The organism is Aquimarina pacifica (genome assembly GCF_000520955.1).
In the GTDB taxonomy this organism is placed as follows: domain Bacteria; phylum Bacteroidota; class Bacteroidia; order Flavobacteriales; family Flavobacteriaceae; genus Aquimarina; species Aquimarina pacifica.
Genome location: NZ_JACC01000036.1, coordinates 1 through 57,671, shown reverse-complemented (window position 1 = coordinate 57,671; position 57,671 = coordinate 1). Strand labels below are relative to the sequence as shown.

Annotated in this window: 52 protein-coding genes and 2 tRNA genes (1 of these 54 running past the window's edge); 36 read left to right on the top strand and 18 right to left on the bottom strand. The window is 32.5% G+C overall.

The features are described from left to right. The 21 genes from DZ60_RS0116475 to DZ60_RS0116365 all read left to right on the top strand — a co-directional run. Window positions 1-151, top strand: partial view of a hypothetical protein gene (locus tag DZ60_RS0116475; protein ID WP_025743134.1) — the 3' portion only. It extends 476 nt beyond the left edge of the window; 151 of the gene's 627 nt are visible here — the last part of the coding sequence; the start codon falls outside the window, past its left edge; its stop codon occupies window positions 149-151. A gap of 272 nt (window positions 152-423) precedes the next feature. Further along, window positions 424-891, top strand: coding sequence for a nuclear transport factor 2 family protein (locus tag DZ60_RS0116470; RefSeq protein WP_034229957.1), 468 nt, complete (start codon window positions 424-426; stop codon window positions 889-891). A 154-nt stretch (window positions 892-1,045) separates the two neighbouring features. Then, complete coding sequence (locus DZ60_RS0116465) at window positions 1,046-1,303, top strand: hypothetical protein (RefSeq protein ID WP_025743132.1); 258 nt, start codon at window positions 1,046-1,048, stop codon at window positions 1,301-1,303. Window positions 1,304-1,574: 271 nt separating this feature from the next. After that, the gene (locus tag DZ60_RS0116460; protein ID WP_025743131.1) at window positions 1,575-2,774 is read left to right on the top strand and encodes a serine hydrolase domain-containing protein; all 1,200 of its coding nucleotides are present in this window, start codon (window positions 1,575-1,577) and stop codon (window positions 2,772-2,774) included. Between the two features lie 150 nt (window positions 2,775-2,924). Further along, window positions 2,925-3,794 carry a hypothetical protein gene (locus DZ60_RS0116455; protein WP_025743130.1) on the top strand — a complete coding sequence of 290 codons (870 nt, stop codon included), beginning with the start codon at window positions 2,925-2,927 and terminating at the stop codon, window positions 3,792-3,794. A 219-nt stretch (window positions 3,795-4,013) separates the two neighbouring features. After that, window positions 4,014-5,009 carry a hypothetical protein gene (locus DZ60_RS0116450; RefSeq protein ID WP_025743129.1) on the top strand — a complete coding sequence of 332 codons (996 nt, stop codon included), beginning with the start codon at window positions 4,014-4,016 and terminating at the stop codon, window positions 5,007-5,009. A 230-nt stretch (window positions 5,010-5,239) separates the two neighbouring features. Further along, window positions 5,240-5,689: a cytochrome c oxidase assembly factor Coa1 family protein gene (locus tag DZ60_RS0116440; RefSeq protein ID WP_025743128.1), complete on the top strand. Its 450-nt coding sequence runs from the start codon at window positions 5,240-5,242 to the stop codon at window positions 5,687-5,689. A 705-nt stretch (window positions 5,690-6,394) separates the two neighbouring features. Continuing rightward, window positions 6,395-6,964 (top strand): helix-turn-helix domain-containing protein, encoded by a 570-nt coding sequence (locus DZ60_RS0116435; RefSeq protein WP_161634435.1) that lies wholly within the window; start codon window positions 6,395-6,397, stop codon window positions 6,962-6,964. 85 nt (window positions 6,965-7,049) lie between these two features. Next, window positions 7,050-8,363, top strand: coding sequence for an amidohydrolase family protein (locus DZ60_RS0116430; protein WP_025743126.1), 1,314 nt, complete (start codon window positions 7,050-7,052; stop codon window positions 8,361-8,363). 102 nt (window positions 8,364-8,465) lie between these two features. After that, window positions 8,466-8,891, top strand: coding sequence for a hypothetical protein (locus DZ60_RS0116425; RefSeq protein ID WP_152537460.1), 426 nt, complete (start codon window positions 8,466-8,468; stop codon window positions 8,889-8,891). A gap of 299 nt (window positions 8,892-9,190) precedes the next feature. Continuing rightward, on the top strand, window positions 9,191-9,790 hold the full coding sequence (locus DZ60_RS0116420; protein ID WP_025743124.1) for a hypothetical protein: 600 nt from the start codon (window positions 9,191-9,193) through the stop codon (window positions 9,788-9,790). A 642-nt stretch (window positions 9,791-10,432) separates the two neighbouring features. Next, window positions 10,433-10,804, top strand: coding sequence for a nuclear transport factor 2 family protein (locus DZ60_RS0116415; RefSeq protein ID WP_025743123.1), 372 nt, complete (start codon window positions 10,433-10,435; stop codon window positions 10,802-10,804). Between the two features lie 419 nt (window positions 10,805-11,223). Further along, complete coding sequence (locus DZ60_RS24380; protein WP_025743122.1) at window positions 11,224-12,177, top strand: TolB-like translocation protein; 954 nt, start codon at window positions 11,224-11,226, stop codon at window positions 12,175-12,177. Window positions 12,178-12,447: 270 nt separating this feature from the next. Beyond that, a complete protein-coding gene (locus tag DZ60_RS0116405; protein WP_025743121.1) occupies window positions 12,448-13,377 on the top strand; it encodes a hypothetical protein in 930 nt (309 codons plus the stop codon). A gap of 395 nt (window positions 13,378-13,772) precedes the next feature. Beyond that, the gene (locus DZ60_RS0116400) at window positions 13,773-14,603 is read left to right on the top strand and encodes an ABC transporter ATP-binding protein (RefSeq protein ID WP_241448753.1); all 831 of its coding nucleotides are present in this window, start codon (window positions 13,773-13,775) and stop codon (window positions 14,601-14,603) included. A gap of 287 nt (window positions 14,604-14,890) precedes the next feature. Beyond that, complete coding sequence (locus DZ60_RS0116395; protein ID WP_025743119.1) at window positions 14,891-15,742, top strand: helix-turn-helix domain-containing protein; 852 nt, start codon at window positions 14,891-14,893, stop codon at window positions 15,740-15,742. Window positions 15,743-15,833: 91 nt separating this feature from the next. Continuing rightward, on the top strand, window positions 15,834-16,238 hold the full coding sequence (locus tag DZ60_RS0116390) for a hypothetical protein (RefSeq protein WP_025743118.1): 405 nt from the start codon (window positions 15,834-15,836) through the stop codon (window positions 16,236-16,238). After that, window positions 16,235-17,071 (top strand): NmrA family NAD(P)-binding protein, encoded by an 837-nt coding sequence (locus DZ60_RS0116385; protein WP_025743117.1) that lies wholly within the window; start codon window positions 16,235-16,237, stop codon window positions 17,069-17,071. The genes DZ60_RS0116390 and DZ60_RS0116385 overlap by 4 nt, the downstream gene beginning before the upstream one ends. 199 nt (window positions 17,072-17,270) lie before the next feature. Further along, a complete protein-coding gene (locus tag DZ60_RS0116380) occupies window positions 17,271-17,834 on the top strand; it encodes a TetR/AcrR family transcriptional regulator (RefSeq protein ID WP_025743116.1) in 564 nt (187 codons plus the stop codon). Window positions 17,835-17,923: 89 nt separating this feature from the next. Further along, window positions 17,924-18,904, top strand: coding sequence for an alpha/beta fold hydrolase (locus DZ60_RS0116375; protein WP_025743115.1), 981 nt, complete (start codon window positions 17,924-17,926; stop codon window positions 18,902-18,904). Window positions 18,905-19,477: 573 nt separating this feature from the next. After that, window positions 19,478-20,674 carry a S41 family peptidase gene (locus tag DZ60_RS0116365; RefSeq protein ID WP_025743114.1) on the top strand — a complete coding sequence of 399 codons (1,197 nt, stop codon included), beginning with the start codon at window positions 19,478-19,480 and terminating at the stop codon, window positions 20,672-20,674. A gap of 241 nt (window positions 20,675-20,915) precedes the next feature. Here the strand turns inward: DZ60_RS0116365 and DZ60_RS0116360 are convergent, their stop codons facing one another. Beyond that, entirely contained in the window at window positions 20,916-21,329 is a 414-nt protein-coding gene (locus tag DZ60_RS0116360) for a hypothetical protein (RefSeq protein WP_241448752.1), read from the bottom strand. A 1,142-nt stretch (window positions 21,330-22,471) separates the two neighbouring features. Here DZ60_RS0116360 and lpxD point away from each other — a divergent pair. The 3 genes from lpxD (at window position 22,472) to DZ60_RS0116335 (ending at window position 25,628) form a co-directional block, all read left to right on the top strand. Further along, on the top strand, window positions 22,472-23,467 hold the full coding sequence (lpxD, locus tag DZ60_RS0116350; protein ID WP_025743112.1) for a UDP-3-O-(3-hydroxymyristoyl)glucosamine N-acyltransferase: 996 nt from the start codon (window positions 22,472-22,474) through the stop codon (window positions 23,465-23,467). Between the two features lie 416 nt (window positions 23,468-23,883). After that, window positions 23,884-24,711 (top strand): hypothetical protein, encoded by an 828-nt coding sequence (locus tag DZ60_RS0116345; RefSeq protein WP_025743111.1) that lies wholly within the window; start codon window positions 23,884-23,886, stop codon window positions 24,709-24,711. Window positions 24,712-25,136: 425 nt separating this feature from the next. After that, on the top strand, window positions 25,137-25,628 hold the full coding sequence (locus DZ60_RS0116335; RefSeq protein WP_025743110.1) for a hypothetical protein: 492 nt from the start codon (window positions 25,137-25,139) through the stop codon (window positions 25,626-25,628). 51 nt (window positions 25,629-25,679) lie between these two features. Here DZ60_RS0116335 and DZ60_RS0116330 read toward each other — a convergent pair whose 3' ends face one another. From DZ60_RS0116330 to DZ60_RS0116315, 4 genes are all read right to left on the bottom strand, one after another. Further along, complete coding sequence (locus tag DZ60_RS0116330; RefSeq protein WP_025743109.1) at window positions 25,680-26,006, bottom strand: hypothetical protein; 327 nt, start codon at window positions 26,004-26,006, stop codon at window positions 25,680-25,682. 121 nt (window positions 26,007-26,127) lie between these two features. Next, entirely contained in the window at window positions 26,128-27,480 is a 1,353-nt protein-coding gene (locus DZ60_RS0116325; protein ID WP_025743108.1) for a DUF5458 family protein, read from the bottom strand. A gap of 12 nt (window positions 27,481-27,492) precedes the next feature. After that, window positions 27,493-27,942: a hypothetical protein gene (locus DZ60_RS0116320; RefSeq protein WP_025743107.1), complete on the bottom strand. Its 450-nt coding sequence runs from the start codon at window positions 27,940-27,942 to the stop codon at window positions 27,493-27,495. 61 nt (window positions 27,943-28,003) lie between these two features. Continuing rightward, on the bottom strand, window positions 28,004-30,490 hold the full coding sequence (locus tag DZ60_RS0116315; protein ID WP_025743106.1) for an ATP-dependent Clp protease ATP-binding subunit: 2,487 nt from the start codon (window positions 30,488-30,490) through the stop codon (window positions 28,004-28,006). Between the two features lie 341 nt (window positions 30,491-30,831). On the opposite strand from DZ60_RS0116315, the gene DZ60_RS0116310 reads away from it, so the two are divergent. The 3 genes from DZ60_RS0116310 to DZ60_RS0116300 are packed head-to-tail and all read left to right on the top strand — an operon-like array spanning window position 30,832 to window position 32,696. Further along, a complete protein-coding gene (locus DZ60_RS0116310; RefSeq protein ID WP_025743105.1) occupies window positions 30,832-31,596 on the top strand; it encodes a Rossmann-like and DUF2520 domain-containing protein in 765 nt (254 codons plus the stop codon). Beyond that, entirely contained in the window at window positions 31,580-32,104 is a 525-nt protein-coding gene (locus DZ60_RS0116305) for a KdsC family phosphatase (protein WP_025743104.1), read from the top strand. Before DZ60_RS0116310 ends, DZ60_RS0116305 begins: the two co-directional genes overlap by 17 nt. Window positions 32,105-32,123: 19 nt before the next feature. Continuing rightward, on the top strand, window positions 32,124-32,696 hold the full coding sequence (locus DZ60_RS0116300) for a non-canonical purine NTP diphosphatase (protein WP_025743103.1): 573 nt from the start codon (window positions 32,124-32,126) through the stop codon (window positions 32,694-32,696). Window positions 32,697-32,725: 29 nt separating this feature from the next. On the opposite strand, the gene DZ60_RS0116295 is transcribed toward DZ60_RS0116300, so the two are convergent. Next, a complete protein-coding gene (locus tag DZ60_RS0116295) occupies window positions 32,726-33,358 on the bottom strand; it encodes a CPBP family intramembrane glutamic endopeptidase (protein WP_025743102.1) in 633 nt (210 codons plus the stop codon). 1,095 nt (window positions 33,359-34,453) lie between these two features. On the opposite strand from DZ60_RS0116295, the gene nhaC reads away from it, so the two are divergent. Both nhaC and DZ60_RS0116285 read left to right on the top strand, forming a co-directional pair. Continuing rightward, window positions 34,454-35,938: a Na+/H+ antiporter NhaC gene (nhaC, locus tag DZ60_RS0116290; protein WP_025743101.1), complete on the top strand. Its 1,485-nt coding sequence runs from the start codon at window positions 34,454-34,456 to the stop codon at window positions 35,936-35,938. A gap of 143 nt (window positions 35,939-36,081) precedes the next feature. Continuing rightward, on the top strand, window positions 36,082-36,711 hold the full coding sequence (locus tag DZ60_RS0116285; RefSeq protein ID WP_025743100.1) for an NAD(P)H-dependent oxidoreductase: 630 nt from the start codon (window positions 36,082-36,084) through the stop codon (window positions 36,709-36,711). 126 nt (window positions 36,712-36,837) lie between these two features. On the opposite strand, the gene DZ60_RS0116280 is transcribed toward DZ60_RS0116285, so the two are convergent. Then, window positions 36,838-37,380 (bottom strand): hypothetical protein, encoded by a 543-nt coding sequence (locus tag DZ60_RS0116280; protein ID WP_025743099.1) that lies wholly within the window; start codon window positions 37,378-37,380, stop codon window positions 36,838-36,840. A gap of 164 nt (window positions 37,381-37,544) precedes the next feature. Next, window positions 37,545-38,003 carry a hypothetical protein gene (locus DZ60_RS0116275; protein WP_025743098.1) on the bottom strand — a complete coding sequence of 153 codons (459 nt, stop codon included), beginning with the start codon at window positions 38,001-38,003 and terminating at the stop codon, window positions 37,545-37,547. A 445-nt stretch (window positions 38,004-38,448) separates the two neighbouring features. Between DZ60_RS0116275 and DZ60_RS0116270 the strand changes: the two genes are divergently transcribed. Beyond that, on the top strand, window positions 38,449-39,639 hold the full coding sequence (locus DZ60_RS0116270) for a DegT/DnrJ/EryC1/StrS family aminotransferase (RefSeq protein ID WP_025743097.1): 1,191 nt from the start codon (window positions 38,449-38,451) through the stop codon (window positions 39,637-39,639). A 178-nt stretch (window positions 39,640-39,817) separates the two neighbouring features. Beyond that, complete coding sequence (locus DZ60_RS24375; RefSeq protein WP_025743096.1) at window positions 39,818-42,577, top strand: InlB B-repeat-containing protein; 2,760 nt, start codon at window positions 39,818-39,820, stop codon at window positions 42,575-42,577. 62 nt (window positions 42,578-42,639) lie between these two features. Here DZ60_RS24375 and ribB read toward each other — a convergent pair whose 3' ends face one another. The 9 genes from ribB to DZ60_RS0116220 form a co-directional block, all read right to left on the bottom strand. Beyond that, on the bottom strand, window positions 42,640-43,791 hold the full coding sequence (ribB, locus tag DZ60_RS0116260) for a 3,4-dihydroxy-2-butanone-4-phosphate synthase (RefSeq protein WP_025743095.1): 1,152 nt from the start codon (window positions 43,789-43,791) through the stop codon (window positions 42,640-42,642). 49 nt (window positions 43,792-43,840) lie between these two features. Further along, window positions 43,841-45,286, bottom strand: coding sequence for an LptF/LptG family permease (locus DZ60_RS0116255; protein ID WP_081740517.1), 1,446 nt, complete (start codon window positions 45,284-45,286; stop codon window positions 43,841-43,843). Window positions 45,287-45,392: 106 nt separating this feature from the next. Next, on the bottom strand, window positions 45,393-46,028 hold the full coding sequence (locus tag DZ60_RS0116250; protein ID WP_034229954.1) for a LolA family protein: 636 nt from the start codon (window positions 46,026-46,028) through the stop codon (window positions 45,393-45,395). A 44-nt stretch (window positions 46,029-46,072) separates the two neighbouring features. Then, complete coding sequence (locus DZ60_RS0116245; protein WP_025743092.1) at window positions 46,073-48,568, bottom strand: FtsK/SpoIIIE family DNA translocase; 2,496 nt, start codon at window positions 48,566-48,568, stop codon at window positions 46,073-46,075. A gap of 67 nt (window positions 48,569-48,635) precedes the next feature. Next, entirely contained in the window at window positions 48,636-49,004 is a 369-nt protein-coding gene (locus DZ60_RS0116240; RefSeq protein WP_034229952.1) for a diacylglycerol kinase, read from the bottom strand. Between the two features lie 16 nt (window positions 49,005-49,020). Next, window positions 49,021-49,521: a thiol peroxidase gene (tpx, locus tag DZ60_RS0116235; protein WP_025743090.1), complete on the bottom strand. Its 501-nt coding sequence runs from the start codon at window positions 49,519-49,521 to the stop codon at window positions 49,021-49,023. A gap of 148 nt (window positions 49,522-49,669) precedes the next feature. Next, window positions 49,670-49,927 carry a DUF6952 family protein gene (locus DZ60_RS0116230; protein ID WP_025743089.1) on the bottom strand — a complete coding sequence of 86 codons (258 nt, stop codon included), beginning with the start codon at window positions 49,925-49,927 and terminating at the stop codon, window positions 49,670-49,672. Further along, window positions 49,908-50,222, bottom strand: a complete 315-nt coding sequence (locus DZ60_RS0116225; protein WP_025743088.1) for a thioredoxin family protein — start codon at window positions 50,220-50,222, stop codon at window positions 49,908-49,910. Before DZ60_RS0116225 ends, DZ60_RS0116230 begins: the two co-directional genes overlap by 20 nt. A gap of 79 nt (window positions 50,223-50,301) precedes the next feature. After that, the gene (locus DZ60_RS0116220) at window positions 50,302-50,940 is read right to left on the bottom strand and encodes a peroxiredoxin (RefSeq protein WP_025743087.1); all 639 of its coding nucleotides are present in this window, start codon (window positions 50,938-50,940) and stop codon (window positions 50,302-50,304) included. A 447-nt stretch (window positions 50,941-51,387) separates the two neighbouring features. Here DZ60_RS0116220 and DZ60_RS0116215 point away from each other — a divergent pair, with 447 nt between their 5' ends. The 4 genes from DZ60_RS0116215 (at window position 51,388) to DZ60_RS0116200 (ending at window position 55,838) form a co-directional block, all read left to right on the top strand. Further along, on the top strand, window positions 51,388-53,451 hold the full coding sequence (locus tag DZ60_RS0116215; RefSeq protein ID WP_025743086.1) for a tetratricopeptide repeat-containing hybrid sensor histidine kinase/response regulator: 2,064 nt from the start codon (window positions 51,388-51,390) through the stop codon (window positions 53,449-53,451). Between the two features lie 359 nt (window positions 53,452-53,810). Further along, complete coding sequence (locus tag DZ60_RS0116210; RefSeq protein ID WP_025743085.1) at window positions 53,811-54,983, top strand: trans-sulfuration enzyme family protein; 1,173 nt, start codon at window positions 53,811-53,813, stop codon at window positions 54,981-54,983. Window positions 54,984-54,987: 4 nt separating this feature from the next. Then, window positions 54,988-55,704: a bacillithiol biosynthesis deacetylase BshB1 gene (gene bshB1 / locus DZ60_RS0116205; protein ID WP_025743084.1), complete on the top strand. Its 717-nt coding sequence runs from the start codon at window positions 54,988-54,990 to the stop codon at window positions 55,702-55,704. Window positions 55,705-55,762: 58 nt separating this feature from the next. Then, window positions 55,763-55,838, top strand: a tRNA-His gene (locus DZ60_RS0116200). Window positions 55,839-56,144: 306 nt separating this feature from the next. Here the strand turns inward: DZ60_RS0116200 and DZ60_RS0116195 are convergent. Further along, window positions 56,145-57,197, bottom strand: coding sequence for a M28 family metallopeptidase (locus tag DZ60_RS0116195; RefSeq protein ID WP_025743083.1), 1,053 nt, complete (start codon window positions 57,195-57,197; stop codon window positions 56,145-56,147). A 171-nt stretch (window positions 57,198-57,368) separates the two neighbouring features. Between DZ60_RS0116195 and DZ60_RS0116190 the strand changes: the two genes are divergently transcribed. Next, window positions 57,369-57,453: transfer RNA gene (locus DZ60_RS0116190), tRNA-Ser, on the top strand. The last annotated feature ends 218 nt before the right edge of the window (window positions 57,454-57,671 follow it).

The window sequence follows — 57,671 nt, the reverse complement described above, 5'->3', positions numbered from 1 at the left end:
TTTTCGGAATGACAGTTTAATTGCAAATCAATCATTTTACATAGGGGCTGTTGATGAAGGTGTTGTATTTCTAAAAATAAGATCCTCACAAAACGACTTTAAACTAGACATAAATGAAAGTATTTTAAAAGCCAAAATAATAAAAAACTAGGTACAACAATGTGCAAAAAAACATATCAATATTTTGAAAAACAAATAATTATAGACTTTCTTTTCAAAGAACGCCAAATGTTTAATTTATTTACATTTAACTAAAAAACTAAACATAAAAATTAAAATTTGGCTCCATATTGAATCGAAAATCAGTACATACTTGCCCTACGTTTCACACACTGCACATCAAGTACAATTAACTCACTGTTAACATATTATTCTAAGCTACTCATATACATTTGAATTTATAACTTCAAAACTTATTTTCAAATGATTTCCAAAGTGACTTCCATACTTTCTGTTATACTTTTTGTATTTATTTCAAATAGTATTAATGCACAAGAGGTAACGAAAACTCATAAGGACTCCTTAAACAATGTGATAAAAAAATATTATGAGTTGAATGTTAAAATATTTCAGTCCAATTCGACTCTAGAAGATATTGATAACGTATTTGAGCTTTTCACAGCGGATTTTACCTATGTTCATCCAAAATATGGTGGAACTTATACACGAGAAAAGTTATATAATGGATATATTAGGAATCAAAAAAACGGTGGATACGACGGAACAGTAACGGATATAGAAATAGTAAATAAAATTATTGGACTAAATGCTGTTGTCACTCAAAAAAGATTTATTGAAAATAAAAATGGTGAGATAAAAAAAGGGAAAGCAGAAATGACTCTTTTCGAATTCAAAAATGGGAAAATATCTCGAATTTTTGAATACTGGTAATAAACTATACCCAACAATTGTAACTGTTTCACAACTCATGATCTTGTAAACGGCTTTGATTCTTGCATTTGAACAAGTCATAAACACCTGTCTATTAAAGTTAAAAAGATTTATTGAAAATTTTATTTAGTGTTGATTTTTAAAATAGGTATTTGTGCAACAAGCACAACCTATAATCATCATAGCAACAAAGAAATTTACCTACAACCATAAGCTCATTAACGAGCCTATCATTGCATTCTCAGAGAGTGATTTATGGAATCCTTTTGATAATAATGACAATGGGATTTTGACCGCAGGGAAAATTGAAAACCTCAGAATTACAGTTAAAAGTAACGCACGAAATTTTCTGCGATTACAAACGATCCTGGAAGCAGTATCAAAAATCAAGGAAAAGAGTACTCGAAGTTAAGAATGGATGATATTGAACATCGTTTTATTTGGTATTTGATATAAGGTGTGACCCGAAATGTTAGCTGATTTACATTATCGCAAAAGCTTTTACTTGTGTTAATATCAACAAAAAAGAATAAAAATTGAGCGTTTTTAAAAAAAACCAACCAAACATTAAATAACTGACTAACAACACTATAAATTAACATTAGTCAGGATTTTAAATAGACTAAAAAAACAGAATGTAACATCTTCTGAAATTTGTAATCTTTAGTTCAAATAGTTAGCACATGAAATATTTATTGAAACTTGTATTTTTATGTTTGGGACTAAATCTATCGGCCCAAACAGTTAACATAAATGTTGACACGTTAAAAAACAAAATATCAGAATTAGCAATACTAGAAATAGAGAATTCTAAAGCGCCATCATTACAAATAGCAATAAGTTTAAAGGATAGTTTACTATTGAACGAAGGGTATGGATTAGCTGATATTGAGAATAACGTCCCAGCAACAAGACATACTAAATATAGAACAGCATCGGTCTCAAAATTATGGACAGCTTCTGTAGCCATGATACTGGTAAACAAAGGTGTCTTGAATCTTGATTTGCCAATTCAAGAGTATTGCCCTAATTTTCCGAAAAAACCTTTTGATATTACAACCAGACAATTACTTACCCATACAAGTGGTATTCGTTCTTATATCGACCTAGAGGAAGAATTAAAAGGTGCAAAAACAACGGATGATAGTTTAAAAATAAGAAATAGATATAATAAAGAAGTATTAGGTAAATTTACTAGGTACACCGAAATAGGAAAAGTTCTTGACAATTTCAAGAATGACTCACTTATTTTCAAACCAGGGACGGATTGGCACTATTCTTCGCAAGGTTATCGTGTGCTGGCTTGTGCACTTGAAGGAGCGTCGGGTTTAACCTATCAACAACTTACGAAACAGTATATTTTTGAACCCACTTCAATGAACAATACCTTTGAAGATGATTCATGGGCAATTATTCCGCATCGAGCCTCAGGGTATCGTATACAAAGAAACAACCCCATCCGTAGAGCGAACATGCGTGATGTAAGTGAAAATTTGCCTGCCAGAGGACATTTGACAACGGCTTCAGATTTGATCCTGTTTGCAAATGCATTCTTAAATCAACATTTTTTTTCTACCGAAACAATTCAATTAATGTCTTCTACCTATTTAAAAGGTGACGAGAATAGCAATGAAAAAATACCAGAATGGCGCTTTGCTATACCCAATAAAGAAAACTATGGTTATGGAGTGATGATATTTCCTTCAGAAGACACAAAAAGATTTGGGCATACCGGTAGGCAAGCAGGAGGTTCTGCTATTTTGGTTTTAATACCCCAAAAACAACTATCAATTGCTATCTTAACCAATGTAAAAGGATGGAATGGCTATTTGAGTTTTACAAAAAAAATTGAAGAGGTTATAGCCAAAATGCTAACCCAATAAAATGAACAAACAACAATGTAAAAGCTACATTAAAAAACCGCTTATTCTAAACCTTATATACAATACTCAAACATTCATATGTATTCAAGAAAACGCATTCAATAAAAGAAATATAACATTAATAAAGCTGATGAAAAGAAAAACTTTATAATGAAACATAATTATAAAAGAACTATTACTGATACAGACTATACTAAGATTCCTGAAAAATATAATTCAACATTCAATTATATTTATAGTGATGGGATTAGAAAATTTACACTGCCTCTTACATTTAATAATGTAGATAAAAAAAATGTAATCATTGCCAATGACAATTACCTCATATTCAATATAGAACGTGAGTACAAATTATTAGCTTGGTTTTACCCAATATTTCCTGGCTTACTTCTTCTTGCATTTCTTTTACCTTTATTTAATGTAGAAGAAGAAACTCCATTTTATGCATGGGTTTGGATTTTTACATTTAGCACTATAATCATAGGAATATTGGTCTATCAATACAAAAGACCAAAAAAAGAATATATTTTTGATAGATTGAATGGAGTAATTACATTTCCCGATTATGCTTGGAAAACAAATAATACAATGCCTTTTGAAAAAATTATGTGGTCTGCTATTAGTACAAAAGGTTCTAAAGGCGGAGGAACCTATTTTCCTAAATTAGCAATTAGAAGCCCTAAGACATTTTTTTATTTATTTACGAGTATGATTTATTTTCATAAAATAGGAAAGGACTATTTATCAAATAGTCATCAATATAAAGACGAACTTTCCTTATTAATATGGTATATGGATAAAAATCGACCCTTACCACCTGGAGATATATTTGATGAATTTAGAGAAAAGGATTTTGAGCGTAGAAAGGCGAATGGATTTCCAAAACCTTTGTTTCCTTATAGTCATACAACTACCAATAAACATGAAATTAAAGGTACATCCTCTAAACAGTTACCGCCTTCTACTCCTGAAAGCACTCCAGAACAGCAATCTGAACGTCAACGCATCGGAGGATGGTAAAAAAACAATATGCGCACAACAATACCTATTTTTAATGCAGATTACCGTGTGAGCCGAAATGCCGAATGATTTACATGTTCGTAGAAGCTTTTTTTCTTATTTTTAACTACAAACTAAAACACAACTAAAGCTTTTACTCGTGCTAGCTTGAAATTTGCTAAATTTCTTCACGGTGCTAATCATAGTCCAGCTGTTAGCTGTAATTTAAAAACTCACATTATGAAAGACAACATATTAGTAATATTACTAATGCTTGCCATAGTTTCTTGCAACGAAAAGAAAACAAAATCATCAACCGACAATCCAAAAACTGAAATTATGGATACCCAAAAAAGCTATAAAGGAACAGGAAGCATAACCCAAGGCTTGGCAGAAACAAAAATAGAAAGTCTTCTAAGTTCTAATCAGAAAGGCAGCAGAATTGCTGCTGTTGGCGAAATTAAAAGTACTGATGGAAATATTTGGACAGTTCCCGGAATTACTAATTTCAATACTGCACCAAAGGCATTTGACTTGTACAACGAAAATAGCAGTACAACCCCAAGTAATCTATCTGAAGTAGATTTAGATGCTGTCCCTGTTTCAGAAATTGATACCGACGGAGAGATTATTACGGGTTATATTTTTGCCGACAACTATTTTGAATTATATATTAATGGCAAACTAATCGCAATTGACCCGGTTCCATTCACACGTTTTAACTCAAACGTTGTGAAATTTAAAGTAAAAACACCTTATACAATTGCTTTAAAACTAATCGATTGGGAAGAAAATCTAGGTTTAGGATCTGAAAATAATAGAGGTAAGAACTTTCATCCGGGAGATGGCGGTTTTATAGCAAGTTTTAGTGACGGAACAGTTACAAATAACAAATGGAAAGCACAGACATTTTACACAGCACCGATAAGTGATTTAAGTTGTTTAAGCGAAGTTGGAGAAAAAAGACTTTCAGCAAACTGTAGTACCGATGGAGTTGATGACGGAACCAATTTTTATGGTGTACATTGGAAAATTCCGGAAAACAGCTTTAAGGCAGATTTTGATGACAGCCAATGGCCAAATGCAACAACTTATACAGAAGAAGTAATAGGCGTTAAAAACAAAAAAGCATATATGAACTTCATAGAAAAATTTAGTGGCGCTGGTGCCGAATTTATCTGGTCAACTAATGTCGTTTTGGATAATGAAGTTATTGTTCGGTTTAAAGTGGAATAAAAACACTTTGGCTAACAAGAGTGTTTTTTGGAATTCAATTTGGAGATTTAGGAAAAGAAGATCAAGAAATGCTCTTAACTGTATCAGAAAAATTAAATTCACCCAATTGGCATAACAAATTATTGAAGAACTCGAATTAAAAAAACATACATTGTCGATATATTACATATGCTCCTTCAAGAAGTAAACGTACTATACAATGAACATTATCCATACTTTAAAAATGCCATATGAATAACGAAATAATTGAAGAAAAAAGTTGGTGGAAACGGAATTGGAAGTGGTTTTTTCCGCTTTTAAGTTTCATTTTGATCTCGATAGTTTTGTTTTTCTCTTCTGGAATGGGAGGACATATGACTCACTTTGCTCAAGCATACGTAGATACCGAACTTTATGAAAATGCAATAAAAAAAGCGCAATTAAATAAAAAAGTGACTAATGTATTAGGAGAATTAGAGCCAATAGATAATTTGGCAATTTTAGAAGGGGAAGTTCATTATTTTAATGATAATAAATCAGTTGATTTATCTATCCGTGTTAAAGGAAGTAAAAGAAAAGCTTCTATGGACATAGCTGCTGACAGAATAAACGGAGAATGGAATTATAGAAAAATTAATATCCGAATTAAAAAGCCAATTGAGGAAAAACAAACGATTGAAATAATTAAACAATCAGAGTAAAGTGCAGTGCTAGATCAAAAAGGTCATTTTCTTTCTGCAATAGCGCTTGATTTTATAAATTGAATAAGAAATAAAAATAGGCAGATAAATCTACTGCTTAAGGTATACTTGCCTTGCTCGGATTCATATCTATAGAGCTGTAGCTCGGTATTGAAAACTAATTAAATCTATAACCCAAACTTTTGTCATCAATCAATATTTCAATTTTAGAAACAATTTCTCTTGTAGCTACATTTCATTGCTTAGTTTTAAGCTTAGTAATTCTATTTTCCAAATTTTTTAGAAGTAAAAACAATAAGTACTTAGGGTTTACCTTACTAATTATCGCTGTTGTTGGTATTAATAATTGGTTTTGGGATATCGGTTACAATCCTAAGATAATTAATTTTCTGGATTTATTTCTTTGGCAATTTTTATATCCAACAACATTTTTTATCTTCTTTTATAAATCATCAAATAGTACTTCGGATAACACAAAACATTTAATTTTTTTTTTATTTGCCTTTTGTTATATTAAGCGCACTTAATATCTTTTTGTCTTTAAGTACGACTTTTCAACTGTATAATTTACCAGATATTGTTTTAAACTACATACCGCTATTCTATAAAACAATTAGCTTTCTGTCGATTATTTTTCCTACTTATATGATTGCCCTCTCCTGTAAATACACACTAACTAAAAAGAATAATTTAAACAAAAAATGGTTGAAATATCTTCTGGTTTTTCTTTCTTTAATTCTATTCTTTGGGATTGTATTAGAATTATATCGATTTCTATTTTTAGAAAAATTACCATTAACCTATTTATGGACATTTAGTTCTATTTTTATTTATTGGTTAACCTATAAAGGAATGTATCAATTTAAATTGTCTAATGACCAATATGAAATTAGAGAAATTACTCAAAGAGACAAAAAGAAACCAATCGATTCTGTAAACGCTATAAGTTCTCATTTTAAAAAACTAATGTTTCTAATTGAAGAAAAAAAAATACATCATAACCCAAATCTAAGTAGAGATAGTGTTGCACAACAATTAGGAATTAGCAATGGATACCTTTCTCAAATTATAAAAGAAAATTCATCAGGTAATTTTTCTGACTTTATCAATTATTATCGAATAAGAGATGTTCAAATAATGATGAAAGACACTAGGTTTAATAACTATAGTTTACTCTCCATGGGTCTAGAATGCGGATTTAACTCTAAAACATCATTCTACACAAATTTTAAAAAAGAAACTGGGCTAACACCAAAAGAATATAAAAACAAATAAGTTCTATTTTCTCAAGAGTATCGATTTTCGAACTACAAAAACTATTTTGAGAAGTACGTTTGCATAAAATTACTAAATCAAAAAAATGCGAACATTAAAAAATCATCTATTACTATTTATTCTAATGTTATCTTCTGTCGTTAGGGCCCAAACTAAAACAATTTCATTTGAAAATGTAAATGTAATACCAATGAATATTGATACCATAATGGTCAATCAAAGAGTAATTATTGCCAATAGTAAAATAGTGAAGATTGAGCCCGCTTCTAAAACAATACCTGATAAAATAGATCTTACAATTCAAGCTTCTGGTAAATATTTAATTCCTGGGCTTGTAGAAACTCATTATCATCTACAAAATAATACTGAGAATGAGTTCAAACTTTTAATTGCAAACGGAATAACCTCAGCAAGAAACATGGCAGAATATGATGGTCAAGACCATATAAAAATAAGAGAAATTGCTCAAAGCAATTCTATTCTATCTCCTCATTATTACACCACGGGACCTTATCTTAAAAAAAATCATTTTAGTCATATAGACTCTGTTGAAACCCTAGTAAGGTACCATAAAAAAAGAGGGTACGATTATTTAAAAATTGCAGATAATTTACCCAAAGATATTTATTTAAAATTACTAGAACTTACTTATCAAGAGAAAATTGAAGTTGTAGGACATGGACAAAGAGAATTACCTTTAGAGTACTCTCTGAGAATGAAATCAATTGCTCATATAGAGGAATTTATGAACATTTTTACCAAAGAAGAGAGGAACTCAATTCAGTTTCTAACAAAAAAAGCAAAAGAAATCAAAACAAGTGGTGTTTATGTCTCTCCTACTCTCGGAATATTTGAAATGATTGGTAGATATGCTGATAAGGGTAAATCAGAAATATTGAATAACGATAAAAATATCAAATACCTCCCAAAACACTATTCGGATTACTGGAGGTCTGACAAAATTAATTTTAGAAAAAAATCGTGGTTTACAGAAAAAGAATCATTAATCCGACTCCAAAAAGAATTAAAATGGCAAATGGAGTTTACCTTACTGCTACACAAACACGGAGTACCATTAATGGCCGGGAGTGATACTTATGGCTTATTTCTTCCTGGTTTTTCTCTACATCATGAATTAGAGTTAATACACAATTCAGGACTTTCAACCTATGAAACGCTAAAAACAGCCACGGTAAATCCAGCACGCTATCTAAACACAATCTCCCAAAGCGGAACTGTTTCTGAAGGAAAATTAGCCGATTTAGTTTTATTAGAAAAAAACCCTCTAACTGATATTAGAAATACAAAGACCGTCATAGGTGTTCTTATTAAAGGAAAGTGGCTTGATAGAGAAAAACTGAATGAAATATTGCTAGATGTTGAAAATTCGAACAAGTAAAAAGAGCTACAGCAATTAATTATCTTAGCCAATAACAGAAAATGACTGACTTCTTTTTCGGAACCAATTATACGCAAACTGTTGGTAAACATAAATCTATCAATGATGAATTCAAAACTAAAATATTCTGAATCTCATCCTTTAAAAGCGGGATTGATAAATGAAAAACTATTATCAAAACAGGAGTTTATTAAAAAGTTTGAAGAGTTTCCTTGGGAAAAATTATTAGAGGAGCAACTAAATGCTAACGATGAAAATATTCATAACTCTCCTTCTCTAAATATCGAAAATAATGAAGAAACCGGAATATCGGTTTCAATAGTGGGAGAATTAGATAATTATGAATTTTATGTTTGTTATAAGAGACCAATGACTCGAAAGAAAAAAAAGTGGTTTGGACTCATTGAATATGATTATTATGATAAAGATTTCTGTAGTATAATCACAGAACAAACAAAAAATGACGGACTCGAAGCCTTCTTATACTTCTATGATAGGAATTTAGAAAAATTAGAGGAAAGATGGTAAAACAAACGATTTGTTAACACCATAATATGTTATCATAGCAGTTACGTAATTAACCCAGAGGTTATGGTATTTTTACCAAGACTCAAGACTTACCTAAGAGAAAAGTTAACAACTATACACAGAAAAATCGAAAAGCAATGTAACATTTTGCCCTGCTACGACATATACTTATAAAGTTAGGAACAAATATCATCATTAAAAAAAACTTGAATATAAACTAGAATATTTCTGACCTCCTAAACTGAGATAGCTTGAAGAGGTCATTTAAGACTAGTTAGAAAACTTTAAAAATTAAATAAATGACAAAACAAATTATTTTAAGACGTAGAAAACTTCTTCCTTGGTGGATGACATTTTTTATTTGGATTTTTATGTTTCTTGGAGCATCTGGTTTATTTCTTATGATTTGGGAAATCATAGGCTCTCCAATTAATTTCACATTTATGACAGAAAGGTCAATTTATGGAATGGAAACATATGACGGATTTTCATTGCTTGGATTATTCATTAGTTCAATAATTTTATTTAAAGGTTTTACTGCTTATACTATGTGGACAGAAAAAGATATAGCTATCAAACTTGGCCTAATAGATGCTTCAATCGGTATTATAGTATGTATTGGAGTAATAATAGTTTATCCTTTTTTCAATCTAGTTGATGGTACTTGGAACATGAATCTTCGATTTGAAATCCTTTTCCTAATTCCTTATTTAATAAAATGTTGGAAAATAAGAAAACCTTGGGAGGAATTTAAAGAATCCATTTTTGCTGAAAACAAACTTGAAATCAAAAATAAAATTATACCTGAACAAAAAACTGAACAAGAAATAAAAAAAGCTAATAACAATGACTGTGTTGAAATGGATAAAGAAGCACCGCAAAGGTTTATGCCGAAATAACTGTTGCTCTCAAAGTGCCTAATAAAAAGCACTAGCACTGTTCTTTAATTTTTTTATTTTAATTATCTCATAATACTGATTTTGTGGTGTTTAGATGTTGACAATCCTTATCCTTGTATTTCATGATTGTCAACATTTAAATATTTTATAACCCGCTAAATAGCCTATATGCGATCGACTTCTAGAGTCGTCACAAGCATCTGTCTTATCAATCCTTCTATACTTCTCTTTTTTAACTATGGATATCTAATGGATTCACAACTAAAGAATTCCAACCATAACTCTGAAAACAACGATGCACATAATAATCACAACACCAGCTTCATAAGCAGTACTACTTCATAACAAGAAAAATGTTTTAGCACATAAGATTTCAAGATCTCGAGCTTGGCAGACATCGTTAATGATCAACCATCGAATAGATGTGTAGAAACGTAAATGTTCCCGCTTCGCTTGTATACGTCAATGCCAATAAATAACTTTGAGTTCGTAGTATCATTTGTTTCCCCAAAATACAATGCTATTAGTTCTATTATAATAACCTAGGATACTGCTTTTAACATTGTTGCTATATTGTATTTGCATCCTTTGGGGAGCAAATGCAAGAGACAAGAGACGTTTTACCTGTAATTCGATAAAAAAATGAAGCCAGAAGAATTTATAAAAGCCTATGAAATTGCCTTGGGAACACAAAATTGGAAAAATATTGAACCTTTAATTTCTAAATCTATAAGCGTCACATTTTCAAATGGAACTGTTCATTTTGGAAAAAATGAAGTAAAGACTGCATTTGAAAACAATTTTATCAAAATTAAAAATGAAGAATATATAATCGATAATGTAAGATGGTTAAGGAAAGAAGAAAATTTTGCAGTCTATTTATTTGACTTTTTTTGGACGGGAATTGTAAACGAAAAACCTGTTTCTGGAAATGGAATCGGAACTTCTGTGTTAATAAAAGAGGATAACCATTGGAAGTTATTGACCGAACACTTAGGAAGAAAATCCAATTGAATTTAATAAAACTACTGCGAATCAAAGCTTCAACAAAAAGTACTAGCACAGTTCTTCTAGAGTAGTATTTTTTATTTTGCATATTACTTTATAAAAGTAGTATCCTAGAACTAATTCTAAACAACACGTTTACATTTTTTTGCCTATTTTTCGGCTAGAATTACAGAAGAGATAATGTTTCGTTTAAGCATTATGCCATTATTGGTGACTGTAATTAAGTATTTCCTTAAAACAAAAACTACATCCAACAGCATAATATGGTTTGGAAATATCCTAACTACCCTATTGTTTGGACTTTTATATAAAATTTAGCGTTTGAGAGAATATTAAAGTAAAATATTTATATTTAGGTCAGCACCAATCTAAAACCTATCACTTATCGACTGTGATACCTTTCTTATTTAGAAAAACCAATACCAATGATTAATACAAAATTATCTATATTAATTTACTTACTAGCATTTTTTATTTCTCCCCAAAGTACTATCGAATCGAATCTTTCTTTGCTTGATAATAAAATACCCACAGATACTCCATTAGTTTTTGCGCCTGGTATTATTTCCACTAAAAACAATAAAGAGTTCGGAATCACTTTTAACTCCGAAATGAACGAATTATTTTTTACGAGAAAAACAAACAAAAAAAGTTTTGAAATTTATATGATGAGATTAAAAGGTTTAAAATGGTCTAAACCAGAAATAGCTCCTTTTACATCAGATTATGAATGGGATTATATGCCTCATATCAACCCTAGTGGTGATAAAATCTATTTTGGAAGCACACGTAACCTTAACGATACAACTAGAGCTCAAGATGTAAATCAATGGTATTGTGAAAAAAGGGATAAAAAATGGAGTTCTGCTAAGCTTTTCGGAAAACCATTTTCTCGAAAACTTATACCTAGTGTAACATCATCTGAAAATGGTAATTTGTATTTCACATATATTAAGAACTACGAGACTCATGCAGATGCAAACATTTATTACGCTATAAATCAAAATGGTCAATATGAGTCTATCAAAAAAATGGGGGAAGAAATTAATTCTAAAAAATGGATAAGTAACCCTTATATCGCACCCGATGAAAGTTATATAATATATGATGCCGAAAAAAATTCAGTATCTGCTTTTGAAAATGCCGATTTATATATCAGTTTTAATCATAACGGAATTTGGTCAAAACCTTATAGTTTAGGCCCCAAAATAAACACTAAATCATATGAAACTGCAGCTAGTGTTTCTCCTGATGGTAAATACTTATTTTTTACGAGAAGTAGTTTAATTGATGGCGATAGCGAGAGCTCTCATTGGGAGGATGATATTTATTGGGTTGATTTTATTACATTGAAAAAAGAACTTTTAAAAAAACAATAACTCAAAACAAAAATAATTAACTCATAAACAAACAGTTAAAATAAATTTTAGCGTGTTTTCATAGAGTCTGACAAATCTTTTTGATTTGGTTTCATAGAAATAGATAAAACGTAGTAAAAAACATTGGATAAAACGATCTATAATATCATGACGATTTAAGGCTTGATTCAAAGGTCTTTGTATATTTAGTAGTCAATCATGCTTGCAAAACGAAAAAAGCACCAACCAATTCGTAGAAAACACTTACAATTCTATTAAAAATTATACTATATGGACAAAACAATAATCACAAAAGAAAAAATTAATAAGTCAAACGTATCTCCTGTTTATAAAGAGGCTATAATAAATGCATACGATTACGCTCAAGAAGATGAAAAAGGTTATTTTTTTGATGCAGCCTGCAAAGTATTCAGGTATATATTACAGTTAACAGATGAACTTCCTGAAGAAGAACAGAATGGTATTGAGTTTAAAAGTCTGATTGATGATACTGCCCCTTGGTCCGAAATAGATACAAGAATTGTAAAGGTGATTGTTCAACACGTAAGCAAAGATGAAGATGAGGAGGAGGAATATCCTGACCTATTTGAGTTATCATCTTGGCTTTTTCATAGATTAACAAATGTTTCTCAAGATGATTTCGCTTCAAAAATATTTAATCTTCTAAAAGAGAAAGGACTTGTTGAATCCGAAAAAGACATGATTCTATATTTAGTTTTATCGTATTCTGTAATTCTAATTAGAAATGACCAAACCACTAGTTTTGGGAGAATTGCATTGTCTTATATTGACGAAATTCTTGCATTATTAAAAAAAGAAAAAGAAAGTGAGGCCCTACTGCAAATTTACAAGCTTCTTGAAAAAGAAAACCCTAAGGAATTTACAAATAGACGTGAAAACCTTTTAGAAGATCTATTAAATTCTGGCAGTAATGGACGATATTATGCAATAATGGCTACAGAACAAGATGACCCCGATAGAGCATTACAATATGCTAAAGAAGAAAGTATAAACAAATACATTAGTACCGCCTATAGAGTTTGTTTTTATGCAAAAGGAGAAGCTAAAGAAAAATACAAAACCATGTTATTCGAACTATACAAAGAACATGGAATAGATGCTGATCGCTCATCACGAATTTTACAAATATGGGGCAAAGAAGAAGGTCCTGAAATAATTAAACTACTCAGCAAAGATTAGATCGAGTAAATAATAACATTGCATACTTCAATTGAAGAGAATTTGAAAGAAAAAGAGAAAACGAACTGTCAATAATTAATAAAAGATTTATCCAATTTAGAATATCTCGATCAACGTAATACTTAAAGAAATACCAGAATAGAGTAATTTGCTAATCAAGAATGGCAAATGGTATTTGAGGAATCATAAACTTAAAAGTTTCCCTGAAGCTTTTTGTAATACCTGAAACAGATAATAAAAAATAAAAATAGTGAACAACAACATATCTTATGTAAAGCCATTTCCTAAATCCTAGGTCATAAAATGCGATATTTTTTATTCAGAATAATATATTTAGGGCATAGTACTTCATCAATAAGTGTTACATCTTTGTATTTAAATTCTATTCTTTATCTTTGGTAGACAACAAGTACAAACCAAACCCCAAATATATCGATCTCGAAAACTTAAATATTGTTCTTAAAACTGAAGATCTGTCAATAGGCTACCATGTCAAAAAAAAACTGAATGTAGTCGCTGCAGATATCAATTTGAAATTACATGAGGGAGAACTCATCGGATTAGTTGGAGCCAATGGGATCGGTAAATCTACATTATTACGAACCTTGTCTCGTGTGCAACCTCCGCTACATGGTAATATATTCTTATCAGATAAAGACTTACACTCTTATAAATCAATTGAACTCGCTGCTCAGTTAAGTATTGTATTGACAGAGAGAATTGCATCAAAAAATCTCACTGTGCAGGAATTGGTTGCTTTGGGTAGGCACCCTTACACCAATTGGGTAGGTAAAATGTCTGAAGAGGATATAGAAAAAATACAGGCCGCAATAGAGGTTACGCATATTACTGACTTGGTGGGTAAAAGATGTTTTGAACTCAGTGATGGGCAATTACAAAAAGTACTAATTGCAAGAGCCATTGCTCAAGACACTCCGTTTATAATGCTAGATGAACCCACCACACATCTAGATGTATACCATAAAGCCTATATTCTAAAGCTTTTAAAACGTCTTGCCTTTGAAACCAAAAAAACAATTCTCTTTTCTACACATGAAATTGATTTTGCGATACAATTATGTGATAAAATGATTGTAATGAATCAGGATGGTTTCGAATTTGGTCGCCCCAAAGAATTAGTACAATGTCTTGCCTTTTCTTCTCTTTTTCCTGAAGACCTTATACTTTTTGACTCCAAATCAAGGCGATATATTGTTCGTAATTAAAAAAAGACCTCTCTCCTATTCTTTAGCTAAGAGTGCTAGTGGTATGCACACAAGAGAAATCCATTAAAAGTATCCAGTTTTGTATCTTTAGAAAGAATAATTGTCATATCTATAAGTATACAGTAATTTGATCATTGGGATTGGGCGTATGTATAGTATGCTAGCAAATATAAAAGGGGTTTCTATACGGATTTTCTTAATCTTCTACTTTGTATGGCTACAAACGATTTAAACATAATTTGACGATACTATAGTAGTACACCTAAAAAAAGAAAACATGTAAGTAAATGAACAGAGAAATGATAGACATAAACGATTGTATTATTTTATTGGAAGAAGCATCTACCAATAAAACTTTGATGGATTCATGTTTTTTTGATGAGCCTGTCATTTCTATTGCCTTTTACGGTGCTGGTGATGTTAGTCTAAAAGTAAAATACGATGGCAAAACCAAAGAATTCAATCATACAAAAGGTATGGTTCTATCCTTTTATGCTGATGAGAAAGTTGAGTTTGAGCACTACGTTTCTGACCAAAAACCATTGCAATGTATGGTGATTACAACGACCATTAGAAACTTAGACAAATTACCTAATGGTGAAGGTCAATTTTTAGAGCAGTTCTTATATCAACTAGTTCATCCTAAAGACCATTATGTTGAAGGCCCCATATTTAATATGACCCCAGAAATGTTCGTTTTAGTAGAGCAATTCTTTAATAATAAATATGAAGGAAGCCTTAAAATGATGTTCTATAAAAGCCATATGACTGCCTTACTATCACATTATTTTGGGCAATTAGCTATTCAAAAAGGAACTGAAATAAATGCGGCGTTGCTAAAAAAAATAAACCTCGCACAAGAAATATTACTATCTGATTTAGAAAACCCACCTTCTTTAACCGAATTAGCTCACAAAATAGGAACCAATACAAATACACTCAAGATAGAATTCAAAGCACAATTTGGTGTTCCGGTTTTTAAATACTTGCAGAACGAACGCCTAAAAAAAGCCCACCACTTAATCAAAAACGAACGCAAAACTATACAGGAAGCTGCCTGGGCTGTGGGTTATGATAGTGTAGGTTCTTTCTCTAATGCTTTCGAAAAAAAGTTTGGATACAGACCTAGCCAAGTATAAAATTCTTTTCGAATAAATCATAATTCTTTCTGAATAAGTCACTGGTTAACATCGGTCATAGATTTGCAACATAATTTAAAACCAAAAAGTTATGATTAGCAAAAGATTATTCAGTATCCTCTGTGCCATTTTAGTTTGGGCTTTAGGACTAAGCTTTTACCTCTTATCGTTTTACATCCCCATTTTAGAAAACCCTGAACAACAATCTAATATTGTAATTGCATTGACTATTATTCCTAGTGCTTGTTTTGGGACATATTTGTTCTATGCAAATGGCTTCATGAAACCATCTATGTTGGCACTAACATTTGTAATTATGGCCATAATCTTAGATGCATTAATAACAGTACCCGTATGTATAATTCCAAATGGAGGTAGTTACTCACAATTTTTCGGAGACCCCGTATTTTACACCATTATTGTTGAGTATTACTTTGTTGTATTGTATTGCGGAAATCATATAATCAAAAAACAGTCTAAAAATCAAACATTATGAAAACAGAAATTTTAGTTATTGGCGGAACCGGTAAAACTGGACGCCGAGTAGTAGAGCAATTACAAAATAAAGGAATTGAACCCAGGGTTGGCTCAAGAAACGCATCACCAAGCTTTGATTGGGATCAAAAAGACACATGGATACATGCCTTAGCCGGGATCGAACAAATGTATGTCACTTATTATCCAGACTTAGCAGTTCCTGGTGCAAAAAAGTCCATCGAAAGCTTAACCTATTTGGCCAAAGAACTAGGTGTTAAAAAAATGGTATTGCTTTCGGGAAAAGGTGAAGCTGAAGCTGAAGCGTGTGAGAAAATTGTTATGGATTCGGGTCTGGACTATACTATTGTTCGAGCATCCTGGTTTAACCAGAACTGGAGTGAAAGTTTCTTTTTAGACCCCATTCTATCAGGCGAAGTTGCATTGCCAATGTCTGATGTTCTAATTCCATTTGTAGATGCCAATGATATTGCCGAGGTTGCAGCTACTGTTTTACTAAATGATTCTTATAATGGCAAAATCATTGAAGTTACAGGTCCAGAATTAATTACGTTTAAGGAAATCATTAATATCATTTCAAAAACAAGTAACAGAAATTTAAACTTTTACGACATCACATTAGAACAATATATAGAAGGCATGAAAAAAATGCAAATACCCAATGATGTCGTTTGGTTAATTGAATATTTATTTAGTCATGTTTTGACGAATCCAAAAAATCAGCAGGTTGCCACTGATATTGAGGACGTGTTAGGTAGAAAAGCAACAACATTTTTAGAGTATGCCAAAAAAACTGCAAAAACAGGGATTTGGAGTCAAGTGAAAATCAAATAACTATTACTAGTTAAAGATGTAATTAATTGTTAATACCGTTTATTCAAAAGGGCCCTTTATTACAAATTACCATTTTGTATTGTCTAAAACACAACAAGTTCTTGACAAAACTAATGTAATAGTACTAGCAATTAAATAAAAAGTAAATTAAATTTTACCGATCGTTTGGTAATTAAATATTTTTTTATACTTTTGTACTATGAGACCACAAAAAGTATTAGATATAGAAATCCTGACAGGGTTAACTAAAGTATTTCGTTCTAAAGGATATGAAGGCGCTAGCCTAAAAGAATTGTCCCAAGAGACAGGTCTTAAAAAAGCGAGTTTATATCATAGATTTCCTGACGGAAAACAAGAAATGGCAACTGCTGTATTAAATCATTTAGGTGAATGGGTTCAAACTAATGTGTTTCAACTACTATTAGATAATGAGTCAACTCCTCAAATGAGATTAAAAAATGGATTATCAGAAATTAGCAAATTATATGATAGAGGAAATGAAATGTGCATCTTTCGTGCATTATCTATGCAAGCCGGTATCGAATTATTTGAGGAACAAATAAAAAACGGAATGAAAGAATGGATCACTACTTTTAAGGAAGTGGGAATCTCACTGGGATTACATGACAGTCAAGCCGAACAAATGGCACTACAAGTACTGATTGAAATACAAGGAAGTTTAATTGTTACCAAAGGACTAGGAGATATTTCTATTTTCGAAAATACACTACAGAATATTCAACATACATACCTAAAAGATTAAAAAAATTTAATCATAAATTTTACCGAATGTTCGGTAATAAATAATTTTAATATGAAAACGATCAAAACCACTTTAAAACTATTAATAAAATGAAAAGAATCCACCTTACTTACTTATTTGCATTGGCAATCATAATTTCATGCCAAGGCCAACCAAAAATGTCAAACAATCAAAAAACATCAACAGTACTAAATCAAAACAAAATGAACCATAATATAAAATATAAAAAACTAGAAATCAACGGTATAAATATTGCATACAGAGAATCCGGAAATAGCACCAATCCGACGATTGTTCTCTTACATGGTTTCCCATCTTCCTCGCACCAATACAGAAAAGTACTACATCAACTTTCTGATGAATTTCATTTAATAGCACCCGATTATCCAGGCTTCGGTAATAGTGATTTTCCATCAGCCGAAGATTACGAATACACTTTCGATAATATTGCAACAACGATACACACTTTTTTAGAATTAAAAGAAATTAAAACCTATGCGCTAATGATTCAGGATTACGGGGCACCCATTGGTTTTAGAATAGCTACTGCCAACCCTGAAAGAGTAACGGCTATAATTAATCAAAACGGAAATGCATATGAAGAAGGGCTTGGTGACGCCTGGAAAAATGTTAGAGAACTTTGGGCAAATAGAAATAAAAATACAGAAAAAGCATTATTACCCGCCTTCTCATTAGAAGGATTAGAATGGCAGTATACTCACGGAACTAGAAATCCCGAAAATGTTAATCCAGATAATTGGCATTTGGATTACTTAAGACTATCTAGACCCAATGCTCATGCTATTAACATTGATTTATTTTATGATTATCAAAATAATTTAAAATTATATCCAAAATGGCAACAGTATTTGAGAGATAATCAACCCCCGTTATTAATTGTTTGGGGGAAAAACGATGCATTCTTCCCAGAAAGTGGTGCTGAAGCATTTAAAAAAGATGTAAATACTATTGATTACCATATTTTCAATACAGGGCACTTTGCTTTAGAAGAAGATGGAGATGAAATCATTGATAAAATAAGAACTTTTATGAAAAATACACTGAAATAATCAACTGTAATAATTCAAAAAAAGCAATAGCGGTTTAATAGACATTCAAACCGCTATTGTTTTCAATAAATAAATTTATGAATTCAGTTTCTATTACATTCGAATAAATATTAGACAAGAAAATTTGCGAATTACAAAGCTTTAATTGAAAAATCATGTATTTGATAACACATATACAAAATAGTAATCTACAGTAAAATGAATTGAAATTCATACTTTTAAGAAATAATAATTCTATCATAAAAACCCTAATAAACAAATATGCTATTTTTCGTCTACAAGACAGTTGGCTTATAATAAATGAAAAAGAAACTCAATTTAATATTTATTCTACTACTCCCACTATCAATTTTTAGTCAGCATGAATTATCTAAAGAACAGGTAGTAGAGGATTTCAAAATTTTAAAAAGTGTTTTAACAAAAGGACACCCTAGCCTTTATGAGTACACTTCACAATCACAATGAGATAGTCTTTTTACAAACTTTGAAAAAGAAAAAATAAAAGCTATTCAAACCAATAATGACCTCTATAAATCTTTTGTAGAATTAACCGATCATTCTAGAGATGGACATTTGATTGTAATTCGCCCGCAACTCAAGTCAATACCTAAGCTCTTTCCCGTATTACTAAAAATAATCAATGAGAAGTTCTATACCGACACAAATGATTTTGAAATCCCAATAGGTTCAGAATTAATTTCTATAAACAATATTAAGGCTACAGAGCTAAGGAATCGACTATTAAAGTATGCTCCCTCTGATGGCTATAATACCAGTAAAAAATATAGACAAATAGAAAGAGAATTTGGCATTTTACATTTTTACGAATTTGGTCCCAAATCCAGTTATCAAATAACCTACAGAACACCTTCTAACAAGATATTATCAAAGAAAATAGAAAGTCAATCTTTTGAAAGTATTGGTAAGCGATTCTCTCAGCGAAATTCTTATTTTTCGATCTACCATAAAAGTAAAAACAAAAGTCAGTTTATAAAAAATACGCTAGGTAAAAAGGAACCCTTCTTATATTTCGTAGATTCCTTAAATACAGCTGTTCTTACTATTAACACTTTTGGTCTAGACAAACAGAAATTTCAGACAAATATTAAGGGATTATTTAGAGACCTTAAACAAAAAAAAACAAAAAACCTAATCATCGATATCCGGCAAAATGAGGGAGGATACCCCGAAAATGCCATGAATACATTTTCATATATTGCAAATGAAACATTTATTCAACCTTTATCACAACATGTTATTACCTCATCATTGCCACAAAATAATTATAGCCAAGAAATAAATAACGAATACACTTATAAATCATTTTTTGAGAATTATTTCCAAAATAGTTCAAAACAAGGGAATGAATGGACTATTTATGCTCCTAAAAATGAACTCTCTATAGCGCCTAGTAAAAAAGGATATAAGGGGAAAACCTTTATCCTAATCGGAGGGAAAACTTTTTCTGCAAGCGCAACTTTTGCTTTAAACTGTAAGAATCAAGGAATTCCTCTTATTGGTGAGGAAACAGGAGGAGGCTACTATCTGCACACAGGTGGATTTCCTGTAATCTACGAGCTGCCAAATTCAAAAATAAAAATCATGCTATCATTCGTTAAAATAAAGAAATATGTCAAAGATAAGACCGTAAAAAAAGGGACAGGAGTTTTACCCGATATCAAAATCAAACTAACTATTCAAGACTTGATCAAAGGACGAGACAGTCAATTAGATTATGTATTGAAGTATATCAAAAAAGAATTGGATTGATTTTTTCGGAGGATATTAGAAAACAAAAGACCCGGCAATCAAACCCTAAAAAATACTTGTATATACATCAACTTAGTTACGATAATAGATAAAAATAATTGAGTATCCATTTTTTTAGCGGCTGTAGCTACTCCCGAATACTTCTATTTTTATTTAGAACAATACAAAAACAGTAAAATCAAAGAAATTTATAGTACAATTGATATCTTGACCGAAGAAGGAAGTAAAATTTGTAAAAATTCTATGGCGTTGTTAATACATTTTGTTCTGAAGTATTTTTCCTTTTTTCACCTCTTTTATTTTTAGGATTTAGTTTTAATGGAATCGTAACTGAAGCTTGAAAACATATAGCCCCAACTGCATTAGCACCAATATCACCCCAAGAGGAAAAATTGTTTGGTGAAGTACTATCATAAACTTCCTTTAGTGCCCCCAAAATTGTGGCTGTAGAAAGTGAAATGATGCGCTTACTTAATTCAGATTTTTCTTTATGCTTTGGATGCATCGATAGATAAGTATATGTTGCAGAACTTATTCCGAAAGAAACTGCACAATGCATTATTTTATCTTTTTGCCAATATTCAGAACTCATCATACCTTGTCCGTTCATTCCTATGAACATCATTAAAACAATAACAAATACTATTTTTTTCATGACTAGAAGTTTTTATAATTAATTCAATGTTATTGGGCATTGCCACATCGATATTTCTAAGGTAAGCGTAATACATACCTAAAAATCTGAGAATTCGGTGAGTAGTTATTCTAAACCGTTCAAAACCCTTTATCATACCATGGATAGAAAATGGATATTGAACCATCAATTAGAAATGGATCTTCTTAGAATTATAAAAACAGGAAAGCTTGACATTCTCTATCACAGTGCGGACAAGAATTAGATTTTATTAAGAACAAACTATAATGACTTTGATTGTCAATGAGTGTACTAACAGTATTCTCCTTTGAGAAATCATAGTAATAATTTGGCTTATCAAAAAAATAAGCAACTTAAAAAAGTATACCCCTATTTCATAGTAAGACTTAACCAGAATAATGAATAAAAAGGCCTTGAATATAGTGCACTTTTGACTTTTTGAAAACTATACAACCTAGGCACTAAAAAAACCATAAAAAAAGACGCAATTCACCAATCCTATATCCTAAAAAACTACTGAAAACAGGGTGATAGGTAAAAAAGAAATAAGATAATTTCGCTGTCAGTTTTAACGAACAAAACTACCTACAAAAAATGCTTATACCAATATCATGTTAAAACTCCCCAATTAGAACAAGAAAATGGTATGAAATAGTCAGTCAGAAATAATGAAATTGTTACTCTAAAAAAAGGATGTCAAAAAACTTGAACATCCTTTTTCTTTTTTCGAAATACTGCAAATATTATTTATTAAAATGTATTTGTATTGCTCTGAAAAAAATACATGTCTGTAATTGTTACAAGTTGTTGAAATACCCAAAATGAAGTTGTATAATAAAATCAATAGAAAATTTAACTAGATATATAGCCGTTAACTTTTGCGCTCAAAACGCTTTTTTGGTATAGTAAAGTACCGTTGATTTTGACAAACACTCTAACTTTTTACAACGATATTCATCATACATCTTATGTATGGGTGCATGAGTGTCTATTTTGAATAAATAGGTAGTTTCTGTTATGATTTCGGTCTTAATCTTAGATTTTTTGGAAATAATTCTATAATAAGTAGTGTATAAGCATAATTTATACTAAAAATAATATAGATTTACCAACAAATTAACAAATCCATAACAAAACTACAAATGATATCATACTCTATATATGAAATTAACAATATTATCAAAGGTGAATTAATCGGTAGTACCGATCAAAAAATTGAAGGAGCTGAGGAGTTACAAAAAGCGAATAGCAATCAAATAACGTTCATTGGGAGTAAAAAATATGAAAAATTATGGGCAGACTCAAAAGCTTGTGCTGCTCTTATCAACGATAATTCTAAAATCGAGGCAGGCGATAATCGAGCTTTTATTAAAGTAAAAAATGTCGATTTAGCCATGGCAAAAATATTACAACTTTTTAATCCGCCACCACCCGTTTTTGAAACGGATATACACCCAACAGCAGTAATACACGAAACTGCAAAAATTGGTAACGGTTGTAAGATTGGAGCCAATTGTTACATTGGCAAAGATGTAGAGTTAGGAAATGAAGTAGTTTTATACCCAAATGTTTGTGTATTTGATGAAACCAGTATTGGTGATCATACTATTGTTTGGTCAGGAACTATTATACGCGAACGTTGTATTATTGGTAGTCATTGTATTTTTCATACAAACGTAAGTATTGGAGCTGATGGGTTTGGATATAGACCAAGTGACGATGGAAAACAACTGATTAAGATACCACAAATAGGTAATGTAATAATTGGACATTATGTAGAAATAGGTGCAAATTCGTGTGTTGATAGAGCAAAATTTAGCGCTACCATTATTGGTGATGGTTGTAAAATTGACAACCTTGTACAAATAGCTCATAACAGTATCATGGGACGTTCTTGTATTATGGCAGGACATAGCGGACTAGCAGGTTCTGTTACCTTAGGCGATGGTGTTATTATTGGTGGAAGCGCATCTATTAAAGATCATACTACCATACATTCGGGTGCTACCGTGGGTGCCGGCTCAGGAGTTATGAATGATGTAGAAGCAGGAAAAACTGTGTTAGGTTACCCTGCACAGGATGCCAGAAATATGTTAAAACAATGGGTTGCAATAAAACGGTTCATGAAAAATCAATAAACCCTCCTTAATAGAAAATACACTAGTTTTGGTAAACCTCATTTGTTATTGATACAAGGTTATTAGAGGGTAATTGATAAAAATCAAAACAGCCCACATTGTACGCATGCAAAATTAGCTTTACTATTATCAAGGCTATATACACTAAAGACAACCGATATTATCCATTATAGTATCGGTATAAATCAGCGCGATAATATTAACCAAATATTATCAAAGGGCAAATCCATCTTATTTACTATTCCTTTCCTATGAATTATTCTTTCCAGACGATAGAAAACTTATGGACAACAAGGAAACTCAAAAAAAACGAATTCAAAAATTGATCTTATTTTATTAAAAACCACTGAAAACAGGGTGTTTGTTTAACTGAAAACAGGGTACTTTCGGTGCACATTTAACTAACAACTTAAACAATGAAAAATTACTTACTTTTATTTGCAATTACCGTTGCAATTCTATCACAATCCTGTTCTAATGAAGAATTTGATGCTTCAAAAAATTTCGATGAAGTAGCGAATTTTACGGACTCACAAGAAATAGCTATAGAAAGTTCGGCACTTCCTGATCCAATTCCTACAGCTAAGAGCATGGATAAAAATGATAGTGATACGACACTAAAAAATCATTACTTCGGTCCCGAAGTTGGCCAACAAGTCTGGAATCCTGTAAAAATTGATGGACCTTCATTTGTTAGAAACGAAGATATTATTGAAGAAAAAAATTCGCTCGGAGTTACTACGGTTACATTTACCTTTGAGTGGGAGGATGATAATTTTATTTATGTATTTGACGACAATAGGGATATGTACCTTGCATTACCTATTTGGTATCCTGGAAGAAAAAATAGAGTATACTGGTCTACCGATTTAAGTAATTCCTGGAACACTTGGGAACAATATCAATACTATGTACTTGTAGGTGATGAATGTGACTCTGACAACGAACCTCCAACAACAGATCCTGTCTGTATTTATACAAATGGTAGAATAACCTGTAGAGGAATCAATTCTTTTAGACAATCTTTTCCTGCAGAGGTAAGTGACTCTAAATCTTTCCTTATTTATTCACTAAACCTAGATGATAACTGTGATACCTATCTTACCATACGACAAAATCCAGCTCCGGGAACGATAATAGAAAAACCGGGGAAACAATACACCAGCTACGAAGTTATTGATAACCAAGGAAATGTATTAAATGTATCTCACCATGTAGTATACCAATTATACGAAAATTATTAACATTTGAGCAAAAATAATGAAGAAGAATTTATACATATTCTTATATAAACTCACCAATTTAAATAAGAGTAAGGTGTAAAATAGTTAGTCACAAATAATTTAACTTTTTTCTCTTTAAAAGGATGTTCAATTTTTTGGCATCCTTTTTTCTTTTTTTGAGACATCATAAATACGTTCATAATTGTATTCTATTATTTTTTGATACTAATCTGATTTTAATTAAATTAGAGGAAATAAATACACCTCTCCTATTTACACAATAACATATAAAATACTTGAATATCTATTGGTAAAGTACCCAGAAAATATGTTATGACCTAACATGTGAAAATATGACATCGGTAGAAAACAAATAAACTTGGTACGGAAAAGAAATTCAACCCATTAAAGGAATAAAACAAGAATTACACATTAACAGAATCATTATGGATCTTTTATTTTCAACAAACAACAACATTCAGGCACTAAAAAATGGTGGCGCAGGAGTTTGTGCGGCAATGACCTTAGAATGGATAAAAAAAAGTCAGCAACTCAATGGGGTAACACGAGCATGGCAAGTTGGCTCAAGTTTTCAGTTTGCTATAGCACAAGGTGCAGGTATGATTGCAGGTACTGATGACAGAACATTTAGAAATTCTGGATTAATGAGCTCTTCAGAAAGCACAAGTATGATGGATCTGGGAAAATCTTCTATAAGTGGATATCAAATGCTATCTATATGGAATAGTGAAGAAACCGAAGGACATTCTATGGGAGTCTGGATAGATGAAAAACAAGGCAAATATCACTTTTTTGATCCCAATGGTGGACTTTACGAAGCAGAAAGTTCTTCTGAACTCTTATCTGATATAAACCTTCATTTATTAAACTGGTATTCTGATCTTAACGGAGATGTTTTGATTCGTAATATTATGTAGATTGTTTGTTTTTTATTCTAAAAAACAATTACAAACTTATACATTGTAATTTTACGCAATGAGCTTATTCTTAGGATCTTTATACTCTTTATAAAAAACTCTGGATAAGGGATAGGTAATAATCCCAAAAACAATAAAAAGAAATGCTATTCCTGTCGCATGAAGCATACTATTACTTTTTACATATAAATCTTGCAATAAAGCAACTGAGGACAAAAAATAGAATAAAAAACCACATATCATAATTAATCTAGACATCACTAGAGGTGCATAATTATACACTAATATCAAAAAATGCTTTACTTCTTTACGATGTATAAATATGAGTAAAGCAAAAGTTAGAACTTTGACTATTGAATCAAAAACCACTCTCTCCATAATAAATTTGTAAAATATAATACATAACAAAAACGGGCAACTCAATAGAATTACCCGTTTCTTATATTATCTATGAACTAAAAAAAAATAGTAGTACCCATAATTGGGGCTTCTTCTAGTATTATTGTTGTTCATAATCAGAGTTCCATTCTGATCCATCGTCTCCTTTTTGTCCATCCATTTTGATCATAAAGTTTTTGGCTGGGAAATAAGGTTTCATGTGTATATCTAGATGTACTCTATCTTTTTGTTGTGGATCTTGCTCAAAACGCTTGATAGAAAAATCTTCAATTAGTTTATCTGGTCCCGTAATATCATCTAAGAACTTAACGATTTGTCCCATCAATTCTTTTCTGGTTTTCGCATTAAAATTCTCAAAAGCTCTTCTGTTTAAGAAATCCATAAGTACTTTGGTCACATAATCAAATACACGCACTACAGAATAGGTTTGTAATCCAAGATTATCACCATTAAATAAAGTTTTTGCAGAGAATGCCATTACTTTACCATACTCATTTACCATAGGAACCAATCCTAATTTTTCTAACTGAGAAATTTCTCCTTTTTTAAGGTCAAATCGCACCCCATCAACTTCATTCATTCCTCCAAACTTCTTTCCTGCAGTTACCTGAGACATTAGCGTTTTATATATTTTTCCTCCTAATGCACTTGAAGGTGGTACAAATAAATCTTCATCTTCACCTACTTCGTCGTGTTTACCTCTTCCTACAAGCCAGTTACACGCCATTACCACATTAGATCTATATTTATCTCCTCCGGTAAGGTTTGCAGATTCAAACATTTCCATTACATCATCTGGCTCATCTAAGTGCTCAAAATCAGTAATCATCATTACTTTATTTTCATATGCCATTTTGGCCCACTTCTCTACCACCTTATTCGAACCTAAGTATCCTGGTACAACCATAAGGCCATAGTTATCTCTTAAATCAAGACGATCATATCCTTGCACTAATTCTTCATGCACAGCATCAATAAAACGAGTATTATCTAAGTCTTTTAGTTGCTCTAATTCTGCATTCAGAATATTAATATTCTTTACTTTTTGAGATTCTGTATTTTTAAAGAACAAAGCTACAGAACGATATGATTGCTCCATCTCTCTTGTTTGTTCTAGTGCAGCTCCCAAATTCTTTTCAAGGGATGCAGCAGCTTCTTCCGACTTTTTTTCTGATCCCTCTACCATTTCTGATAAATCATCAGAAGAAGAAAGTACTTCATTCCAGATCTCTAACGTTTTTTCAAGCTTTTGACGTTCTTGTTTTTTAGAAGATTCATTAAGAAATATCTTTTTTCTTGCTTTACGATCAGGGTTCATGTTTTGAACATCGTCAATACATGCCTCTAACAAGTCAAAACCACCATACTTGGCTAATTTTTCTTCATTAATTTTAAGCTCCTTGGCAGGATTTTCTATCTTAATTTCTTGTTTTGCCTTTTTTCCAAATGCCATGTATATACTTTTTTAACCTTGTTGCTGTATTTCTGCGATTAATGACTGAATTGACTTTAGCAATGCTTCTTTTGCATCTGGATCTGCTAATGCCGCTTTCAAAATTTTATTTGACTTTAGTTGTTTTACAACTTTTAGGTACTGATCCTTCTCAGTATCTAAATCGTTCAAATACTTACTTTGATTTATAATTCCTTTTTTTCCAAAATTGCCTAGATGCGAAAACTTAAGTGTTTCCTTGCTCTCTACTCCTTCTGAATCCTCAAAATCTACTTCGATTTCGGGTTTGTAATGTTCAAATACATGTTCTACAGAAGTCAATCCTGATACAATTTCTGGTTTTATAGGTTGATCCTGGGTTAATTTCTGAATAAATAATGTTTTATTCTGAGATATCTCTAATATTGCTTCACTTGCATCGGTTTGGACCTCCGTTCCTCCAATTCCATATTTGCTATCCATAACTAAGTCTTTAATAGTTGCTAATTCCTAAATATACTAAAATTTATTACAGATCATAAATTTAACTATGATTCCATATTAATTTTTCATCTTTTACGTCTAATTTTACTGTATTTCCCTTGTCAATCTTCCCTGTGATCAACATTCTTGATAACGGGGATCTCAAATCAGTACGGATTACACTTCTAAGTGGTCGAGCCCCATATTTTGGTGTAAATCCTTTATATGCCAAGAATTCTTTGGCTTCGTCAGTTAACTCTAATGTAATTTCCTGCTTTGCTAACGCTTTGTGCAAGTCTTTTATTTGGATCTCAAAAATCTTTACTACATTTTCTTTTGTTATCGGTGAAAATGGTACGATCTCTGTCAATCTTCCCAAAAATTCGGGTCTAAAATGGGGAGACATCAATTCTAAAAGATCCGAAGATTTCGGAATTTCTCCTCCTGTAAATGTTTTTACTACATGTTCACTCCCTATGTTTGATGTAAATAGGATAACTGCATTAGAAAAATCACCTGTTTTTCCTAGTCTGTCATTAAGTTTTCCTTCATCCAAAATCTGAAGAAAAATATCAAATACAGACGGATGCGCTTTTTCTATTTCGTCAAATAAAACAATTGAGTATGGTTTCTGTCTTATTTTATTAACCAAAAGTCCTCCTTCTTCATATCCAACGTATCCCGGGGGTGCACCATATAACAAAGCTGCAGAATGTTCTTCTTTAAACTCTGACATATCAAACCTGATAATAGCATCTTCGGTCTGAAATAAAAATTCTGCCAATGACTTAGCCAATTCGGTCTTACCTGTTCCTGTAGGCCCTGTAAAAAAGAAAGAACCTATTGGTAGTCCTGGTTTACTTAACCCAGATCTGGATTCTAATACCGCTTCAGTAATTGTTTTAACCGCATGATCTTGACCTATTACACGTTTTTTGAGATGATCCTCCATAGTCAGTAGGCGTTCTTTTTCGTCTGCCTGTAATTGCCCAACAGGAATTCCCGTTTTGTTGGCGATTGTTGCTGAGATATCATCGGTATCAACCGTATCTTTCTGTTTTTTTGACTTATCTAAAAATCGATCCAAAACATTTTTGATCTTCTCAATACTTTTCTCTAACGAATCCGAACTAGAATGTGCGTCGTTTTCATTTAACTCGGTAAACAAAAGATAGCTAAATGTATTTTTGAGATTATCCCATTGCCAGCTAATATCGGCAAGCTTGTCAGATTCTGTTTTGTCTGCGCTTTCTATATTGCTAAGACTCTCTGTTACTTTTTCGATCCTCGCCGCTGTAGTTTCTATCATATATCTCGATGCAGACATCGTCCTATCAATCAAATCAATAGCTGCATCAGGCAAACTACGATCTTTATTAAATCTTTTTGAAAGTCGTATAGCTTCGGCAATTGTATCATTAAGTATATCTAGATGATGATGCTCTTTATATTTACCAATTGTATTGGCAATCATTGTTAGTGCATCTTTTTCTGAAGGCTCCTCTAGAGCTACTATTTCGAATCGACGAGATAGTCCTTCGTCTGTTTCTATATGTTTTCTATACGCATCATTTGTAACCGTTGTTATAAAAGTAACTTCTCCTTTGGCCAGTTCTGATTTTAGAATATTCACTAATCCCTGATTACCGCTATCTTTATCAGCCAAATTATTCACCTCATCAATAAGCAAGATTGGTTTTTCGAACTCTTTTATTGCAGTAATAACTTTTTTAAACCGATCCTCGACCTCACTTTTATAACTGGCTCCGGAGACTAGATTTATAAAATCCAGTTCATAAATTTGTGCATTTTTTAGCGTGTCTGGTACGGTACCATTAACAACAGCTTCTACAAAACCATCAAGCAACACTGTTTTACCAACTCCTGGCTCTCCGGTAATCAAAACATTGGGTTTAGAATGTCGTCCCAATATTTCGGTAATCATTTTTATCTCTGCATCTCGTCCAAAAATATCACTTAACGTATTATTTTTTGCTTCGAGGGTTTTATCGATACAATATTCTTCAAGAATACCGAAGTCCACATTTTTGTTTGCTCCAGCAGTCGTTTTCTTTTTACCACTTCCAGCACCAGTATTAGCTTCGCCAGAAGTGCCTTTTTTTGCTGCAATAAGTACCTCATCGGCTTTCAGCGTTAAGGTTTTGAGCTGTTCATAAGAAAACCCAACGCCCGGGGTACAGATAGAAACTAACAATGCCATAGGCGTAATATCATTTTCGCCTAATTTTAGCTTAATGCTATCAGCTTCATTAAAAATAGCATCTATTGATTTATCACCTTCTATCTTATCAGGTATATTTGTTGCTCTCGGTAATGCTTCAATACGCACTTCGCACCACTCTTCATAATAATATATATCACCATCTATTTGATTAAAAAAATCTCTAAGCCCTGCATCTTTGTGTAATAAGGCCTTTAATAAATGTGCCGCATTATATTCATTGTTATGATATTCTTTGGCTATTGATTGTGCGACATAAATTGTATTACCTACTTCTTTGGTCCAAGTATAATCTAATGTTTGCATGTATTTTTTTTAGTCATAAAACTTTATAAAGGAATAAATACATAACTGTTTCAACGTTCTAACATTTCTTTACAAAAAAATGCAAATAGAAGAAACAAGCTGTGAGTAAGTATTCTAAATCTATAGTACTCTTGGGGATTTATTTCTCAAATATAGTAAAACGATGATTTCTTTTTAAAATTTTAAGGCAAAGGTTTTAAAGGTTCTTAAAAATAGTTTTTTTGACCATGCATTACCTTCTTAGAAAATGATACTTGATTAACAGTATTGTATTTTACAAATTTCAGTATTCAATAATTGAGATATGCCACTTTTTTAAGTAACTTCATTACTTTTGCAAAATGATTAGAGTTGTACTTCTTGGTGCTGGTAATGTAGCGACACACTTTTATAGCGCTTTTTACAAAGAAAAGACTGTAGAAATAATACAGTGCTATAATCGAAAAAATATAAAACTGCATCCTGACCAAAAAGAAGATCTAATTATAACAGATCTTAGTGATCTCAAAGAAGCAGATGTATATATTCTTGCAATACATGATGATGCTATCAAAGAAATTGCGAATCTCTTACCATTTCGAAATAAATTTGTGGTTCATACATCAGGAAGTGTTCCTATCGATGTTTTGGGGACGAATAATAGAACTGGTGTATTGTATCCCTTACAAACATTTACAAAAGATACATATGTAGATTTTAGCACTGTTCCGTTTTGTCTAGAAGCAGAAAACAGCAATGATCTGCAAACACTCAAAACCCTAGCATCGTCGCTTTCTAAAAAAATATTCGAAATTTCATCTGCACAACGAGGTATTTTGCATGTTGCTGCTGTTTTTGTGAATAATTTTGTAAATCATATGTTTGCTATCGGAAATGATATTTGTAAAGAACACCAGGTTCCTTTTGAGATTCTACATCCTCTCATTCTTGAAACCGCTCAGAAAGTATCACTTACAGATCCTGACAGTATCCAAACGGGGCCCGCAGTTCGTAATGATACAAAAACAATCGAAAGACATTTAAACATTCTAAAAGAAAAATCTCAAAAAAATATATATCAACTGTTAACGACAGCAATACAAGATAAACATGGAAAAAAGTTATAAAGAATACTTACATCATATCACTACCTTTATTTTTGATGTAGATGGCGTGCTCACTGACGGAACCGTAATGATTAATACAGACGGAGAAATGCTAAGAACCATGAATATAAAAGATGGATATGCACTAAAGACTGCCGTAAGACAAGGATACAATGTATGCATCATATCGGGAGGTAAAAACGAAGGTGTTCGCAAACGACTAGAAGGTCTAGAAATTAAAAACATTTACCTAGGTGCACATCAAAAAGTAGAACAATTAGATGAATACCTAAATAATCATACTATTAAACTCGAAAATGTACTGTATATGGGAGATGACATACCTGATATCCCGGTAATGAATAGAGTTGGGCTTCCTACTTGTCCCCAAGATGCTGTTCCCGAAGTAAAAGAAAACTCTAAGTATGTTTCTTTCAAAAAGGGTGGAAAAGGATGTGTAAGAGATGTCATAGAACAAGTATTAAAGGTGCAAGGTAAATGGGTTGCTAATTTTGATGCAAAAGCATAAATAGAATAAAAATATAGTAATGAAAATAGTATTTGCAACCAATAATGCTAACAAATTAAAAGAAGTGCAGGCACTTGTTCCTCAAGGCATTCAAATTATAGGATTGGCATCTATAGGCTGTACAGAGGATATCCCAGAGACCTCGGCAACCATAGAAGGAAATGCGACTCAAAAGGCAACATATATAAAAGAAAACTATGGATATGACTGTTTTGCTGATGATACTGGTCTAGAAGTCGATGCGCTCAATGGTGATCCCGGTGTATACTCTGCAAGATATGCAGGTGAAGAAAAAGATACTAATGCGAATATGAGTAAGTTATTGTCAGAATTAAAAGACAAGAAAAATCGAAATGCACAATTCAAAACGGTAATTGCTCTGTACAAAGACAATAAACTAACAACATTTACGGGTATCTGTTTGGGCAGTATTACCAAAGAGAAAAAGGGTGAAAAAGGTTTTGGATACGACCCTATTTTTCTTCCAAAAGGGCAATCAAAAACCTTTGCAGAGCTACCACTGGAAGAGAAAAACAAAATTGGCCATCGCGGAAAAGCAGTTCGTTTATTGATTGAACATTTAGAAGCTTAGTACCATCAGAACTGGATATTAGTATGTTTCTACTCTGCACCAGGAAAAGCCAGCATCTCTCCCATCCCTACCGTAAAAAGCCAATTACCATAGAGAGCATGCTCAATAGAAACCAAAGTAGTAGACCGTGTTTTTTTGAACGTATAAGCAAATAGCAATCCTCCTACGAATGTAAGGACTTGTACAAGAAAACTTCTAAGAAAAAGATGGGCTAATGAAAATAGAATTGCATTAATAAATATAAAAAGCCACTTGTTATAAATTAGGCTCTCATAACGCTCATAAAAAAAGGTTCTATAAATTAATTCTTGTGGCCAAACAGATAAAAAAGTATACACAAATAAAATTATTACCCAAAGTCCTGGTCTCTTGATGACAATTGAAAATAAATTTTCTGGAGCAACAAAAAACACATAACCGCCCGTAATTATACTGATGATTGCTAACTTAATAAGTACCTCTTTCCAGAAAGGAGACCAACGATTCTTATCAGGAAATGTAAATTTTAAGAGGCCTTTTTTCTTCAAAAGAAATAAAATATAAATAAAACCCAATAGCGTAGGAGCTATTTTAAAAGCGGGATGCCAATCAAACAAAAAACTTACAGGAAGTAACACAAAAAATAATAATAGTTCTATCCCCTTGTATATATTCGTTTCCATGTTTTTTTAATAAATGTCAACATAAAAAACGAAACATCGAAGTATTTAACAAAAAAAGCCTCTGGGATTTGAGGCTTATTTTGGGGACAAAAAAATCTAGTTCAATAGAAGCAATCAAAATATTCTATATTACCCGAAGGTATTTTTCAATGCAAGGCTGCAAAAGTACCTACTCAGACTCAAGTTTGTTTAGAGTGAGGTTCAAAAAAAGAGTAATTATCGATAAAAAACACTTTGATCGACGAAATACACAATCTGACTATTTAGATATCCAAAAACATCTTCCCGACTACAGTAACATGCTGTTATAATGTCTAAAATGAAATAATAAAGAGCCTACTTTTAGGATTTTGGTATTACTCTTTTACATATATCAAATATAAAGGACGTAATCATCTCTTCAATAGTTGTAAAAAATAGTAGGTGTTCTAATACAAACAAAGCATTACAGATATCTATCAAAACGAAATAATACAACAAAAAAAAGCCTCAAGGGATGAGGCTTATAACAACTAGTAATCCTAATAATAAGGGTCAATATTTTTTGCTGGGGCAAAAAAAGAAATAATCAAAACAAACAATTAAACAATCAATCAAAACAATATTTTCTCTTACTTTTATTATTTCAACACTTCAAAAATACATCGCATTACTTAAATCACCTCAAAAACACCGATAAACAAAACATGTTTAATCGATAAAAAGCAATAAAAATCGACGAAAAACATTATTAAACACTAAAACTGCTCTATTCAACTATTTTTTTTTTGAATCCTCAAACATTCAAAAACCTGATATTCTGAGGAAGAACGACCTAATTTTCTTAGCATACTTTATCTTTTATGAATTCACGATACAGCTTCTACTATTTTTGATCTAGATGCACCCTATACAAATGCATTATTTTATTTAACCCCATACATCAAAAAACCGCTGTAACTATGACTATGTATTACTTTATACTTTTTTTAAAAGTATAAATGTTGAGGAAAATTAAATTACAATATGCATTACACTGGTTAAACTCTGCAGATAGATTGCATAACTTTTATTAAAATCGTAACATTACGGCAACAAAATTTCGCACTCAACTTTATGGAAAGTCAAAACATCACTCCAACGGACCCAAAAAACAAAAATCAAATACACAACAAAGAACTTGCTATCTGGGAAGCATTGCTCCCTGTATTCATTTTGGTAGGTATGTTATTTTATAATGTATACTATGCATTTGGGGATGACGCATTAAGCGGAAGCAATCAATTTATACTCTTGCTAGGTGCTGCTGTTGCAGGTATCGTAGGTTATTTTAATAAGGTATCCTATAAACAAATGATGGAAGAAGTGGCAAAAAATTTAAAATCTACAACTGGCGCATTACTGATATTATTGATGGTAGGTTCTCTGGCAGGAACATGGCTTATTAGCGGGATTATTCCCACTATGATTTATTATGGATTGCAAATCCTAAACCCAACTATTTTTTTACCGGCTTGCGTTATTATATGCGCAATCATCTCAATAGCCACAGGTAGTTCATGGACCACCTCGGCAACCGTTGGTATTGCCCTGATTGGCATTGGTGATACTTTGGGTATTTCTTTAGGTATGACAGCAGGTGCAGTAATTTCTGGGGCTTATTTTGGTGATAAAATGTCTCCCCTATCCGATACTACCAATTTGGCTCCCGCCATGGCAGGAGGCGAATTGTTTTCGCATATAAAATATATGACCTATACCACCGTCCCAACGGTAGTAATCACTTTGGTAATTTTTATCATCATCGGATTCACGTTAGATACCACAGGAACACCCGAAATAGGGACACAATTAAAAGCTATTGATCAGGCTTTTACTATTTCGCCATGGTTATTCTTAGTACCGCTAATAGTGATTTTTCTTATTATCAAAAAGACACCTCCTTTTATAGCTTTACTCTCAGGAACACTTTTGGGTGGTATTGCTGCTGTTATTGCACAACCTCATATTGTTATGCAAATTGCAGAAGCAACTGAGCTCAATTTTAATTCTGCGTATATCGGTATCATGAAAGCAATCACTGTAGATACAGCTGTAGAAACTTCTAATGCAGAGCTTAATGATTTGTTTTCTGCTGGCGGGATGGCAGGCATGTTAGGAACCATTTGGCTTATTGTTTGTGCTATGGTCTTTGGCGGAGTTATGGATGCTATAGGGGCGTTATCAAGAATTAGCAAAGCATTACTTGACTTATTCGATTCTATATTTGGTCTTTTTGCCAGTACCGTAGTAAGTTGTCTCGCACTTAACGTAACAGCTTCAGATCAGTATTTGGCTATTGTAATCCCAGGTAGAATGTATGCCAAAGCATTTAAAGATAAAGGACTGGCTCCCGAAAACCTAAGTAGAACACTAGAGGATTCTGGTACCGTAACTTCGGTCTTAGTCCCATGGAATACCTGTGGTGCATATCAAAGTAGTGTCCTAGGGGTTCCTGTTGTTGATTATTTCTTTTTTGCCATATTTAATTGGTTAAGTCCGTTTATGACCCTATTGTTTGCCGCTTTCAGAATAAAAATTAAAGAACTAGCAAAGGACTAAACTCAAAAGTTGAGTTATACCTGTTCTAAAAGAAAAATATAACGATATGGCAGAAACAAATTGTAGTATAATTTTTTCTTATCGTTTTACACATAGATAGTTTTATAGAGGATACTATATTTGCCATACTTTAAAAAAAATTGATGAATATTATAGAAAGTCTACGTTGGCGATATGCCACCAAAAAATTTGATAGTACAAAGAATTTACCGCAAGAAAAAATAGATGTTCTTGTAGAGGCTTTTAATCTTACCGCTACCTCATATGGTTTGCAACCTCTCAAATTGGTGATCATAAAAGACAAAAAAATACAGAAAGAACTGACGCAGCATTCTTGGAATCAGCAACAAGTGGCCGATGCATCTCATGTTCTTGTTTTTTGTATAGAAAATGTAATCGGACAAGAATATATAAACAACTATTTTGATACAGTTAAAACAATCAGAAATACACCTGACAAAGTTTTAAACCCCTTTAAGGAACAGTTGGTAAAATCATTTGCTGATAAACCGCAAGAAGAAATATTGAATTGGGCGACAAAGCAAGCTTATCTTGCGATGGGAAATTTACTTACGGTATGTGCCCTAGAGCAAATAGACGCCTGCCCAATGGAAGGTTTTATTCCCGAGAAGTATGACGAGATTCTTAATCTCGCTGATTTAAAACTGTCTTCTGTACTTGTATTACCTGTCGGATACCGCGCAGAAGATGATATGTTTTCAGAATTTAAAAAAGTAAGACGCTCTATTAATGATACCGTCATTAATATCTAAATGATCTGATTGTATTCGCCTTGTAGATTGTATAGTTGTAGAGGAGAAATGAGATAGAATTCTGATACCTAAATCAATCCAAGCTTTGAGAAGGGGATATGCATAGTATATGCTATTACGTATATTTTATTTAATCAGTTCATTTTTATAAGAAGACCTGATTTCTAAAATCTCATAGCTTTTTTTTGTAATAAAATCTAAATTAATGTCGTCATAAACAGCCATCTCTTTGGCAATAGACTCTATTTTGTCTAGTCTTTTTACAATAGCAGATTTTCTTTTTAACTTATCAATTCCATCAAATAAATTTGTGATTTCTTTAAGCTTACTTACATAGTTGACTCCAATTTCTTTAATACAAAAATCACAATATTCTTTATGAACAAATTCTAAGGTAGAAAATTCAAATATATCGGCACACTTTTGACAATTTCCCTTTTTTAGACTTATTAAATATTCTTTTTCCTTTTTCTTTCTTTCCAGTTCCTCATCTTCAATTTTCGAGCCGATTATTAATCCGGTTATTCCTCCTATTGCCCCAAAAATAAATATTTGAATTTTCTGTTTCTCAGGCCACTCAGATCTTTTTGTATAGAAAGAATCAAAAATTGATCCCGTAAAAACCCCAAACAATAAACCAAAAAACAATCCTAGTATTGGGTATTTCATTTATCTTATTTTGAAATATATTAAAATTACAAATCTTACAACTGCCTATAGTACTTTATATCAAATGAAAAAAGGTTTTTATAACTTGTTCTAATTCAAGAATCAATCCCGTTTGACAAAATCATGAGTTCTGCAACAGCTACTTTTGTTATGTGTTTTTTCTTTTAAAAATACTTTCCACAAGTATTCAAAATATTTTCAATTGAATCCATTAAGTTTATTTTGGTCTTCAATTCATTAATATTTTCTTTAATCACATCACGACTTCTTTCAATTCCAGAAATCATAATCTTTTTTATTTCTTCAATTTCCATAATCCTTTCTACTTCTCCAGGAAAGATACCAGAATGAATTTCAGAGGGTATTATAAATAATATATGTCCTTTTGTTTTTTCAAATTTTGCAACGAAAACTTTTCCCGTACTATCCACAATTCTGTCCTCCTTACTACCTTCCCATCCATAAAAATCAATATCTCCCATTACTTCCTCAATTGATAGTTTAATTATAGGATCATCAGGAATTCTTGGATCGTGATGAAAAATTGGATATTTTAATTCAATTCCAATTTTGGTATTTTTCCAAGCTTCTTCTGGTTTACGATATGGGTTAGATTTACACATTTAACTCAATTATACATAACAATAATATATAGCTCCCCATAAACTCAATATACTATACCCAACTTATTGGCGTTTTAGCACCTCTAAAGTAAACACACATTTTAATATTTCATTACGGTAATCCGCAAAGAGAATTAAGAATATTTACGTAATAAACGGTAAAAAAAGGCGGGTTTTTGGCGGATTCTTTATCTATAAATTTTGGTTACTCTGGGATTAATACCAATTCTGATATGAAATGATATAACAAATAAAATTTATAGTAAATCCTAAGTAATCCATAGACAACCAAGATGAAAAACAAACCCTATGTTCCTTATACAAACATTATGGGTATCATATCGTTACCTTAAATTTAAAAAAATGCAAAATATACAGTGCTTTTTCAATTCTCTTTTCGGTATTTTTGTTCGTTATGTAATTTTTAATTTAATAATTTATAAGTATGCCAGGGTTTGAATTATTTGGTGACGAAGAAAAGAAAGAAGTTCAGGATGTTTTGGATAATGGAGTATTAATGCGATATGGGTTTGATCCTATGCGTAATGGCCATTATAAAGCCTTAGAGCTCGAAAAAGATCTTGCTAAAAAAATGCAGACCAAGCATGCGCAGGTAGTATCTAGCGGTACGGCTGCACTTACGGTTGCGCTGGCTTGTGCAGAAATAGGATCAGGAGATGAAGTGATTATGCCTACATTTACCTTTGTAGCAAGTTTTGAAGCTATCTTATCTGTTGGCGCTGTCCCAGTACTATGCGATATAGATGATACCCTTACCTTAGATCCAAAAGCAGTAGCCAATCTGGTTACAGAAAAAACAAAGGCTATAATGCCCGTACATATGTGCGGATCTATGGCGGATCTAAAAGCACTAAAAGATATTTGCGAAAAACACAATCTTATCTTATTAGAAGATGCTTGCCAGGCCATTGGTGGAACCTATGATGGCAAACCTCTTGGTAGTTATGGTGATTTAGGTTGTTTTTCTTTTGATTTTGTAAAAACAATTACTTGTGGCGAAGGTGGTGCCATAGTAACCGACTCTTCGTTATTTGCAGATCGCTCTCATAAATATCATGACCACGGGCATGATCATGTAGGGAATGATCGAGGTGCAGAAACTCATCCATTTTTAGGATATAACTATCGATTATCAGAATTGCATGCTGCTGTAGGTATTGCTCAATTAAGAAAACTAGATGATACCATTGCGCTACAGAAAAAACATTACACAATTTTACGAGACGCCATTAGTACTATTCCCGAAGTAACTTTTAGACGCGTACCTGATACCGGTGTCGAGAGTTATGCGTTTTTGACTATATTTTTACCAACAGAAGATCTTGCCAGAAAAACACATAAATCCTTAGGAGCTCATGGTGTTGATGCCTGCTTTTATTGGTATGATAACAACTGGCATTATTACAAAAAATGGGAACATCTGATAGAACAGAAATCTCTAGGAAAACTTTCTGATGAAATACAGGCAGGGCTGAAAAAGAATCTAAAATCTTTTGACTCCAGTGATGCATGGATGAGCAGAACTATCTCTTGTCTTATAAAACTTAAATGGACAGAAGAAGAGATCAACCAAAGGGCAAGTAACATGGTTACTGCGATACAAAGTATTTTATAGAACAAAAAAACAATATAAAAATTAAGAGACTGTCTGAAAAGGCAGTCTTTTTTGATTTGAAAAATAGGCAGAGTGTAAAAACATATTATATGAGGTAAATAAAAATCGGATAAAAGAGTTATATTGAATAGTTCAAACCAATTTATTTATACGAAACACATAAAAATCAATACACTTAATGAAAAATATCTTAAAACTCACCATATTCTTTACCTTGATTTGTTTTCAATTCCTACGAGCAGAAACTATTATTGTAACTCCTGATGATTTTTTAGCAGGAGTCGTAAGAAATGCCTCTGGAGGCGATATCATTCTTATGCAACCTGGAACCTATTCTGCACTATATCTGGACGATTTAATTTTCACAAAAGAGGAACCACTAATCATTAGAGGCGATGGTACCGGAGAAGTAATGATAGAAGGAAGTCTGGATTCTGGCTATTACAATGGAGTCAAATTTGAAAATTGTAGCTACATCGTCTTGGAAGGTGTGACTATATCCACCTTTAATGTTGGAGTAAGAACGATTGATTGCGATCACATTATTTTTAATGATCTGGAAGTAGAAAATATAGGCTATGGAGCGATACATACCTATTATTCAAATTATATTGATATTCTGAATTGTAAAATTCATGACACTGGTGTGGTAGAACCTAAATGGGGAGAAGGTATTTATATTGGCTCAGGGGGTTATAGTAGTGACTATTCAGATTTTCCTAATAACTGTGAGCATATATGGATTGAAGGCAATGAAATTTGGGAATGTGGTAAAGGGGAAGGAGTTAATATAAAAGGAGAAAGCTTTCACGTGACGGTAAAGAATAATATAATTCACGATATCCACCCCGGAACAAGTGATCAATCTAATAAAGGAGGAATTACTATTGAAGCTCCTACTATTTCGATTCTACAAAATTATAGAATAGGAGAAAGCAGAGATGTCTGGGTAGAGGATAATTACGTTTATGACATTTATGACGGATTCGAGGATTATTGGAACAACGGAATAAAAATTCATACCTCTGGTGTATATGTTTTAAATAACACTATAGAAAACTGTGTTAATTCTGGGATTTTCTACAACATATGGGGCGACTTCGGTATTGACGCTTATATAAATGGGAATACTATCTCCAACTGCGCTGTAGAAATGGATATTTCCAATGGTTTAACATATTACGATGAAGATCCAGGGTCTAATCCCAATGAACCTCAAAAGTGGTATGGGTATCCTGATGTCCCACTTGAAGGAATTAGTCTAAATAAAACAGAAACCACTATAGATACAGAAGGGCTAGAAAAGTTATTGGTTTCATTTTTACCTGCTGATGCCACTAATACATCTGTAGAGTGGTCCAGTAGTGATACTAATATCGCAACAGTTGACGAAGAAGGGCTTATAACTGCAGTGAATAATGGAGTGACAGAAATTACGGTTACCAGTGCTGGTGAAGATAATAATTTCTTTGCAACTTGTATAGTAACTGTGATGGATTTACCCGATTTTTCAGTTACTATTCTTCAACCTGCAAATGGAAGTATTGAATTATCTCGATCTGGAGGTATGTATCCTCAAGGCACCTTGATAGAGGCTACTGCAATTCCTAAAGACGGATATTTATTCGAAGCCTGGCAGGAAGACTTTTCTGGTACAGAAAACCCTTTGAGTATTACCGTCATGAACGACGTAACTATATCCGCAGCATTTATAGAAGAACCAGAAATTTGCGATATTCCCGATCCGATTGATTTACCTTTTATTCAGGAAGGGGCAGGAGAATATTGTTTTATAACCGAAGGAAAGGTTGAAAAGCTAAATTCCTGGAATATGGATTATTTAGAAATTAATGGACAGGATTTTACCAATAATTTCTCAAGAACAATTCCTGAGTCTGACAATGGTAAAATATATATCTACTATGTAGCTACCAAAGAGTTTGCTCATTTTGAAATTTATGGTCAAGGAATTGTAGAAGAAAACTATTATTCTCTATCGACTTCAGTTGAGGGTTTGGGTACTATTGTTCAGAACCCCGAGGAGGACTTGTATCTCGAGAATTCTGAAGTAACCCTAACAGCAATCCCAGATGATGGTTATCAATTTGCATATTGGAATAACGATCCTAGTCTTACAGAAGCTTCCATTGTAGTAGTTATGGATGCAGATAAGCAATATACCGCAATATATACTGAAATCAGTAATGAAACTTTCGTCGTAGATACTTCGGTTTCTGGAAATGGAAGTATAGTGCTAAATCCCGATGGAGGAATATACCAAGCAGGAACTGTTATTGAGATTACTGCATTACCAGATAATGGACACCAATTCGACAATTGGTTTGGAGATGTTTCTGGTAATACTAATCTGCTAAGTATTACTATAAATAAAAATACTTCAATTGAAGCTGTTTTTAGCGAAATTGTAGACGTTGAATTTTGTGATACTCCAGAAATGATAGCTATTCCTTTTGTAAAGGAAGGAATAGGGGACTTCTGCTATGAAACTACAGATGAACTAGTGAGCATAAACTCCTGGAATCTTATTGAACTAACAATTAATGGAGAGGATTATACCAACCAATGGTCTAATGATATACCAGAGAAAATTGATGGGAAGTATACGATAAACTATAGAGCCGATGTACCATGGTCTCATTTTGAAACCAATGGAGTTTCACAAAAAAGTTTTTCTACGGATTTAATGATCAAAGCGTCTCCAAATCCATTTAAAACTGTTTTTACACTTGTTTTGGAATATCCAGAGTCTATAGAAGAGATTAAAGTTTTTGATATTGTAGGAAAAACCATAGAGCGCGTTCTTCCAGACGCCATATACCCTGAAACCAAAATTGGTGAAGGATATACTAATGGAGTTTATTTTATACAGGTAAAACGAGAATTAGGATACCAAATTCTTAAAGTAATAAAGGAATAAATTTTATTCGGTATCGTAAAAAATAAAAAGAGGCAGTCTGAAAAGCTAGTCTCTTTTTATTTTTAATACTTTACGTAATCCACGATCTCAAGACCATATCCTATCATTCCCACACGTTTTTTTTGTATCGTATTTGAGACTAATCTCAACTTATGAATATTAAGATCGTGCAAAATCTGTGCACCGATACCAAAATCTTTACTATCCATAGCTACTTTGGGAGCTTTCAATACTTCTTTTCCGTTTTGTATTTCTTTTAGAGCACTTAAACGTCGTAATAGATTAAGGGATTGACTTTCTTGATTAACAAAAATAATCGCTCCTTTACCCTCTGTATTAATACGCTGAAACATAGCATCTAATGTTTTATCGGCATTATTAGTAAGGGTTCCTAAAATATCATTATTAAAAAGTGTTGAATTAATTCTTGTAAGTACGGGTTCGTCTTGTTTCCAACTACCCAAAGTCAGCGCAATATGTATTTGCTTATTGGTCGTTTGCTTATAGGCTCTTAATCTATACGTCCCAAAGCGTGTAGTAATATCAAAATCTTCTTTTTTCTCAATCAAAGAATCATGCTGCATACGATACGCTACCAGATCCTCTATCGACACTAACTTAAGATCAAATTTCTTGGCTACTTCGACCAATTGAGATAACCGTGCCATCGTGCCATCTTCATTCATAATTTCTACAATCACTCCTGCTGGTTGTAACCCTGCTAATCTCGCAAAATCAATGGCTGCTTCGGTATGTCCTGTACGTCGCAAAACACCTCCTTCTTTCGCTTTAAGCGGAAAAATATGTCCAGGACGTGCAAGTTGATGGGCTTTTGTATTTTTATTGGTAAGCGCTTGTATCGTTTTGGCTCTATCACTAGCCGATATTCCTGTGGTAACGCCTTCTCCTTTTAAATCAACAGAAATAGTAAAGGCTGTTTCTAAAGGATCGGTATTATTACCTACCATCATATTTAGTTTCAGATCATCACATCGGCGTTCGGTAAGTGGTGCACATATCAATCCCCGACCATGAGTCGCCATAAAATTAATCATCTCAGGAGTAACTTTTTCTGCAGCCGCCAGAAAATCACCTTCATTCTCGCGATCTTCATCATCAACCACAATAATTACCTTTCCTTGTCGAATATCCTCTATGGCCTCTTCAATGGTATTTAACTTCACTTTATCTGTAGTCCCGGTACTATCCGACATAATGCGTATACTTAAAAATAATTAGTTGCAAAGATATTTAAAAAGAAGTCTATTTCTTTGATTTACCAAAACGTTTTACGAAGAAATTCTTTATCGGCTGGATAATAGGATCCATACTAAAAAGTCCTCGGTCCTTGGTAGCTCTATGAGTCAAAAAGATGCTCAACGGAAATATAATAAAGGTGGCCAACCAAGAGCCTAAGAATGGCGGTATCCCATCTTCTTCGGCACTATTTTTTGCAAAAATGCCTATGAAGTGATATGTCAAAAATAACCCAACCCCAATAACGATTGGTAATCCCAAACCTCCCTTACGAATAATTGCTCCTAACGGAGCTCCCACAAAGAATAATAAAATACAGGAAACACCTAGTGCGTACTTAGAATGCAGAGACATCTCATACTTATTAAGTGCTCTCTTTTTGAGCGTACGATTTTTTTGTTTGGTTTCTAATCGTTTTAGCACTGCATCTGCACTCGAAATTGCAATATCTAACAATTGAATTTTCTTTTGTGTATCAAAATAATCCTTTAGATCAAGGGTATCAATGCATCCGTTTTCAATAGGATCTTTAATCCTTATATTTTTATTAAGTCCTTGTAATCCGATCCTTTTATTTATATCTTTTCTTGTAGTCGAACTTGTTTCATTAATTCGCATTGATAAAGTATCAATCTCTCCCTTGAGCTCATATACATTAAGCATATTATATCCTTTACTATATCGCTGGGCATCCATATCGACATTGTCTAAGGAAGATAGGTCTAGGTTAAGAACATATTGCTCAAAATGTGTTTTTGCAAATGGTACTTTTTTACGTTGTCTCGTTGTTTTTTGCTGAATCTCATCATAATAATTACCATCATTAAGAACCAATGTTATTAGATCAGATTCTTCACTTCCTTTCAACTCTCCTCCCACAGCTTTAATTACCGTAAAATTACCTGGTCTTGCTGCTTTTTTATGAATAATAACATCCCTAAGAAATTGGTCATTATCTCCGTATTTTTCGGCAACCTTAATATTAATATCTCCCAGATCATTAAACTGATTGGGGGCGATGACCATAGCTGGTTTGACCTTTACAATATTTTTTCGCAGGTTAATAAACCTTTTTTCTGAAGCGGGAATTACAGTATTTGCAAATAAAAATGCCCCGATCCCCACAAAGAAAATAAAAACTGCCAGTGTACGCATTGCCCGCTGTAGGGATATCCCAGAGGATTTCATTGCAGCAAATTCGTAATTTTCGGCAAAATTCCCGAAAATCATAATAGATGTCAATAAAATCGTCAATGGTAAAACCATAGGGATCAATCGTGGAGTGGCAAATGTTAGAAACTTAAGAATCACAGAGAAATCAAGATCCTTTCCTGCTAATTCTGATATAAATAACCAAATTGTTTGTAGTAAAAGAATAAACATTACTATGATAAAGAGCGGAAAGAATGTCTTTAAAAAAGTAACTAAAATATATCTATCAAGAATTTTCACACGTTTTATTTTTCAAATGATACCCTATCAGGTCAATCAAAAAGGAAAGAACGGATGTATTGATAATACATACGCTCTTTAAAACAATCAAATTAAACTTTTCTAACTAGTCTAATCTATTGATATAGTAATTTTCATATTTTGATTCATCAAAAACAAACAGTGTTTTTGACAAAGGTTGATTCGTTTTAAAACTCGTCACTGTAATGGTTACATTCGTACCATTATTCTGCTTCTGAATCATTTTGTAAATATGCTTCGTTTGTTTATCAATACCAAGTAATATTTCTTTTAAATCACTTTTAGAATCAATAGGCGTTAGTTTTACAAATTGAATATGACGTCCTTGTACATTTTGTACAATATCCATCTTATATGTATAGCCTTCTTCATAAAAGGTAAGCATTTTTGAAGGTGTAATACTTGTAGGATCATCATCACTTTGAGAAGAAATATTGATTTCTTCATCTTCAGGGATGATCACGTGCATCTTTTTACCGTCAAACATTTGTTCTGTCCCCATCAAGTTCAGGAAATACTTATTTCCTTGTAAGGTAACATCTCCTCTGGTTTCTTGAGAAACATTTTCTGCAGGATTATTAAGTGAGTACTTAAAACCAATTGCAATATTAGAATACCCTTTTACTTTCTGAGAAACTTCATCTAAAAGACTTTTGGCGCTTTGTGCTTGTAGTGTGATACTACCAAAAATAAACAATAATACTAGTGTCTTTTTTATCATTTTATGTGTTGTTCTTTAAAAATTAAATACAATATACATCGAATCTATTCATTATCTAAAAATTGCTTAAGAGATACTAAATCAGAAATCAAGACTTGTCTTGCTTTACTGCCTTCAAAAGGTCCTACTACTCCTGCCGCTTCTAATTGATCTATCAATCTACCTGCTCGATTGTATCCTAACTTCAGCTTTCGTTGTAATAAAGACGCTGATCCTTGCTGTGCTGTTACAATTACTTCTGCAGCTTCTGCAAAGAGCTTATCTCGATCACTTTTCTTTATATCAAGACTTGTGCCACTTTCTTCTCCCACATATTCTGGAAGCAAATACGCATCTGGATATGCTTTTTGGCTTCCAATATACTCTGTGATTCTTTCTACCTCTGGGGTATCTACAAAAGCACACTGAATTCTCACTAACTCATTTCCTTGTGTAAATAGCATATCCCCCTTACCTATTAATTGATCGGCTCCACCTGTATCTAAAATAGTACGTGAATCTATTTTTGAGGTTACTCTAAAAGCAATTCGAGCAGGGAAATTAGCTTTGATCATTCCTGTTATCACATTGACAGAAGGTCTTTGCGTAGCAATGATCAAATGTATCCCTATGGCTCTTGCTAATTGGGCCAATCTGGCAATCGGTGTCTCTACTTCTTTACCCGCCGTCATGATAAGGTCTGCAAACTCATCTACTACGAGAACAATATAAGGCAAAAATCTATGTCCATTTTCTGGATTCAATTTACGAGCCTTAAATTTTGTGTTATACTCCTTGATATTTCTTACCATTGCTAGCTTTAGCAAATCGTAGCGAGCATCCATTTCTACACATAAAGAATTAAGGGTATTAATTACCTTCGCATTATCTGTGATTATAGCTTCTTCAACATCTGGTAACTTTGCTAAATAATGACGTTCTATTTTATTAAACAGCGTAAGTTCTACTTTTTTGGGATCTACCAAAACAAATTTTACTTCTGCCGGATGCTTTTTGTATAACAATGAGGTAAGAATAGCATTAAGACCTACAGATTTACCTTGTCCTGTGGCTCCGGCCATTAACAAGTGTGGCATCTTTGCCAAATCGACTACAAAGGTCTCATTAGAAATTGTTTTCCCTAAAGATAGTGGTAATGCCATTTCTGCATTCTGAAATTTTGCAGAAGCAATAGCAGATCGCATTGATACAATTGTCGAGTTTTTATTAGGCACCTCGATACCAATAGTTCCTTTTCCTGGTATTGGTGCTATAATCCTGATTCCTAATGCAGCCAATGATAATGCAATATCATCTTCGAGGTTTTTAATTTTAGAAATTCGAATACCTGCTTCGGGTACAATCTCATACAGTGTTACTGTAGGACCTACCGTAGCTTTTATCTGTGCAATCTCAATTTTATAATTTTTGAGTGTCTCAACAATTCTGTTTTTATTGCCTTCTAGTTCGCCTTGATCAATAGTGATACTACCCGAATTAACAGAATAATCTTTTAGAAGATCAATCGTCGGATATTTATAATTTCCTAATTCTAGTGTTGGATCAAATTCACCAAAGTCCTTTACTAATTTTGTACTTAAGTTTTCGACAACCTCTTCTTCGACAGTTGTTTCGACCTCCATTGCAATATCTTCGGGATTATCTTCTGATTTAATAATTATTTTTTCGGGAACTGTATTGTCTCTATTTGATGGATCCTTGTAAAACTCATTAACCGTTGGGTTTAATGTAATTTCTTCTCCTTCATTAATAAGAGGTGTTACTGTTTCTTTCTCTATTGTATTATTATCGGTACCTGTAGGTTTATTTGCCTCAGAATTATTTTTATTATCAATATTTTCTATTGATGACTCACTACTCGAGGCATTTACTGATTTTGTTACTTTAACCCCATTGGTTTTTACTTTTTGTGCAGATTGATAATCCTTGACAATATCTTGCTGGGTAGTTCTCAAACTATCAGAAATTTTTTCTGGTGTATATCTTAGTCGCACTACAATATAGAGTATTGCAAAAAAGGCTAAAATTAGTACCGTTCCTATAAAGCCTGTATAATCTCTTAAAAAATCATTCGTTTCAAATCCGATAATTCCTGACAAAAGACCTCCGTCTTTCTCTACAAAACCTAAAACAATTGACACCCATAACATTACAAGAATACCCCAAAACCAAAATCCTAACAATCGTTTTCTATTAAGATCAAAAAAGAGATAAACACCGGTCAAAGCAGTTAATACAGGAAGTGCTAAGGCAGAAACGCCAAAACCTTTAAAAATAAAAAAGTGACTTACGGTTGCACCAAATTTACTCAACCAATTCTTGGTACTAGAGGTTCTATTATAAAACTGAGAAATTTCGCTTTGATCCACTTTCCAATTAAAGAAAAATGAAACAAATGCAAAAAACAATCCTAACCCCAAAAAAAACAAAAAAGCTCCTAAGACAACTTTTTGTTGTCTAGAAAATGCTAATCTTTGTTTTAAGGGTTTCTTAGGTTTTTTTACTGTTTTTCTTTTGGTACTTACCTTCTTTTTAGCCATCGTTTGAATGTCTTATCGCAAAAATACGAATATCTCTATTGGAACGTAAAAATGGTCAAAAAATTTTCTATATTAAATAGGGCACATAAATTATTGCCCCTATTATTACAGCAGTGATTGCAGCAATAAACACTGCTCCTGCTGCAATATCTTTTATTAAGCCTATTTTATTATGGAAATCCGGATGAATAAAATCTGCAATTGCTTCTATGGCTGTATTGAGCCCTTCCATACTCATCACTAAACCCACAGCAAATACTTGAAGAATCCACTCGATAGGAGTTATCTCAAAATAAAAACCTAAAAATGTCATAAATACAGCAATACTAAATTGCACTTGTACACTAGGTTCTGTTTTTAGTAATAGCACTGCTCCTTTAAATGCATATCCACAACCCCGTAATCTACCGATTACGAATTTTGAAATTTTACTCATCCGGATATATATAAACTTATGATAATGCAGAAAGTGCTGCAGAATAATTTGGTTCCTGAACAATCTCAGGCACTTGCTCTGTGTACAAAACCACACCATTCTCATCGAGCACGACAACTGCACGAGAATGCAAACCTTGCATAGGACCGTCCGTAATTTCTAACCCATAATCCTTACCAAATGCACCTGTTTTAAAATCAGAATGACTAATAACATTCTCTAAACCTTCTGCACCGCAGAAACGAGCTTGTGCAAATGGCAAATCGCGAGAAATACACAATACCTTGGTATTTGATAAGTTACTGGCTTCTTTATTAAATTCTCTTACTGAGGCAGCACAAATCCCTGTATCTATTGATGGAAAAATATTCAGAACAACTTTTGATCCCGAATAGTCCGATAATTTAGAAGTTGATAAATCTGTATTCACAAGTTCAAAATCTGGAGCTTTTTGACCGACTGCAGGTAATGTTGCACTTGTATGTATTGTGTTTCCTTTTAATGTTATTGAAGCCATAATAATTGGTTATTAATTTGTGCTATAAAATTAGTAAGATTAAATGGTAATACTCATAAAGTTTTATGAAAAAAAAAAGAGTACCTGAAAAAATCAAATACTCTGTACGTATATTTTTATAAAACCAAATTACAATAGTAACTGGTAATTAACCATCTATAGACCCTAGAACTCTTTTCATAAAGTTATTAAGTGCATCTTTTTTGGGAACACCTTCTTTTATTGACTTATTAACTTCTATTGCACCGTACATATTAGATATCAATTCTCCTATTACATCTAACTCTTCATCCTTGAGAGATGGCACTTCTGTCAATGCCTCTAATGTTTCAATTGTTTCGACAACAAAATCCTCATCATTTTCTTCGATAAAAGCGGTAAGGTGTTTAATTATTGGTAATTTCATCTACTAATTCTTTAAGAACATCAAACTTATTTGTCTGAACTTGATTAACGAAACTGCCACTCTTAAAAGTTGCGAATGTAGGAAGATTATCTACTGTTGCCATTTTTCTAGATTCTGGATATTTTTCTGCATCTACAATAAAAAAGGCAGTATCATCATTTTCTGAAGCCAACTTTTTAAACTTTGGTTTCATAATCCTACAGTTTCCGCACCATGATGCTGAGTATTGCACAACAACAGTGGTATTATCCTGTACTAATTGAGAAAGATTATCCTCTGTTAATTCTTGAATCATATTATATACTACTTAAATTAGAAAAAAGAATTTCTCTCATCCCATAGGATAAGAGAAATTCTGAAATACTACTAATATCTTAATGAGATGCCAAATAAGACGCTACTCCGTCTCGATTTGCATTCATTGCATCTTTTCCTTCTTCCCAATTCGCTGGGCATACTTCACCATTTTTTTGTACATGAGCATATGCATCTATCAAACGTAAAAATTCTGATACGTTACGACCAACTGGCATATGGTTTATTCCTTCATGAAAAACAGTACCTTCTTCGTCAATTAAATATGTAGCCCTGTACGTTACATTGTCTCCTTCTACAGTAACGACTCCAGTTTCTTCGTTATACTTTTCATCAGAAATATCAAGAATTCCTAAAGTATTAGATAGGTTACGATTAGAGTCAGCAAGAATTGGATATGTAACACCCTCGATACCACCGTTATCTTTTGACGTATTTAACCATGCAAAATGAACTTCGGGAGTATCACAAGAAGCACCAATAACAATTGTATTTCTTTTTTCGAATTCACCTAAAGCTTCTTGAAAAGCATGTAATTCTGTTGGACAAACAAAAGTAAAATCCTTTGGATACCAAAAAAGTAATACTTTCTTGTTTTTGTTTTTTGCTTCTTCTAAAACATTCAGCTTAAAAGTATCTCCCATATCGTTCATCGCATCAACGTCAAGATTTGGAAATTTTTTACCTACAATTGCCATATTTCTATTTTATAAATTTAGTATTAAATTGTTTTTTACGCTGCAAATATACACCTACTTCTTAAACAAAAAATACTCGTTAATTTTAATTACTTATAATCAAATAGTTTTTTCTAATCACATGTATTTTCTTATATATTTTTCTTTTTTCCTACAAAAAAATAGAAAAACTTACAATTATTACGGTTAAATAGCACTTTTTTTACGGTGAATTGCATCATCTTAAATCTATTTTTGTATTTTCGTGTTCGTATTAACCAATGAATCAATGACTCGCTGAAAAAGTATATTCAACATATTATTATCTTACTTTTAATAAGTATAGTTCAAACTGTAAATTCTCAGTCTTCCTTAACTTCGGATAGTATCCAGAGTTATATTGAGAAAGCTGAAAAACTGCAAGAAGAATATAAGTACGAACAATCTTTAGAGATTGCGAGAATTGCATTGCAGAATGCACAGTATAATAATGATGATAAAAGTCGTGGTTATATCTATAGTATAATTGCCAAAAATTATGAAATAAATGACGACTATGACAAGGCCGAAAGTAATTATAAAAGAGCATTAACTCATGCCCGAAGTTCTAAAAGCCAAATATTAGAAACCGATCTTTATAATAATCTTGCCCGAATTTACACAAAACATAATATCACTAGAATTAAAGGAGTTGAGCATTATATAAAATCATATGAGTTTGCATTAAAACTTAATGATACCTCAAGAATGATACGCCCCCTATTAAATCTGGGAGAATATTATATAAAAAGAAATGATTTTGATAGCTCATATGAATATTTAAGACCGGCAAGACGACTTATTAATGAAAAATCCTCGAGTATTGTCAAAACCAAACTTAATGGGCTACTAGGTAGATATTTTTTAAGTGTTAGAAGATATGACAAATCAGAAGAGTATATAGACAAAGCTATTTCTTATGCTCAACATGAAACCAAAAATAAAGAAAACAATGATGAGCAGATATCTACCTATTATGAAGAACTTGCTTCTGCCTTCGAAACCAAATCAGAGCTCTACCGAAAACAAAAAGATTATAAAAACGCTTATAACTATCAGAAGAAGCAACATGAGAATGTTCTGAAATCTAAAGATTTTAAAAAATTAACCGAATTACAACGTGCTAATATAAAATATGAAGTTGATGTAATTGGTGAGAAAATTAAGAAAGCAGAATCAGAAAAAAAAGAAAGCGAATCAGAAGTTCTAAAATGGAGAATAAGTATTATTCTGGGTATCATACTGATTCTTATATCTTTGGCGTTTTTAATAAGTTCTTACAGAAACAACATTCAAAAGAAGCGACTTAATAATGACCTAATAGATAAAAATAAGGAACTAATAAGTGCCAAGGAAACGGCAGAGCAAGTCTCTACCTTAAAATCTCAATTTATTTCTACTGTAAGCCATGAGCTTAGAACTCCTCTGTATGGTGTAATCGGACTTACATCGCTACTGATGGAAAACCCAGACCAAAAGAAAAAAACTGAATACTTAGAATCCCTAAAATTTTCTGGAGATTATCTTTTAGCCCTAATTAATGACGTCTTACAGTTGAGTAAGATAGAAACTAATGAAGTAAAATTAGAAAAAGTTTCTTTTGATATAAGAACACTTATCGAAGGAATTGTAAACTCCTTGCGTACCAAACAAAAAAGCAATAACAACTCTGTACATATTAATATAGATCAAAACATAGACACAACGCTGTTAGGTGACTCTGTTAGACTTTCTCAAATATTAATAAATCTTATTGGTAATGCTCTAAAATTTACAAAAAACGGAAATATTTGGGTAAACGTATATTGCGTTGAGCACAACGAAGATAGTTATGTACTACGTTTTGTTATTAAAGATGACGGAATTGGAATTCCTAAAAGTAAGCAGGATACGATTTTTGATAATTTTGCTCAAGTAAAAAACGACAATCAAGAGTATGAAGGAACAGGTCTTGGGTTAGCGATTGTAAAAAAACTGATTCATCTTCATGACAGTGAAATACAAATATCAAGTGAAGAAGGAAAAGGATCTAAGTTTCATTTTGATTTGACCTATGAAAAAGCGGTTAAACAAAAAGAACAATCTTTCCAAACAGGAGAAAGTCTCAGTATAGGAACTAGTAATTTCAATGTTCTTATTGTTGATGACAATAAAATTAATCAAATCGTTACTCAAAATATATTAAAAAAGAAAGGGTACACTTGCAACATCGCCAGTAACGGTATGGATGCCATAGAAATGGTAAAAAGCGAAAAATTTGACCTTATATTAATGGATATTAATATGCCAGAAATGAATGGTCTCGAAGCTACTAAGGTTATTCGTACGTTCAACTCTAATATCCCTATTATTGCATTAACGGCGGTAGAAGAAGGAGAAGTAAGAAATCAAGCCTTATCGGTAGGCATGAATGATGTCATCATTAAACCATATGATACTCAGCAATTTTTCCAATCTATTATGCGTAATATTTCGAAGGTCAAAATGATCTAACTTATTAAAGAGATTACTAGCTCTGCATAAAACGACTACATTTTATTCTTTATCTGATTCTTTCTATCGACCAATGATAGCAAAACCAAAATTGTAAGCTGATTCTAGATTTTATATGTTAAAACCTATTCAATTTCTTCTGAATACATTATTTTAGATCCATCTAACACCAAATTGACTATAACTCTACACTGAGGTAGTTTAAACCTTTTTTTCGGGATTCTTAATCTATATTATAATTGACAGCTCAATCTTAGTTCTTTAAAAAATTATAATTAAATAAGGTATCGTAAAAAAAGAAAATTACTGTAGTAATCTCATGGTCTATTTGTAATAACTCAAGAATTATTGTATAACTTATGGATTCAAAAAAAAAAATAGGTTTTAATACCATTTGTACTCATCTAGGCGAAGTAAAGGATGAGCAGTTTAAAGGGGCTGTATCCCCTTTGTACATGTCAACCTCCTACGCTTTTGAAGGTGTAGACAAAAAACGATACCCACGATATTTTAACACCCCAAATCAGGAAGCTTTATGCAAAAAAATAGCCGCACTAGAAAAAGGGGGATCTGCATTAATTTTCGGAAGCGGAATGGCAGCGATTAGCACTTCCTTATTTGCTTTTTTACAAAAAGGAGATCATATCGTATTGCAGCGTACACTATACGGAGGTACTGCCAACCTTGTTAACGAAGAGTTCGATAAACATGGAATCGACTTTTCTTATGTAGATGAACAAACCAGTAAAGGTTTTGAAGATAAAATTAAACCTACAACAAAAGTTATCTATATAGAGACTCCTTCAAATCCATTAATGACCATCACCGATATCGAGCAAATTGCAACACTCGCTAAGCAAAATAATATTATTACCATGATAGATAATACTTTTGCTTCTCCTGTAAATCAAAACCCTATAGAATTAGGGATTGATATTGTTATACATTCGGCTACAAAATATCTAGGAGGACACAGCGATATTCTTGCCGGAGCGGTAATCGCATCAGAAAAAAATAGTAACCAAATTTTTCAGGTAGCCAAAAACTTTGGAGGGAGCTTAAGTGATTTTACAGTTTGGATGCTCGAAAGAAGTATAAAAACTCTAGGAATTCGTGTAAAACAACAAAACAAAAACGCTCTAAAGCTTGCCAAATGGTTAAATACACATAAAGACATAGCAATGGTCTATTATCCCGGGCTAAAATCACATCCAGATCATGAAATTGCCAAAAAACAAATGAAAGGGTATGGTGGTATGCTTTCTTTTGAGTTAAAAGAGGGATTAGATGCTAATATGTTTCAGAAAGAATTAAAACTTATTAAAAGTTCGATGAGCCTCGCTGGTGTAGAAAGTACAATACTATCCCCTACTCTTACTTCTCATGCGTTATTATCAGAAGAAGAAAGGGATCTGCAAGGTATCAAACCAGGTTTATTAAGGTTTAGTGTAGGTATCGAAGAAAAAGAAGATCTAATGAATGATATAGAACAAGCTCTAGAAAAAATAAAAATTCCCGAATTAGAACATTAAAAATATGAAATTAGATATTCTTGCAATTGGCGCACACCCTGATGATGTAGAATTGGGGTGCGCGGGAACAATTGCTAAAGAAATAAAAAATGGTAAAAAAGTAGGAATTCTCGATCTTACCCGAGGGGAACTAGGAACCCGTGGAACCCCAGAAATTAGAAGCCAAGAATCTAAAAAAGCTTCTGATATTTTAGGCGTATCTATAAGAGAAAACCTTGATTTTAAAGATGCTTTTTTCAAAAATGATCAAGAACATCAATTAGAAATAATTAAAAAAATAAGAACCTATAAACCCGAAATTGTACTCTGTAATGCGATTACTGACCGTCATATAGACCATGGCAAAGGCAGTAAATTAGTTAGTGATGCTTGTTTCTTATCTGGATTAAAAAAAATTGAAACAAAAGACAATGCTATGCAACAAGCTCCTTGGAGACCCAAACTTGTGTATCACTATATACAATGGATGCCCATAGAACCTGATTTTGTGGTTGATATTAGTGATCATATGGACACCAAAATAAAAAGTGTAATGGCATACGGATCACAGTTTTATGATGCCGATAGTAAAGAACCCACCACTCCTATCTCTAGTAAAAATTTTCTAGATAGTATCGAATACCGTGCAGCAGACCTAGGAAGACTCATTGGGGTTCGTTATGCAGAAGGGTTTACTGTAGAACGCTATGTTGCAGTAGATTCAATTTTTAATTTAATTTAATTTGATAAAAAGTTTGCAGAAATGTAGAAATGCTTTATTTTTGCACCCGACTTAAAATGGTGGTTGTAGCTCAGCTGGTTAGAGCATTGGTTTGTGGTACCAAGGGTCGCGGGTTCGAATCCCGTCTTCCACCCATTATAAAAAGCCCTTTTTAGGGCTTTTTTTTGTTTATTACCATACTCCTCTTCTCTCTAATTTTGCCACGCCATTTAGCTATAAAGCATATCGTAATACACTAAATAAAGTAATTATTTTAATACTTACTGCGATCTAGAGGATATATCTGTAAGGTTTTCTAAATAATAGCAAAGTTTTGCATCACCATAATAAATACAAGTCTTTATTTTTAGGCAATACCAAAACTTAACATGCTACAACAGTAAAAATTCGAAGCAAATACAGAGTGAATCCGAAGTAAAATCAAACATGTAAAAATCGAGCTATTTTTTAGCCTTATCTACAATAAGTCTTTGCTCTCTATTTGCTATGTCCCAGGCTGTGTAAAATACCAATTTTGCTCTTTTGGTCATAAGTTCATACTCAATTTTATCAGCAGTATCGGTATGTTTATGATAATCTTCATGCACACCATTAAAATAAAAGATAATTGGGATATTATGCTTAGCAAAATTATAATGATCACTCCTAAAATAAAACCTATTGGGATCATTCTTTGCATTAAAAGTATAATCTAAATCTAATTGTGTATATGTTTTATTCATTTTTTCACTGATATCATGTAATTCAGAACTGAGTCTATCACTACCGATTAGGTATATATAATCACGCTTACCTTCTTCATCATGCGCATCGTCAATACGTCCTATCATATCAATATTAAGATCTGTTACTGTATTTTCTAGCGGAAAAACAGGATTCTCTGTATAAAACTTAGAACCATATAATCCCTTTTCTTCTCCGGTCACATGCAGAAACAAAATAGAACGTCTAGGACCATGACCATCTTTTTTTGCTTGCATAAACCCTTCGGCTATTTCTAGTATACTTACAGTACCCGAACCATCATCATCGGCTCCGTTATATATATTACCATCATAATCTACACCTACGTGATCATAATGTGCCGAAATAACAACTATTTCATCTGCTTTATCAGAACCTTTTATAAAAGCCAATACATTTTCTGATGACTTTATTCCGCCTCTAAAATAGCTAGCTGGTATTTCCTGAAAATAATCATCCTCTCCCAAAGGAGAAGGTATTCCCATTCTCTTATATTGTTCTTTTAAATACTCAGCAGCTTTTTTCTGACCGGGCTCTCCTGTATCTCGCCCTTCGAAGTCATCACCAGCAAACGTATATAGATATTTTTTTAATTCATCAACAGTAATACTTTCTGCATAGGTACTTGCTGTCGTTTCTAAATTGCTCTGAGATGTTGAATCTATCCTAGGAATTGTTTCAGAAGAATTCTGAGAAGTTCCGCAACAACAAGCTGTAAATAAGCTAACAAGTATTAAAATATTTTTCATAAAAATCTATCTATTAAAATGAGTTACAAGATACTCATTTAGGTATATATGAGGAAGTGAATATTTTCTTAAAAGAATAATTTCAAAATATTTAAAAATTTCTTCCTAGAATTAAAAAAGGTTACTATATTTGCACCCGCGTTCAGGGAATACCTGATTAGACTAAACACTGGAGAAATGGCAGAGTGGTCGAATGCGGCAGTCTTGAAAACTGTTGAGGGTCACACCTCCGGGGGTTCGAATCCCTCTTTCTCCGCAAAACCTCGTAAATTATATTTACGAGGTTTTATTTTTTTAACTAGTACCGCTAGTGTAATTTCCAGGATTTTTATTCTATTACCTTTTCAATAATCTCAAGATACCCTGTCACTAAATTTATCTTTACCCACAACACTTACTAAGAAACTTAAAAAAAGAACTCATACCAATTAAAAGTCTAAAACTATTTACGGATCAAGGCCAATTGTTGTGTTT

What these genes read in the sequence shown, in the direction of transcription:
- DZ60_RS0116470 (WP_034229957.1), top strand. Translation starts at nt 424, where the DNA reads ATGATTTCCAAAGTGACTTCCATACTTTCTGTTATACTTTTTGTATTT.
- DZ60_RS0116460 (WP_025743131.1), top strand. Translation starts at nt 1,575, where the DNA reads ATGAAATATTTATTGAAACTTGTATTTTTATGTTTGGGACTAAATCTA.
- DZ60_RS0116455 (WP_025743130.1), top strand. Translation starts at nt 2,925, where the DNA reads ATGAAACATAATTATAAAAGAACTATTACTGATACAGACTATACTAAG.
- DZ60_RS0116450 (WP_025743129.1), top strand. Translation starts at nt 4,014, where the DNA reads ATGAAAGACAACATATTAGTAATATTACTAATGCTTGCCATAGTTTCT.
- DZ60_RS0116440 (WP_025743128.1), top strand. Translation starts at nt 5,240, where the DNA reads ATGAATAACGAAATAATTGAAGAAAAAAGTTGGTGGAAACGGAATTGG.
- DZ60_RS0116430 (WP_025743126.1), top strand. Translation starts at nt 7,050, where the DNA reads ATGCGAACATTAAAAAATCATCTATTACTATTTATTCTAATGTTATCT.
- DZ60_RS0116425 (WP_152537460.1), top strand. Translation starts at nt 8,466, where the DNA reads ATGATGAATTCAAAACTAAAATATTCTGAATCTCATCCTTTAAAAGCG.
- DZ60_RS0116420 (WP_025743124.1), top strand. Translation starts at nt 9,191, where the DNA reads ATGACAAAACAAATTATTTTAAGACGTAGAAAACTTCTTCCTTGGTGG.
- DZ60_RS0116415 (WP_025743123.1), top strand. Translation starts at nt 10,433, where the DNA reads ATGAAGCCAGAAGAATTTATAAAAGCCTATGAAATTGCCTTGGGAACA.
- DZ60_RS24380 (WP_025743122.1), top strand. Translation starts at nt 11,224, where the DNA reads ATGATTAATACAAAATTATCTATATTAATTTACTTACTAGCATTTTTT.
- DZ60_RS0116405 (WP_025743121.1), top strand. Translation starts at nt 12,448, where the DNA reads ATGGACAAAACAATAATCACAAAAGAAAAAATTAATAAGTCAAACGTA.
- DZ60_RS0116395 (WP_025743119.1), top strand. Translation starts at nt 14,891, where the DNA reads ATGAACAGAGAAATGATAGACATAAACGATTGTATTATTTTATTGGAA.
- DZ60_RS0116390 (WP_025743118.1), top strand. Translation starts at nt 15,834, where the DNA reads ATGATTAGCAAAAGATTATTCAGTATCCTCTGTGCCATTTTAGTTTGG.
- DZ60_RS0116385 (WP_025743117.1), top strand. Translation starts at nt 16,235, where the DNA reads ATGAAAACAGAAATTTTAGTTATTGGCGGAACCGGTAAAACTGGACGC.
- DZ60_RS0116380 (WP_025743116.1), top strand. Translation starts at nt 17,271, where the DNA reads ATGAGACCACAAAAAGTATTAGATATAGAAATCCTGACAGGGTTAACT.
- DZ60_RS0116375 (WP_025743115.1), top strand. Translation starts at nt 17,924, where the DNA reads ATGAAAAGAATCCACCTTACTTACTTATTTGCATTGGCAATCATAATT.
- DZ60_RS0116360 (WP_241448752.1), bottom strand. Translation starts at nt 21,329, where the DNA reads ATGAAAAAAATAGTATTTGTTATTGTTTTAATGATGTTCATAGGAATG.
- lpxD (WP_025743112.1), top strand. Translation starts at nt 22,472, where the DNA reads ATGATATCATACTCTATATATGAAATTAACAATATTATCAAAGGTGAA.
- DZ60_RS0116345 (WP_025743111.1), top strand. Translation starts at nt 23,884, where the DNA reads ATGAAAAATTACTTACTTTTATTTGCAATTACCGTTGCAATTCTATCA.
- DZ60_RS0116335 (WP_025743110.1), top strand. Translation starts at nt 25,137, where the DNA reads ATGGATCTTTTATTTTCAACAAACAACAACATTCAGGCACTAAAAAAT.
- DZ60_RS0116330 (WP_025743109.1), bottom strand. Translation starts at nt 26,006, where the DNA reads ATGGAGAGAGTGGTTTTTGATTCAATAGTCAAAGTTCTAACTTTTGCT.
- DZ60_RS0116325 (WP_025743108.1), bottom strand. Translation starts at nt 27,480, where the DNA reads ATGGCATTTGGAAAAAAGGCAAAACAAGAAATTAAGATAGAAAATCCT.
- DZ60_RS0116320 (WP_025743107.1), bottom strand. Translation starts at nt 27,942, where the DNA reads ATGGATAGCAAATATGGAATTGGAGGAACGGAGGTCCAAACCGATGCA.
- DZ60_RS0116315 (WP_025743106.1), bottom strand. Translation starts at nt 30,490, where the DNA reads ATGCAAACATTAGATTATACTTGGACCAAAGAAGTAGGTAATACAATT.
- DZ60_RS0116310 (WP_025743105.1), top strand. Translation starts at nt 30,832, where the DNA reads ATGATTAGAGTTGTACTTCTTGGTGCTGGTAATGTAGCGACACACTTT.
- DZ60_RS0116305 (WP_025743104.1), top strand. Translation starts at nt 31,580, where the DNA reads ATGGAAAAAAGTTATAAAGAATACTTACATCATATCACTACCTTTATT.
- DZ60_RS0116300 (WP_025743103.1), top strand. Translation starts at nt 32,124, where the DNA reads ATGAAAATAGTATTTGCAACCAATAATGCTAACAAATTAAAAGAAGTG.
- DZ60_RS0116295 (WP_025743102.1), bottom strand. Translation starts at nt 33,358, where the DNA reads ATGGAAACGAATATATACAAGGGGATAGAACTATTATTATTTTTTGTG.
- nhaC (WP_025743101.1), top strand. Translation starts at nt 34,454, where the DNA reads ATGGAAAGTCAAAACATCACTCCAACGGACCCAAAAAACAAAAATCAA.
- DZ60_RS0116285 (WP_025743100.1), top strand. Translation starts at nt 36,082, where the DNA reads ATGAATATTATAGAAAGTCTACGTTGGCGATATGCCACCAAAAAATTT.
- DZ60_RS0116280 (WP_025743099.1), bottom strand. Translation starts at nt 37,380, where the DNA reads ATGAAATACCCAATACTAGGATTGTTTTTTGGTTTATTGTTTGGGGTT.
- DZ60_RS0116275 (WP_025743098.1), bottom strand. Translation starts at nt 38,003, where the DNA reads ATGTGTAAATCTAACCCATATCGTAAACCAGAAGAAGCTTGGAAAAAT.
- DZ60_RS0116270 (WP_025743097.1), top strand. Translation starts at nt 38,449, where the DNA reads ATGCCAGGGTTTGAATTATTTGGTGACGAAGAAAAGAAAGAAGTTCAG.
- DZ60_RS24375 (WP_025743096.1), top strand. Translation starts at nt 39,818, where the DNA reads ATGAAAAATATCTTAAAACTCACCATATTCTTTACCTTGATTTGTTTT.
- ribB (WP_025743095.1), bottom strand. Translation starts at nt 43,791, where the DNA reads ATGTCGGATAGTACCGGGACTACAGATAAAGTGAAGTTAAATACCATT.
- DZ60_RS0116250 (WP_034229954.1), bottom strand. Translation starts at nt 46,028, where the DNA reads ATGATAAAAAAGACACTAGTATTATTGTTTATTTTTGGTAGTATCACA.
- DZ60_RS0116245 (WP_025743092.1), bottom strand. Translation starts at nt 48,568, where the DNA reads ATGGCTAAAAAGAAGGTAAGTACCAAAAGAAAAACAGTAAAAAAACCT.
- DZ60_RS0116240 (WP_034229952.1), bottom strand. Translation starts at nt 49,004, where the DNA reads ATGAGTAAAATTTCAAAATTCGTAATCGGTAGATTACGGGGTTGTGGA.
- tpx (WP_025743090.1), bottom strand. Translation starts at nt 49,521, where the DNA reads ATGGCTTCAATAACATTAAAAGGAAACACAATACATACAAGTGCAACA.
- DZ60_RS0116230 (WP_025743089.1), bottom strand. Translation starts at nt 49,927, where the DNA reads ATGAAATTACCAATAATTAAACACCTTACCGCTTTTATCGAAGAAAAT.
- DZ60_RS0116225 (WP_025743088.1), bottom strand. Translation starts at nt 50,222, where the DNA reads ATGATTCAAGAATTAACAGAGGATAATCTTTCTCAATTAGTACAGGAT.
- DZ60_RS0116220 (WP_025743087.1), bottom strand. Translation starts at nt 50,940, where the DNA reads ATGGCAATTGTAGGTAAAAAATTTCCAAATCTTGACGTTGATGCGATG.
- DZ60_RS0116210 (WP_025743085.1), top strand. Translation starts at nt 53,811, where the DNA reads ATGGATTCAAAAAAAAAAATAGGTTTTAATACCATTTGTACTCATCTA.
- bshB1 (WP_025743084.1), top strand. Translation starts at nt 54,988, where the DNA reads ATGAAATTAGATATTCTTGCAATTGGCGCACACCCTGATGATGTAGAA.
- DZ60_RS0116195 (WP_025743083.1), bottom strand. Translation starts at nt 57,197, where the DNA reads ATGAAAAATATTTTAATACTTGTTAGCTTATTTACAGCTTGTTGTTGC.